Source organism: Silvimonas sp. JCM 19000 (genome assembly GCF_054652575.1).
Genome location: NZ_BAAIHC010000029.1, coordinates 1 through 49,869 on the forward strand (window position 1 = coordinate 1; position 49,869 = coordinate 49,869).

Annotated in this window: 47 protein-coding genes; 31 read left to right on the forward strand and 16 right to left on the reverse strand. The window is 60.5% G+C overall.

Annotation, left to right across the window (positions count from 1 at the left end):
- Positions 1-116: 116 nt before the first annotated feature.
- On the reverse strand, positions 117-1,226 hold the full coding sequence (gene nagA, locus ACYQ1A_RS18920; RefSeq protein WP_499364563.1) for an N-acetylglucosamine-6-phosphate deacetylase: 1,110 nt from the start codon (positions 1,224-1,226) through the stop codon (positions 117-119).
- A gap of 233 nt (positions 1,227-1,459) precedes the next feature.
- Between nagA and dusB the strand changes: the two genes are divergently transcribed.
- From dusB to feoB, 7 genes are all read left to right on the forward strand, one after another.
- On the forward strand, positions 1,460-2,506 hold the full coding sequence (gene dusB, locus ACYQ1A_RS18925) for a tRNA dihydrouridine synthase DusB (protein ID WP_499364565.1): 1,047 nt from the start codon (positions 1,460-1,462) through the stop codon (positions 2,504-2,506).
- 133 nt (positions 2,507-2,639) lie between these two features.
- Entirely contained in the window at positions 2,640-2,903 is a 264-nt protein-coding gene (gene fis / locus ACYQ1A_RS18930; RefSeq protein ID WP_053937566.1) for a DNA-binding transcriptional regulator Fis, read from the forward strand.
- 145 nt (positions 2,904-3,048) lie between these two features.
- Positions 3,049-4,611, forward strand: coding sequence for a bifunctional phosphoribosylaminoimidazolecarboxamide formyltransferase/IMP cyclohydrolase (gene purH, locus ACYQ1A_RS18935; protein WP_499364570.1), 1,563 nt, complete (start codon positions 3,049-3,051; stop codon positions 4,609-4,611).
- 109 nt (positions 4,612-4,720) lie between these two features.
- On the forward strand, positions 4,721-5,290 hold the full coding sequence (locus ACYQ1A_RS18940) for a lipid IV(A) palmitoyltransferase PagP (RefSeq protein WP_499364574.1): 570 nt from the start codon (positions 4,721-4,723) through the stop codon (positions 5,288-5,290).
- Between the two features lie 21 nt (positions 5,291-5,311).
- Positions 5,312-6,601, forward strand: coding sequence for a phosphoribosylamine--glycine ligase (gene purD / locus ACYQ1A_RS18945; protein ID WP_499364576.1), 1,290 nt, complete (start codon positions 5,312-5,314; stop codon positions 6,599-6,601).
- A gap of 136 nt (positions 6,602-6,737) precedes the next feature.
- On the forward strand, positions 6,738-6,977 hold the full coding sequence (locus ACYQ1A_RS18950) for a FeoA family protein (RefSeq protein WP_499364578.1): 240 nt from the start codon (positions 6,738-6,740) through the stop codon (positions 6,975-6,977).
- Complete coding sequence (gene feoB / locus ACYQ1A_RS18955) at positions 6,974-8,749, forward strand: ferrous iron transport protein B (RefSeq protein ID WP_062223372.1); 1,776 nt, start codon at positions 6,974-6,976, stop codon at positions 8,747-8,749. The genes ACYQ1A_RS18950 and feoB overlap by 4 nt, the downstream gene beginning before the upstream one ends.
- Positions 8,750-8,765: 16 nt before the next feature.
- Here feoB and gntR read toward each other — a convergent pair whose 3' ends face one another.
- Complete coding sequence (gntR, locus tag ACYQ1A_RS18960; protein ID WP_499364581.1) at positions 8,766-9,788, reverse strand: HTH-type transcriptional regulator GntR; 1,023 nt, start codon at positions 9,786-9,788, stop codon at positions 8,766-8,768.
- A 241-nt stretch (positions 9,789-10,029) separates the two neighbouring features.
- Between gntR and ACYQ1A_RS18965 the strand changes: the two genes are divergently transcribed.
- Positions 10,030-11,280 (forward strand): ABC transporter substrate-binding protein, encoded by a 1,251-nt coding sequence (locus ACYQ1A_RS18965; RefSeq protein ID WP_499364583.1) that lies wholly within the window; start codon positions 10,030-10,032, stop codon positions 11,278-11,280.
- 72 nt (positions 11,281-11,352) lie between these two features.
- Here ACYQ1A_RS18965 and murJ read toward each other — a convergent pair whose 3' ends face one another.
- Positions 11,353-12,891, reverse strand: coding sequence for a murein biosynthesis integral membrane protein MurJ (gene murJ / locus ACYQ1A_RS18970; protein WP_499364585.1), 1,539 nt, complete (start codon positions 12,889-12,891; stop codon positions 11,353-11,355).
- Between the two features lie 180 nt (positions 12,892-13,071).
- On the opposite strand from murJ, the gene rpsT reads away from it, so the two are divergent.
- Positions 13,072-13,338: a 30S ribosomal protein S20 gene (gene rpsT, locus ACYQ1A_RS18975; protein ID WP_062223370.1), complete on the forward strand. Its 267-nt coding sequence runs from the start codon at positions 13,072-13,074 to the stop codon at positions 13,336-13,338.
- A gap of 310 nt (positions 13,339-13,648) precedes the next feature.
- Here the strand turns inward: rpsT and miaA are convergent, their stop codons facing one another.
- The 5 genes from miaA to tsaE all read right to left on the reverse strand — a co-directional run bounded on the left by miaA (position 13,649) and on the right by tsaE (position 19,275).
- Positions 13,649-14,584 carry a tRNA (adenosine(37)-N6)-dimethylallyltransferase MiaA gene (miaA, locus tag ACYQ1A_RS18980; protein ID WP_499364589.1) on the reverse strand — a complete coding sequence of 312 codons (936 nt, stop codon included), beginning with the start codon at positions 14,582-14,584 and terminating at the stop codon, positions 13,649-13,651.
- Positions 14,584-15,357 (reverse strand): hypothetical protein, encoded by a 774-nt coding sequence (locus tag ACYQ1A_RS18985; RefSeq protein WP_499364591.1) that lies wholly within the window; start codon positions 15,355-15,357, stop codon positions 14,584-14,586. Before ACYQ1A_RS18985 ends, miaA begins: the two co-directional genes overlap by 1 nt.
- Positions 15,357-17,282, reverse strand: coding sequence for a DNA mismatch repair endonuclease MutL (gene mutL / locus ACYQ1A_RS18990; protein WP_499364594.1), 1,926 nt, complete (start codon positions 17,280-17,282; stop codon positions 15,357-15,359). Before mutL ends, ACYQ1A_RS18985 begins: the two co-directional genes overlap by 1 nt.
- A gap of 77 nt (positions 17,283-17,359) precedes the next feature.
- Positions 17,360-18,721, reverse strand: coding sequence for an N-acetylmuramoyl-L-alanine amidase (locus ACYQ1A_RS18995; RefSeq protein ID WP_499364598.1), 1,362 nt, complete (start codon positions 18,719-18,721; stop codon positions 17,360-17,362).
- A gap of 74 nt (positions 18,722-18,795) precedes the next feature.
- Positions 18,796-19,275, reverse strand: a complete 480-nt coding sequence (gene tsaE / locus ACYQ1A_RS19000) for a tRNA (adenosine(37)-N6)-threonylcarbamoyltransferase complex ATPase subunit type 1 TsaE (protein WP_499364602.1) — start codon at positions 19,273-19,275, stop codon at positions 18,796-18,798.
- Between tsaE and queG the strand changes: the two genes are divergently transcribed.
- The 6 genes from queG (at position 19,270) to dapA (ending at position 25,449) form a co-directional block, all read left to right on the forward strand.
- Positions 19,270-20,355 (forward strand): tRNA epoxyqueuosine(34) reductase QueG, encoded by a 1,086-nt coding sequence (queG, locus tag ACYQ1A_RS19005; RefSeq protein WP_499364605.1) that lies wholly within the window; start codon positions 19,270-19,272, stop codon positions 20,353-20,355. The two genes, tsaE and queG, sit on opposite strands and share 6 nt — an antisense overlap.
- A complete protein-coding gene (pxpB, locus tag ACYQ1A_RS19010) occupies positions 20,352-21,002 on the forward strand; it encodes a 5-oxoprolinase subunit PxpB (RefSeq protein WP_499364609.1) in 651 nt (216 codons plus the stop codon). The genes queG and pxpB overlap by 4 nt, the downstream gene beginning before the upstream one ends.
- Complete coding sequence (locus ACYQ1A_RS19015; RefSeq protein ID WP_499364613.1) at positions 20,999-21,934, forward strand: 5-oxoprolinase subunit C family protein; 936 nt, start codon at positions 20,999-21,001, stop codon at positions 21,932-21,934. The genes pxpB and ACYQ1A_RS19015 overlap by 4 nt, the downstream gene beginning before the upstream one ends.
- Positions 21,931-22,650: a 5-oxoprolinase subunit PxpA gene (locus ACYQ1A_RS19020; RefSeq protein WP_499364617.1), complete on the forward strand. Its 720-nt coding sequence runs from the start codon at positions 21,931-21,933 to the stop codon at positions 22,648-22,650. Before ACYQ1A_RS19015 ends, ACYQ1A_RS19020 begins: the two co-directional genes overlap by 4 nt.
- Before the next feature lie 101 nt (positions 22,651-22,751).
- On the forward strand, positions 22,752-24,188 hold the full coding sequence (locus ACYQ1A_RS19025) for a peptide MFS transporter (protein ID WP_499364619.1): 1,437 nt from the start codon (positions 22,752-22,754) through the stop codon (positions 24,186-24,188).
- Between the two features lie 358 nt (positions 24,189-24,546).
- Positions 24,547-25,449: a 4-hydroxy-tetrahydrodipicolinate synthase gene (gene dapA, locus ACYQ1A_RS19030; protein ID WP_499364622.1), complete on the forward strand. Its 903-nt coding sequence runs from the start codon at positions 24,547-24,549 to the stop codon at positions 25,447-25,449.
- A 95-nt stretch (positions 25,450-25,544) separates the two neighbouring features.
- On the opposite strand, the gene argJ is transcribed toward dapA, so the two are convergent.
- The 4 genes from argJ to ACYQ1A_RS19050 all read right to left on the reverse strand — a co-directional run bounded on the left by argJ (position 25,545) and on the right by ACYQ1A_RS19050 (position 31,507).
- On the reverse strand, positions 25,545-26,774 hold the full coding sequence (gene argJ, locus ACYQ1A_RS19035; RefSeq protein WP_499364625.1) for a bifunctional glutamate N-acetyltransferase/amino-acid acetyltransferase ArgJ: 1,230 nt from the start codon (positions 26,772-26,774) through the stop codon (positions 25,545-25,547).
- Between the two features lie 108 nt (positions 26,775-26,882).
- Entirely contained in the window at positions 26,883-27,965 is a 1,083-nt protein-coding gene (locus tag ACYQ1A_RS19040) for an NAD(P)/FAD-dependent oxidoreductase (protein ID WP_499364627.1), read from the reverse strand.
- A gap of 196 nt (positions 27,966-28,161) precedes the next feature.
- Positions 28,162-29,208, reverse strand: coding sequence for an A/G-specific adenine glycosylase (gene mutY / locus ACYQ1A_RS19045; RefSeq protein ID WP_499364630.1), 1,047 nt, complete (start codon positions 29,206-29,208; stop codon positions 28,162-28,164).
- A gap of 7 nt (positions 29,209-29,215) precedes the next feature.
- Positions 29,216-31,507 carry an AsmA family protein gene (locus ACYQ1A_RS19050; protein WP_499364632.1) on the reverse strand — a complete coding sequence of 764 codons (2,292 nt, stop codon included), beginning with the start codon at positions 31,505-31,507 and terminating at the stop codon, positions 29,216-29,218.
- A 181-nt stretch (positions 31,508-31,688) separates the two neighbouring features.
- Here ACYQ1A_RS19050 and ACYQ1A_RS19055 point away from each other — a divergent pair, with 181 nt between their 5' ends.
- The 4 genes from ACYQ1A_RS19055 to ACYQ1A_RS19070 all read left to right on the forward strand — a co-directional run bounded on the left by ACYQ1A_RS19055 (position 31,689) and on the right by ACYQ1A_RS19070 (position 34,606).
- Complete coding sequence (locus ACYQ1A_RS19055; RefSeq protein ID WP_062225339.1) at positions 31,689-32,105, forward strand: acyl-CoA thioesterase; 417 nt, start codon at positions 31,689-31,691, stop codon at positions 32,103-32,105.
- Positions 32,102-32,581: an LEA/WHy family protein gene (locus ACYQ1A_RS19060; RefSeq protein ID WP_499364634.1), complete on the forward strand. Its 480-nt coding sequence runs from the start codon at positions 32,102-32,104 to the stop codon at positions 32,579-32,581. Before ACYQ1A_RS19055 ends, ACYQ1A_RS19060 begins: the two co-directional genes overlap by 4 nt.
- Before the next feature lie 12 nt (positions 32,582-32,593).
- On the forward strand, positions 32,594-33,163 hold the full coding sequence (locus ACYQ1A_RS19065; protein WP_499364635.1) for a hypothetical protein: 570 nt from the start codon (positions 32,594-32,596) through the stop codon (positions 33,161-33,163).
- A 576-nt stretch (positions 33,164-33,739) separates the two neighbouring features.
- The gene (locus tag ACYQ1A_RS19070) at positions 33,740-34,606 is read left to right on the forward strand and encodes an ATP-binding protein (protein ID WP_499364636.1); all 867 of its coding nucleotides are present in this window, start codon (positions 33,740-33,742) and stop codon (positions 34,604-34,606) included.
- A gap of 23 nt (positions 34,607-34,629) precedes the next feature.
- Here ACYQ1A_RS19070 and ACYQ1A_RS19075 read toward each other — a convergent pair whose 3' ends face one another.
- Positions 34,630-35,082 carry a hypothetical protein gene (locus ACYQ1A_RS19075; protein WP_499364639.1) on the reverse strand — a complete coding sequence of 151 codons (453 nt, stop codon included), beginning with the start codon at positions 35,080-35,082 and terminating at the stop codon, positions 34,630-34,632.
- 112 nt (positions 35,083-35,194) lie between these two features.
- Between ACYQ1A_RS19075 and ACYQ1A_RS19080 the strand changes: the two genes are divergently transcribed.
- The 4 genes from ACYQ1A_RS19080 (at position 35,195) to ACYQ1A_RS19095 (ending at position 38,171) form a co-directional block, all read left to right on the forward strand.
- Positions 35,195-36,145, forward strand: coding sequence for a Nudix family hydrolase (locus ACYQ1A_RS19080; protein ID WP_499364641.1), 951 nt, complete (start codon positions 35,195-35,197; stop codon positions 36,143-36,145).
- Entirely contained in the window at positions 36,136-36,573 is a 438-nt protein-coding gene (locus ACYQ1A_RS19085; RefSeq protein ID WP_499364644.1) for a hypothetical protein, read from the forward strand. The genes ACYQ1A_RS19080 and ACYQ1A_RS19085 overlap by 10 nt, the downstream gene beginning before the upstream one ends.
- 43 nt (positions 36,574-36,616) lie before the next feature.
- Positions 36,617-37,384 carry an exodeoxyribonuclease III gene (gene xth / locus ACYQ1A_RS19090; protein ID WP_499364647.1) on the forward strand — a complete coding sequence of 256 codons (768 nt, stop codon included), beginning with the start codon at positions 36,617-36,619 and terminating at the stop codon, positions 37,382-37,384.
- Positions 37,385-37,499: 115 nt separating this feature from the next.
- Positions 37,500-38,171 carry a Crp/Fnr family transcriptional regulator gene (locus ACYQ1A_RS19095; RefSeq protein ID WP_053937534.1) on the forward strand — a complete coding sequence of 224 codons (672 nt, stop codon included), beginning with the start codon at positions 37,500-37,502 and terminating at the stop codon, positions 38,169-38,171.
- Positions 38,172-38,280: 109 nt separating this feature from the next.
- Here ACYQ1A_RS19095 and ACYQ1A_RS19100 read toward each other — a convergent pair whose 3' ends face one another.
- Complete coding sequence (locus tag ACYQ1A_RS19100; RefSeq protein WP_499364650.1) at positions 38,281-38,697, reverse strand: hypothetical protein; 417 nt, start codon at positions 38,695-38,697, stop codon at positions 38,281-38,283.
- Positions 38,698-38,859: 162 nt separating this feature from the next.
- Entirely contained in the window at positions 38,860-39,981 is a 1,122-nt protein-coding gene (locus ACYQ1A_RS19105) for an ABC transporter substrate-binding protein (protein ID WP_499364652.1), read from the reverse strand.
- A 100-nt stretch (positions 39,982-40,081) separates the two neighbouring features.
- Here ACYQ1A_RS19105 and coaD point away from each other — a divergent pair, with 100 nt between their 5' ends.
- The 7 genes from coaD to ACYQ1A_RS19140 all read left to right on the forward strand — a co-directional run bounded on the left by coaD (position 40,082) and on the right by ACYQ1A_RS19140 (position 45,503).
- A complete protein-coding gene (coaD, locus tag ACYQ1A_RS19110) occupies positions 40,082-40,585 on the forward strand; it encodes a pantetheine-phosphate adenylyltransferase (RefSeq protein WP_499364655.1) in 504 nt (167 codons plus the stop codon).
- A gap of 109 nt (positions 40,586-40,694) precedes the next feature.
- Positions 40,695-41,654, forward strand: a complete 960-nt coding sequence (locus ACYQ1A_RS19115; RefSeq protein WP_053937530.1) for a class I SAM-dependent methyltransferase — start codon at positions 40,695-40,697, stop codon at positions 41,652-41,654.
- Between the two features lie 79 nt (positions 41,655-41,733).
- Entirely contained in the window at positions 41,734-42,342 is a 609-nt protein-coding gene (locus tag ACYQ1A_RS19120) for a lytic transglycosylase domain-containing protein (RefSeq protein WP_499364657.1), read from the forward strand.
- 89 nt (positions 42,343-42,431) lie between these two features.
- Entirely contained in the window at positions 42,432-43,247 is an 816-nt protein-coding gene (murI, locus tag ACYQ1A_RS19125; protein ID WP_499364659.1) for a glutamate racemase, read from the forward strand.
- Positions 43,244-43,894 carry an endonuclease III gene (nth, locus tag ACYQ1A_RS19130; protein ID WP_062222447.1) on the forward strand — a complete coding sequence of 217 codons (651 nt, stop codon included), beginning with the start codon at positions 43,244-43,246 and terminating at the stop codon, positions 43,892-43,894. Before murI ends, nth begins: the two co-directional genes overlap by 4 nt.
- 62 nt (positions 43,895-43,956) lie before the next feature.
- Positions 43,957-44,844 carry a GNAT family N-acetyltransferase gene (locus ACYQ1A_RS19135; RefSeq protein ID WP_499364665.1) on the forward strand — a complete coding sequence of 296 codons (888 nt, stop codon included), beginning with the start codon at positions 43,957-43,959 and terminating at the stop codon, positions 44,842-44,844.
- A 101-nt stretch (positions 44,845-44,945) separates the two neighbouring features.
- Positions 44,946-45,503 (forward strand): RNA 2'-phosphotransferase, encoded by a 558-nt coding sequence (locus tag ACYQ1A_RS19140; protein WP_062222455.1) that lies wholly within the window; start codon positions 44,946-44,948, stop codon positions 45,501-45,503.
- 63 nt (positions 45,504-45,566) lie between these two features.
- On the opposite strand, the gene ACYQ1A_RS19145 is transcribed toward ACYQ1A_RS19140, so the two are convergent.
- Positions 45,567-46,760: a pyridoxal phosphate-dependent aminotransferase gene (locus ACYQ1A_RS19145; protein WP_499364669.1), complete on the reverse strand. Its 1,194-nt coding sequence runs from the start codon at positions 46,758-46,760 to the stop codon at positions 45,567-45,569.
- 167 nt (positions 46,761-46,927) lie between these two features.
- Here ACYQ1A_RS19145 and ACYQ1A_RS19150 point away from each other — a divergent pair, with 167 nt between their 5' ends.
- Positions 46,928-49,852: an HD domain-containing phosphohydrolase gene (locus tag ACYQ1A_RS19150; protein ID WP_499364671.1), complete on the forward strand. Its 2,925-nt coding sequence runs from the start codon at positions 46,928-46,930 to the stop codon at positions 49,850-49,852.
- The last annotated feature ends 17 nt before the right edge of the window (positions 49,853-49,869 follow it).

A 49,869-nucleotide genomic window follows, 5' to 3' on the forward strand; every position in this document is an offset into this window, starting at 1 on the left:
ACGAGGCGCAAGCCGAACATCGAAACACGCCCCGCAGGCTAAAACGCTCAAAGCCTCCAGCGAAAAAAGCACATGCAGCAAAGCCCACCACCCCACCCAACCGCACATCCCAACACCTAGCCGACCACCTCATCCCCCTCCACCACCACCCGCTGCACCATCAACGCCCGGTCCAGCACCACATAATCCGCCCACGCCCCGATCCCCAGCCGCCCCCGATCCGCCACACCCAGGTATTCCGCCGGATAGCGCGACACCCGGTTGCTGGCGTCTTCCAGCGTCAGCCCGATGCCCACGAGGTTGCGTAATGCCACATCCATGGTCAGTGCGCTGCCCGCCAGCGTGCCATCAGGCAGCCGCACGCCACCCATGCATTTGGTAATCGTCCGGCCCTCATCCTTGCGATATTCGCCGTCGGGCAAGCCGGTGGCCACCGAGGCGTCGGTAACGCAATACAACCTGGGGATGGCGCGAAACGCCGTGCGCATTGCGCCGGGGTGTACGTGGATCAGGTCGGGGATCAGTTCGCTGTAATGCGCATGCGCCAGCGCCGCTCCCACCATGCCCGGGGCGCGATGGTTGAGTACCGACATCGCGTTATAGAGATGGGTGAACCCGGCCACGCCGTGCGCCAGCGCGGCCACGCCGTCTTCGTAACTGCCCAGGGAATGCCCGATCTGCACCCGCACGCCGCGCGCCGTCAGCGCCTGGATCACTTCCGCGTGGCCGGCCAGTTCCGGCGCCAACGTCAGCACGCGGACCGGCACTGCCGCCAGATATTGCTCAACCTCAGCCATGACCGCCGTGCGGGCATGCGCGGGCAAGCCGCCCAGACGTTCGCCGTTTACATAGGGGCCTTCCAGATGCACGCCCAGATAACGCGCAGCGCCTGCCGCTCGCTCCCGGATGGGCGCTGCCAGCGCCTGCAACGCGGCCAGTAAGCGGGCGTGCGGCGCATTGACTGTCGTCGCCAGCATCGAGGTGGTGCCGTGTTGCGCATGGCGTCGCGCAATCGCCACAGCGGCATCGGCACCGTCCATCACATTGTGGCCATCGGCCCCGTGCACATGCAGATCGACAAAGCCGGGCAGCACATAACCGTATGTATTGTTTGCAGGGTTTACTGGCGCGGCCTGGAGGGCGCTGATCCGACCGGCGTCGCTGGTCAGGGTGCCCAGGCGCCAGCCATCGGCGGTGAGGATATTCGCATAAGGTGAGGAAGACATCGCGGCTCCAGTAAAGCGGCGGCTTTCAGCATGCTGCCGCCGATGTTGCAAGATACATACGGGCTTCATTGTGACGGCCAAGCCACTTCTGCAAGTAAAAAAACGTTACAGCCGACGAAGCGTGTGCCAACACCAGCAAACGCTGGTTTTCTCATCAACCAGAGGGCGGTTTTGGGTTGCCCAATATTTAAGCAGGCGTTAGAATTCGCGCCTTTTCCGCACTCCAGGCACCCATGCAGATCGGGCCGTATTCCTTACGCAATAACCTGTTTGTCGCGCCCATGGCGGGGGTGACGGACCGGCCGTACCGGCAACTGTGCCGGCACTTTGGCGCGGGTTATGCGGTGTCAGAGATGATCACGGCCAATAACGCACTGTGGGATAACGCCAAAACGCGGCGGCGCATGGATCATGCGGGTGAGCCGGGGCCGATTGCAGTGCAGATTGCCGGGTCTGATCCGGCCATGCTGGCGCAGGCGGCGCGGCTGAACGTGGAACTGGGCGCGCAGATTATCGATATCAATATGGGCTGCCCGGCCAAAAAGGTCTGCAACAAGCTGGCGGGGTCAGCCCTGCTCAAAGATGAAGACCTGGTCGGCCAGATCCTTGATGCCGTGGTGGCAGCCGTAGATGTGCCGGTCACGCTCAAGACGCGGCTGGGTTTTTGTAATGGCCAAGAGAATATTTTGCGTGTGGCGCAACGCGCCGAAGCCGCCGGCATCGCCGCGCTGGCGGTGCATGGTCGCACGCGTGAAGACATGTATAACGGCGCTGCGCGCTATGAGCTGATCCGTCAGGTCAAGCAAAGCGTGGGCATTCCGGTAATTGCAAACGGCGATATTGATACGCCGCAAAAAGCGCGCGAAGTGTTGGCGCAAACTGGCGCAGATGCCGTCATGGTGGGCCGCGCGGCGCAAGGACGGCCGTGGTTGTTCAGAGAGATTGCGCATTTTCTGGACACCGGTGCGCTGTTGCCGCCGCCGCAAGTGAGCGAAATCCGCGATGTGCTGGATGGCCATCTGGATGAGCTGTACGCGTTTTATGGCGAGTACTCGGGTTGTCGCATCGCCCGCAAACATATCGCCTGGTATACCCGCGGCCTGCACGATGGCAACGCCTTCCGCCAGGCCATGTATCAACTGGACAGCACCGCCGCGCAACACGCTGCCGTGCGCCAGTATTTTGACGGACTGGCGCGTCGTGGCGAGCGCTTGCAATACGAAGACGAGAACACAAAGGACGCCGGCGATGATCTCGCCGACGCCGCGCTGGCGGCGTGAGCAACCGTCAGCAGGGTCGCGCCCCGGGTACGCTTTTGCACACTGCAAGCGGCCGCCGCGCACAGGTTTTAAACAAAGTAGCCGTGCGCCCAGCACAAATAAAACAGACCGGGCGCCGTTTGGGGAATGAGCAATGAATCAGCCAGCAGTACTTACCTTTACCAGCGAGATCGATCCGATTGCCGAGGCCATCCGTGCGTCTTTGCAGCAGTATTTTGATGATCTGGATGGTGAAGCGCCGTGCGCGTTGTATGAAATGGTGTTGTCGCGAGTGGAAAAACCGTTGCTTGAAATGGTGCTGGATCATGTAGCCGGCAACCAGACCCGTGCGGCCGATGTGTTGGGCATCAACCGTAATACCTTGCGTAAAAAGCTGCAGACCTACGACATGCTGTAACCGAGGGATCGCCACGCGGGCCCAGGCTGGCGCGGCGGACCACCGGAACGAGATCAAGATATTCCACCGGCTAGCCCGTGCCCGGTAGCCGACGCGGCATGTTTGTGCCGCGCTTCTTAGCCCCGCAGAAATCCAGGAAAAGCAAATGACCACCATCAAACGCGCGCTGATCAGTGTCTCGGACAAGACCGGCGTTCTCGAATTTGCCCAGGCACTGGCTGGCCACGGCGTTGAAATCCTGTCCACTGGCGGTACCGCCCGCCTGCTGGCCGATCACAACGTGCCGGTGATCGAAGTCGCTGATTACACCGGCTTCCCCGAAATGCTGGATGGCCGCGTCAAGACGCTGCATCCCAAAATCCACGGCGGCATTCTGGGTCGGCGCGATCTGCCGGCGCATGTGGCCATGATGTCCGAGCACGACATCGGCAATATCGATCTGGTCTGCGTCAACCTGTACCCGTTTGAAGCCACCATCGCGCGTCCCGATTGCACGTTTGAAGACGCCATCGAAAACATCGATATCGGTGGCCCGGCCATGGTGCGCTCCGCCGCCAAGAACCATGCGCATGTGGCCATCGTGACCGACGCCGCCGATTACGCGCCGCTGCTGGCCGAACTGGCCGCCAACCATGGCGCGCTGTCGTCAGCCACGCGCGTCAATCTGGCCAAAAAAGCCTTCAGCCATACCGCGGCGTATGACGGTGCGATCTCTAACTATCTGACCGCGCTGGCCGACAATGGCGAGAAAAAAGTGTGGCCGGATCGCCTCAATCTGCAATTCAGCAAAGTGCAGGACATGCGCTACGGCGAAAACCCGCACCAGTCCGCCGCTTTTTATCGCGATCTGGACCCGGCCGCGGGCAGTTTGTCCAGCTATGAACAACTGCAAGGCAAAGAACTGTCGTACAACAACATCGCCGACAGCGACGCCGCGTGGGAAGCCGTCAAACAGTTTGAAGAACCGGCCTGCGTGATTGTCAAACACGCCAATCCGTGTGGCGTAGCCATTGGCGCCGATGCCTTCAGTGCCTATCGTCTGGCGTTTGCCACTGATCCGACGTCAGCCTTTGGCGGGATCATTGCGTTTAACCGTGAAGTGGATGGCGACACCGTGCAAGCGGTCGCGGCGCAATTCCTTGAAGTACTGATTGCACCGTCGTACACCGCCGAAGCGCTGGCTTTGCTGGCAAAGAAGGTCAATGTACGGGTGCTGCGCGTGCCTTTGCTGGCGGGCGCCAACCACTTTGACGTCAAGCGCGTGGGCGGTGGCTTGCTGGTGCAGACGCCGGATCTGCACGCGCTGACACTGAATGATCTGAAAGTGGTCACCAAAAAAGCACCGACCCCGGCACAACTGGGTGATTTGCTGTTTGCCTGGCGCGTGGCCAAGTTCGTCAAGTCGAACGCCATCGTGTTCTGCGGCAAGGGGCAGACCCTGGGTATCGGCGCCGGTCAGATGAGCCGCGTTGATTCCACGCGCATTGCCGCCATCAAGGCGCGCAACGCCGGTCTGGAACTGCGTGGGTCGGTGGCGGCATCGGATGCGTTCTTCCCGTTCCGTGACGGGGTGGATGTCATCGCTGAAAATGGCGTATCCGCCATCATCCAGCCGGGTGGTTCGGTGCGCGACGAAGAAGTGATTGCCGCAGCCGATGAGCACGGCATTGCCATGGTGGTGACGGGCATCCGCCACTTCCGCCACTAAGCAGTCGTCTCTGCCGGGCGCCTGCCTCTGGTGTATCCATTACACGAGGCAGGCGGGCAGAGTGGAGTGCCTGCAAGCCGTGACATGTTTTTTTTTATAAAGAATCTTTATGAGAAAACATTGGCATGCAGGCGGGCTGCTCCTGAGCGCGCTGATTGCAAGTTCAAGCGCCCGCGCCATCGACTGTACGGGCATGGGTGACTGGATCAACGCGGCCTGTCAGCGCGTGGATAACACGGTGAGCAATGGCAGCCCCGATCTGTATTTCTCGGGTTACACGTGGCACGATCCGGCCACCTACGACGAAGAAAAACGCAAAACCTTTAATGATCATGCGTGGGGCCTGGGCTACGGTCGGCATACCACCGACGAGCATGGCAACGACGAAATCGTCTATGGCCTGGCGTTTTCAGATTCGCATTACAAGCCCGAACTGCTGGCTGGCTACGCAAAACTGTGGTTTGCCCCGGTCGCCGGGCAATGGGCCGTGGCGGCGGGGTATACCGCCGGGCTGACTTCGCGCCGCGATATTTTTGGCGGCATACCGTTTCCGATCGTGCTGCCGCTGGCTGCAGTGCGCTACGACAAGCTTTCGGTGATGGGCACCTTTATCCCCAAAGTGGGCGGTGGTTTCAATCACGGCAACGTCGCCTTCTTTTTCGGGCGTTACGAGTACTAATTAAAAAGCAGGGAAATCGAGATGAATGTGCTGGTAATCGGTAATGGCGGGCGGGAACACGCGCTGGCCTGGAAGTTGGCGCAATCCACGCGCGTGACCAAAGTATTCGTGGCGCCGGGCAATGCGGGCACCGCGCTGGAACCCGATCTGACCAATGTCGAAATCACCGACATTCAGGAACTGGTGGCCTTTGCGCAAAAAGAGCATGTGCAACTGACGGTGGTCGGCCCCGAAGCCCCGTTGTCGCAAGGCGTGGTGGATGCGTTCCGCGCGGCCGGCCTCAAGATCTTTGGCCCGGCCAAAGCGGCGGCGCAACTGGAAAGCTCCAAGGACTTTGCCAAGGCGTTCATGAAGCGCCACAACATCCCGACTGCTGATTACGAGACCTTCTCCGACGCCACCCAGGCGCATGCATATGTGGACGCCAAAGGCGCGCCCATCGTGATCAAGGCCGATGGCCTGGCCGCCGGCAAAGGCGTGGTGGTGGCGATGTCGCTGCAAGAAGCGCATGACGCCATCGACGCCATGCTGTCAGATAACAAACTGGGCGATGCCGGCGCGCGCGTGGTGATCGAAGAATTCCTCACCGGCGAAGAAGCCAGCTTTATTGTGATGGTGGATGGCAAGAACGTGCTGCCGCTGGCTTCGAGCCAGGATCACAAGCGCTTGCTCGACGCCGACGAAGGCCCCAATACCGGCGGCATGGGCGCCTATAGCCCGGCCCCGGTGGTGACGCCGGAAATCCACGCCAGGGCCATGCGCGAAATCATTCTGCCCACCGTGCAAGGCATGGCGCGCGACGGCATTGTCTACACCGGCTTTTTGTACGCCGGCCTGATGATCAGCCCGGATGGCGCGGTCAAAACGCTGGAATTCAATTGCCGCATGGGCGACCCGGAAACCCAGCCCATCATGCTGCGCCTGAAGAGCGATCTGGTGCCGCTGGTGGAGCACGCTGTGAATGGCACGCTGGATAAAGCCGAAGTGGAATGGGATCGCCGCGTGGCGCTGGGCGTGGTGATGGCTGCGGCCAATTACCCGGACACCCCGCGCAAAGGTGACGTCATCCGCAATCTGCCCGCTGCGGCCGATGATGGCCACGTGTTCCACGCCGGTACGTCGCTAAATGCCGATGGCGCGCCACAAACCAGCGGTGGCCGCGTGTTGTGTGTAACGGCGTTTGGCGAGAACTTTGCCGCTGCGCAAAAGCGCGCTTATGAATTGCTGGCAGGCATTGAATTTGATGGCGCGCAATTCCGTCGCGATATTGGCTGGCGGGCCATAGGCCGCGCACCTAAGGCGCAGGCGTAAGCTTTAGCAGCAATTATTGATAGTAGTCACAACGCCCGGACTACCTTGGCCGGGCGTTGACCGACATCAAAGTCGGGGGCGCTCACGGCTCGCATTATGCTCATTCTGAGAATCATTCTTATTTGTGAGCCGCCCAATGTCCTCTTTGCTCGCCCTGCCATTGCACCAGTCCGCCACGGTGCTCGATCTGGCTACCCCCGTTGAGTTAACCCGCCGCCTTGCGGCCATGGGCTTGCGCCATGGTTGCCAGGTCACCGTCTTGCGCAAAGCCGGTTGGCACGGACCGTTGCAGATCCGCGTCGATAGCCATACCGAGCTGATGCTACGCCGCGTCCATGCGGCCTTTATTACGGTGAGCGACGAGGTGACCTTATGAGCGGCCCGCGTCAAATCGCGCTGGTGGGCATGCCCAATACCGGCAAATCCACCTTGTTTAATCGGTTGACTGGCGGCAATGCGCGCGTGGCCAACTGGCCGGGGCTGACGGTGGAACTGGCCACCCAGCGCGTGTTGTTGGGCGCGCAGATGGCACGGCTGGTCGACTTGCCGGGCATTTATGATCTAAGCGGTGGCGCCGAGGATGAGCGCGTGGCGCAGCAGTTTCTGGCCGCCACGCCCTTGCATGCGCTGGTGGTGGTGCTGAATGCCAGCCAGCTGGCACGGCAGTTGGCGCTGGTATTGCAACTTAAAGCGCTGGGCGCGCCCTTGTTGGTGGTGCTGAATATGCGCGACGAAGCGCGCCAGGCCGGCATCGAAATTGACGTACCCGGCCTGGCCGCCCAGCTTGGTTGCGCGGTGCTGGCGGTATCGGCCCGGCTGGGAGAGGGGATCGCCGAATTGCGCCAGGCGCTGGCGCGGATGCTGGAGGTGCCATCGCATCAGCCGCTCGATCTGGCCCACGCCACCCCGGCTGCCGACTGGCATGCCGCCGAAGTCGAATTGTGGCGCAAACATGTACGTCATCCGCCCACGCTGGCCGCAGGCCCGACCGCGCGCATCGATCACTGGATTCTGCATCCGGCCGCCGGGCTGCCGCTGTTTGTGCTGACCATGTTTGCGCTGTTCCAGCTCACCTTTACCCTGGGCACCCCCTTGCAGGACTGGATAGGCGATCTGTTCAGCTGGTTTCGCAGCGCCGCGCTGCAACCCGCGCTAGCGCATGCACCCCCGTTGCTGCAGGGCATCTTGCTGGATGGTCTGTATGACGGCGTCAGCACGGTGATGTCGTTTGCGCCGCTGATCCTGCTGTTCTTTATGCTGATGGCGGTGATCGAAGATTCCGGCTACTTTGCCCGCGCCGCTTTCATGATGGACGGGCTGATGAGCCGGGTGGGGCTGGATGGACGCGGCTTTGTCATGCTGATGATGGGCTTTGGCTGCAATGTGCCCGCGCTGATGGGTACGCGGGTGATCCGCGATCCACGTGGGCGGCGTTTGACCATGCTGACCATCCCGTTTGCCTTGTGCTCGGCGCGCTTGCAGATCTTTCTGTTTTTGACTGCGGCGTTGTTTACCCAGAGCCAGGCGCCGTGGGTGCTGACCGGGCTGTATCTGATCAGCCTGCTGGTGGCGCTGGGCACGGCATGGTTGTTGCGCGGTCGGCAGATGTGCAGCGAGCCGTTTGCGCTGGAATTACCGCCTTACCGTCTGCCTTTATGGCGCCAGATGTTTGCCCGTGGCTGGGGGGAATGCCGCTCGTTTCTGCAAATGGCTTCGACCATGATCGTGGCGGGCGTGGTGCTGGTCTGGTTTCTCACCCATTACCCCGACGCGCATAACAGCTTTGCCGAAATGCTGGCGCGGGCCATGGCGCCGGTGCTGACACCGATCGGCATCCAGTCCGAAATGGCAGTGGCCTTGATCTTTGGCTTTGTCGCCAAAGAAGTGGTGCTGGGCGCGCTGGCCGTGATTACCGGTACCGAAGGTGCGGCGTTGGCGCATCACCTGGCGGGCAGCATGGATCATCTGGCCGCGCTGTCTTTCATGCTGTTTTCGTTGATTTACGTGCCGTGCGTAGCCACCATCGCCACCCTGCGCAAAGAGTCGAAAAGCAACTGGTTTGCTGCGGGATCAGTGGCGTGGTCGCTAGGGCTGGCGTGGGTGTTGTGCTTTGTGTTTTACCAAAGCGCGCGCTGGTTCTTTGGCTAGCCGGGGTGGCCACGGCTCAAGTGCTTTCGCGCACCTGCAGGCTAAAGCCCAGATCGCGACCCGGGGCGGGCGGGGTTTTGCCGGACATCAAATCCAGCAACATCCCGGCCGCAGCATGGCCGATGTCGTACCGCGGCGTGCGGATGGTGGTCAGCGTGGGCGTGGCCCAGGCGGCGCCATCCAGATCATTGAAGCCCGCCACCGCCAGCCGCTGCGGCACGGCAATGCCGTTGCGCTGGCAATAGGTCAACACACCCAGCGCCAGGTCATCATTGCAGCAAAACACCGCATCAATCTCCGGATGTTCTTGCAAGGCCGTGGCAATCATTTGCGCGCCGAGGCCAATGCCGGAATGTTCTGGCGTCAGCCATTCCAGGTCCTGGCGATAAATGCCCGCCTGTTGCAAGGCCTGACGATAACCAGCGGCGCGTTGCAACACGCGCTCATCCAGGCGCGCGCCAAAAAACGCGACGTTGCGATAACCGCGCGCCAGCAAATGTCGCGTCAGCGTATCGCCCGCCTCTTGCTGCGAGAAGCCTACGCAATAACGCTCGGCTTGCGGATCCAGCCCCATCATATGCACGACTGGAATCTGCAATTTATCCAGCCACGTGCGCATGCCTGCCGTCTGCCGCAGGCCGGTCAGCAAAATGCCATCCGGCGCGTGCGACAGATAGGTGCGCAGCAAGCGCTCTTCACGCGCGTCGTCGTAGCCGGTATTGCCGATCAGGATTTGATAGTGATGCGGGTCCAGCACGTCATTGATGCCCGCCAGGGTATCGATAAACACGGTATTGGACAGCGACGGAATCAGCACCACCACGGTCTGCGAGCGCGACGACACCAGCGTGCGCGCCGAGCGATTGGGTACATAGCCCAACTCATCGACGGCCGCCAGGATGCGTGCGCGTACGGCCTCGGACACCCGCTCGGGCGTATTCAATGCCCGCGAAACGGTAATGGCGCTAACGCCCACTTGCGCTGCGACATCATGCAGCGTGGCGGCACGCGAGGCGCGTGGTTTGGGTTTTCTGGGCATGCGGTGCTTCTATTTCAGTCTGGTTAAAACAGCGCGGCAAGCATACCGCAAACCGCCCACGGATCGCCGCCACACGTGCTGGCATCAGGTTATTCATTTATTGATGCGGTGGTGGCTGTTAACGTTAACATCAGTGCCAATGTAGTCGAAAATTTCTGACAACATCACTGCGCAGCATCAGTTGATCGCTGCGCCCACCGCCCATATCGCGTGCTCGCCACGCAGACCGGAGTCGCAAGCAATGGCAAACCTTAAATCTACCCTGTGTGCGCTGGCCGTTTGCAGCCTGGGTGCAACGGCCGTGCAGGCCGCAGATGTTGAAGTGCTGCATTACTGGACCTCGGGCGGCGAAGCCAAGGCCGCGGGTGAGCTGAAAAAAATGCTCGAAGCCAAGGGCGATCACTGGAAAGACTTTGCCGTGGCGGGGGGCGCCGGCGAAAACGCGATGACCGCGCTCAAGACCCGGGTCGTCTCGGGCAACCCACCGGCGGCGGCGCAACTCAAAGGCCCGGCGATTCAGGAATGGGGCGATCAGGGCGTGCTGGTGTCGATTGATGACGTCGCCAAAAAAGACAACTGGGACAAAGTATTGCCGCCGGTCGTGGCCAACGTCATGAAATACAAAGGCCAATACGTGGCTGCGCCGGTTAATGTGCACCGCGTTAACTGGCTGTGGATTAACGCCGATGCGCTCAAAAAAGTGAACGCCAAAGCGCCGACCACCTGGGACGAATTCTTCAAGACCGCCGACGCGCTGCAAAAAGCCGGCATCCAGCCCGTCGCCATCGGCGGCCAGTCGTGGCAAGAAGCAGAATTACTCGAAACCGTGGCGTTGGGCGTCGGCGGTGCGGACTTCTACAAAAAAGCCTTTGTAAAGCTGGACCAATCGGCGCTGAAAGGCCCGACCATGATCAAAGTGCTGGAATCCTATCGCAAAGTGAAGGGCTACACCGACAAGGCCAATGCGGGCCGCGACTGGAATCTGGCCACGGCCATGGTCATTAACGGCAAGGCAGCCATGCAGTTTATGGGGGATTGGGCCAAGGGCGAGTTCAGCGTGGCGGGCAAGCGCGCGGGCGTGGATTATCTGTGCGTGGCCGCGCCGGGCAGCGCCGGTGCGTATACGTTTAACGTCGATTCGTTTGCCTTCTTCAAGCTGAAAGACAAAGACGCCGCCAAAGGCCAACGCGACCTGGCAGGCTTGCTGATGAGCCCGGAATTCCAGGAAACATTTAACTTGTACAAAGGCTCGATTCCAGCGCGCCAGGGTATGGATCTGAGCAAGTTTGACGAGTGCGGCAAAAAGTCGGCCGAAGACTTTAAAGCTGCCGCCGCCAAAGGCACGCTGGTGCCGAGCTGGGCGCACGATATGGCGATTTCGCCTGCCGTGGAAGGCGCAATTTATGACGTGGCCGGGCAGTTCTGGAACGATGACAGCATGAGCCCGCAAGCTGCGGCCGAGAAGATTGCGGCGGCAGCGCTGACCAAATAAACCCCCAAGGTTTATCGCAATAAAAAACGGGCGCGTCGTGGATGACGCGCCCGTTTTTATTGCAGGCAACGCTTACTGTACGGCGCTGCGGCTAAACTGGCCCGGACGGAAACCCAGCGCGCCCAGCGTGCCGAAATACGCCAGCAACCCCGCCGCAACCAGCACGCCCAGTCGCGCAATCCGGATCGGCATCAGGCCGGTATCCCACGCGGGCATCAGCCACATCACAGCGCCCAGTACCGCCGCCATCACCACCACACCCATCACCAGCTTGAGCATGAACAGCGCCCAGCCCGGCTGCGGCGTAAAGATGTTTTTGCGGCGCAGTTGCCAGTACAGCAGGCTGGCGTTGCAACATGCGCCCAGACCAATCGCCAGCGCCAGGCCCGCGTGTTGCAGTTTCCAGATAAAGGCCAGGTTCATCAGCTGGGTAAACACCAGCGTAATCACCGCCATCTTGACCGGCGTTTTGATGTCCTGCCGTGCATAGAAGCCAGGCGCCAGGATCTTGACCATGATCAGACCGATCAAGCCCACCGCATAGGCGATCAGCGCTTGCTGGGTCATCCAGGCATCGAACGCGCCAAACTTTTGATATTGGAACAGCGACGATACCAGCGGCCCGGAAATCACTGCCAAAGCCACGGCCGACGGCAAAGCCAGCAGCATGCACAAACGCAAACCCCAATCGAGCAGGCGCGAATATTCTTCCGGGCTTTTGCTGGCATGTGCCTTGGCCAGCGATGGCAACAGGATGGTGCCCAGCGCCACGCCCAGCACGCCGGTGGGAAATTCCATCAAACGGTCCGCGTAATACATCCACGAAATCGAACCGGGGCGCAGCCACGAGGCAAAGATGGTGTTGATCAGCAAAGAAATCTGCCCCACCGACACGCTGAAAATCGCTGGCCCCATTTGCCGTAGCACGCGCCAGACGCCGGCGTCCTTGAATTGCAAACGCGGCAGGACCAGCATGCCAATCTTTTTGAGATGCGGCAGTTGATAGCCCAATTGCAGTATGCCGCCCGCAATCACCCCCCACGCCAGCGCCACAATCGGCTGCGCGAAATGCGGCGCTATCACCAGGGCAAAAAAGATTTGCGAGACATTCAGCAAGGTCGGCGCAAACGCGGGCACGGAAAAGCGGTTCCAGGTGTTGAGTATGCCGCCCGCTAATGACGCCAGCGAAATCAGAAAAATATACGGAAAGGTAATGCGCAGCAGGTGCACCGTCAGATCAAAGCGTTCGGGCGTATTGGCAAAACCAGGCGCGGTAATCCACAGCACGATGGGTGCGCCGATAATGCCGAGCACGGTGACTACGGCCAGCACCAAGGTCAGCAGGCCGGCGATATACGAGACGAAAATGCGCGTGGCTTCTTCGCCTTGCGTGTTTTTGTATTCGGCCAGGATGGGCACAAAGGCTTGTGAAAATGCGCCTTCAGCAAAAATACGTCGCAGCAGGTTGGGCAGTTTGAAGGCCACGTTGAAGGCATCGGTGGCCATGGTGGCGCCAAACATGCGGGCCACGATGGCATCACGCGCAAAGCCAAGCACGCGCGAGGCCAGCGTCATGGAACTGGTGGTGGCCAGCGATTTGAGCAGATTCATAGACGGGTTTATCTGTGGAGGGCGTTTTGATATGAAGGTCGCATCATATCGAATGTGGGGTGCAACAGAGAAGTTGCATTGCGCTGCCAGCTCCGCTAGAATCGGCGGTTTCCGAATTGGCCTCAGCCCGTTGCTGTAGCAGTTTCGGGTAACCAAAGATATCGTCAGGAGTTAGAACACATGGCAAACAGCGCCCAAGCCCGCAAGCGTGCGCGTCAGGCCGAAGTGGCCCGTCAACATAATGCTAGTCAGCGTTCGGCATTCCGCACTGCGGTCAAGAAGGTGCTGAAGGCTGTTGAAGCTGGCGACAAGGCCGCTGCTCAAATCGTTTACCAGGCTTCGGTAAGCACGATTGACAGCCTCGCCGACAAGAAGATCTTCCACAAGAACAAGGCAGCTCGTCATAAGAGCCGTCTGTCTGCTGCAATCAAGGCCATGGCTGTTTGATTGTTGTAGCTGGAAGCTTCACAAAAAACCCGCTCCGGCGGGTTTTTTTACGTCCATTACATAGGGTGGGTCTAGACCCACCATTCAAAGCCATTTCCAAAAACACATACGCTGGCGGGCCAAGTTGCCACTTTGGGTGGTGGGTCTAGACCCACCATTCAAAGCCATTTCCAAAAACGCATACGCTAGTGGGCCTGGTCGCCACCTTGAGTGGTGGGTCTAGACCCACCATTCAAAGCCATATCCAGAAACGCATACGCTGGTGGGCCTGGTTGCCACCTTGGGTGGTGGGTCTCGACCCACCCTATGCTCACAGCCAGTTTTTGACAGCCCGCGCCACGTCATCTGCTACGCGCTGGTCCACGCAATCCACCGGCGTTACATCGTCCATACCGCGCAGCCACGTCAGCTGGCGCTTGGCCAACTGCCGGGTGGCGGCGCTGCCTTTGTCTTCCAGCGTCTGCAGATCAAACAGGCCGTCCAGATATTCCCATGCCTGGCGATAGCCGACGCAGCGCATCGACGGCAGCTCCAACGACAGCGCGTACTGCCGCCGCAGATCGCTCACTTCATCCAGCAAACCATCGTCCAGCATCTGGCTAAAGCGCTGGTTGATGCGGCCATGCAGCACGCTGCGGTCGCTCGGAATCAGGCCCAGCTTCAGCAAGCGATAGGGTAGCGGGGCGGCGGCGGGGGCCGCCAGCAGCGTCGACATCGGCTGGCCGCTGAGCATGCACACTTCCAGCGCGCGGCCGATGCGCTGGCTGTCGCCCGGCTCCAGCCGTGCTGCGGTAATCGGATCAAGCTGCGCCAGGCGCGCGTGCAGCGCAGGCCAACCGTGTTCAGCTGCGTCGGCTTCCAGTTGCACGCGCAATGCCGCGTCGGCTTGTGGCAGATCATGCATGCCATGTTGCAGCGTATTGAAATACAGCATGGTGCCGCCCACCAGCACCGGCACTTTGCCGCGCGCGGTGATCTCGGCCATCAAGGCCAGCGCATCCTCGCGAAAGCGCGCGGCGGAATAACTGGCTTCGGGCGAAATAATGTCGATCAGATGATGTGGTGCCCGCGCCAGTTCTTGCGGCGTGGGCTTGGCGGTGCCGACATCCATATCGCGGAATACCAACGCTGAATCGACCGAAATCAATTCCACCGGCAGACCGCTGCTGACCAGTTCAATGGCTGATGCGGTTTTGCCGCTGGCAGTGGGGCCCATCAAGAAAATGGCAGTAGGCAGTTGCGACATCAGGCGCGCGCTCGTCGACGGGAAATCGTGGATAAAACCATGCTGGTGCCCATGGCGATCAGCGCAGCGGGAATCGCGGCCCAGCCGCCCATAAGCTGAGCCAGCGCGGGCAAGGCCAGAAAGCACAGGCCAAAGCCGATCAGGCCGGTCAGAAAGCCGCGTAATTGAAACAGCAAGGCATTGCGATCGCCGCTGAGCATGGTAAACGCCGGGATAACCGTGGCGGCAACCGGCCCGCCCGAAAGCACCCCGGTGAGCGATTGGCCCAAGGTTTGCGACAAGCTGCTCAGCCCGGCCACCAGGACAAAGGCTGCGGCCATGCGGATGGCCAGTTCGGAGTGCGGCATAGGCGCGCCACGCGGCAAACCCGTGGGGCGCGGCAGCAATTTGATGGCCAGTGCCAATGCGCCCAGCGCGCTGATACAAACCCACTGCTGCTGCGCCAGACCAGTCAGCGCCAAAGTCACGGCCACCGCCAGATAGGCCAGCCAGCCGCAGAGCAAACTGCCGCGCCAGCCCAGACGGCCAAAGGTATAGCCGAGCGCCAGCATATACACAGCGTTGGCCCATAAACCCGAAGGCGCCGAGCGGGCGGTGGCCAGTGCGTAGTCCTGCCCAAAGGCCAGCCACAGCGCCAGCGTCACGCAGCCGGCCACCAGCGGCAAGCCGCCGATCATGCCCGCCACATTCGGGCCCCAGCGTTTGCCGGCCAGGCTGGCCAGGCCAATCACGATGGGGCCAGCCAGCAACTTGGTCGCCAGCGCCAGGCTCATTACTGGCCTCGCATAAACAGTTTGTCCAGATCGTGCATGCCGAGGCGGAACCAGGTGGGCCGGCCGTGATTGCATTGGCCCGAGCGCTCGGTGGCTTCCATTTCGCGCAGCAGGGCGTTCATTTCCGGAATGGTCAGCGCACGGTTGGCGCGCACGGCGCCGTGGCAAGCCATGGTCGCCAGCAACTCGTTCTGGCGCCCGGTCAGCATCTGGCTGGCGCCAACTTCGCGCACGTCCTTGATCACCGAGCGTGCCAGTTCCACCGCATCGGCGTCTTTCAACAACATCGGAATGCCGCGGATCGCAATCTGGGTGGGTGAGGCCACCGATAAATCAAAGCCGATTTTGCTGAATGCATCGGCGTTGTCTTCGACGGTGGCCACCTCAAAGCGATCCGCACTGAACAGATGCGGGATCAGCAAGGGCTGCATGGGCATTTGTTCAAGATCAAGCGCGTTCTTGAGCTTCTCGTAAACCACGCGTTCGTGTGCCGCATGCATATCGACCACCACCATGCCTTCGGCCGCCTGCGCCAGGATGTACACGCCGTGCAATTGCGCTAGCGCAAAGCCCAGTGGCGGAATGCCGTCTTCGCTGTCTGCCGGCATGACGCGGGGTGGCGTATAAGCGGGGCGAGTGGATGGGGTGGGCGCAAACCCGTTTGCGGTAAACATGGGGGCGGGCGCGCTGCTGGCTGCGCCGGGCTCAGCGGCGGGGTCGCGGCGCAGATCACCAAACATACGGTCATACATCGCCATCGGCTCACGCACCACGCCCATCGGCATCGGCTGTTGCCGCCACGGCGTTTGTTGCGGCGCTGCGGCGGGTGCAATGGGGGCGGGGGCGGGGGCGGGGGCGAGTTCGCTCAGGTGCGATGCCGCAGGCGCAACCAGCAATTCGCCGGTTTCCGGGTCGATGCCGGCCGGTACTTGCCCGGCGCGGGTAGTGGCCAGCGCTTTCTTCAGGCTGGTCAGCAGAAAACGGTAGATGGCTTGCGATTCGCGGAAGCGCACTTCGATCTTGGTTGGATGCACGTTGACGTCCACGCCTTCCGGATCAAGCTCAAGGAACAAACACCAACTGGCGTGACGGTCATGGTGCAGCACGTCGCGATAGGCTTCGCGTAATGCGTGGGCAATGACCTTGTCGCGCACAAAGCGGCCGTTCACAAAAAAGTACTGCGCGTCACGGCTCGCCTTGGATTGGGTGGGGCTACCGGCCAGACCCCACAAGCGCAGCGGGCCTGCCGCTTCGTCGATTTGCACCGCGTGCAGCGCAAAATCATCGCCCAACAAGGCGGCGCAACGCTTGTGTACGTCGCCACGCATCACACGCAGATTGGCGCGGCTGTTATGGATCAGGGTGAACTGTTTGTCCGGATTGGCCAGCGCCAGGCGCGTGACCATGTCTTCGCAATGCGCAAATTCGGTACTGTCGGATTTAAGAAACTTACGCCGGGCGGGGGTCTGGTAATACAGATCGTGCACTTCGATAGTGGTGCCGACCGCAAGGGCGGCCGGTTCCGGCTCATGCAAGCGGCCATGATCGGATTCCACCCGCCACGCATGCGGCGCGCCATCAAAGCGGCTGGTCAGCGTCAGGCGGCTGACCGAAGCAATCGAGGCCAGGCCTTCGCCGCGGAAACCCAGCGTGGCCACCTTCTGCAAATCATCAAAGTCGCGGATCTTGCTGGTGGCGTGGCGATGCAAGGCCAGCGCCAGATCATCGCGCTCGATGCCATGGCCGTCGTCGATCACCTTGATCAACTTGGTGCCGCCAGCAATCAGCTCGATGCCGATGTTTTCCGAACCGGCATCCAGGCTGTTTTCCAGCAGTTCTTTCAGCGCGGAAGCAGGCCGTTCAACCACTTCGCCGGCAGCGATCTGGTTAACCAGTTGATCAGATAAAAGCTGTATGCGCGGCATGGGCGAGGGCAGGCGGGGAAAGGTGAGGATTATATCAGTGCCAGACTGAATCCACGTTTCGCCCGCCCGCGCTGCGCTCAACTGCGGCGCAGCGGTGCCCAGCCTTCGATCAGGTTTTCGCCCTCAAACGCGGCCACCTGCGCCAGTTTGGTCCGGGCGGGGGGCGGGTTTTTGACGAAGTAACGCTTGATGCCGTTATGCAGCGCCGAGGCCATCTTGACCTGATAAGCGTCGTCGATCAGCTTCTGTTCTTCGGCCGGGTTAGAGATAAACGCGGTTTCGACCAGGATCGACGGGATATCCGGCGCTTTGAGCACGGCAAAACCGGCTTGCTCGACCGAGCCTTTATGTAGCCGGTTGAGCGAACCCAGTTCGTTCAGCATGGCTTTGCCAAATTTCATGCTGTCGTTGAGCGTGGCGGTCTGGGTCAGGTCCATCAGCGTGTGCGCCAGATACTTATCTTGCGTGCTGATTTTGACGCCCCCGATCAGATCGGCATCGTTTTGCGTTTGCGCCAGCCACTTGGCTGCGGTACTGGTCGCGCCCTTGTCAGACAACACAAATACCGAAGAACCGCTGGCGTCGGGCCGGATAAACGCATCGGCATGAATAGACACAAACAAATCCGCTTGTACTGCACGGGCCTTTTTGACACGCACGCCCAGCGGCACAAAGAAATCGGCGTCGCGCGTCATCACCACGCGAATATTGGGTTCGCCTTCGAGCAAGCCTTTGAGCTTGCGCGCAATCGACAACACCACCGTTTTCTCGTAATTGCCTTGCGGACCTACCGCACCGGGGTCTTCGCCACCGTGGCCCGGATCCAGCACCACCGTAATCAGCCGGTCCACCTTGAGCTTGCTGCGATCCACCGGCTGGCCGGTTTCGGCTTTGGCGATGGCGTCGCGATTGTCCTGCGCGCTCTGGTCCAGCGGATCCGGCTGGCTGGCCGCTTGCGCTGACTTGCCCGGATTGCTTTGCGGCGCGCTGGTTTTGTCGTCCAGCTTGAGATTGGCGGGCGCTTGCGCGTTGTCGCCATTGTTCTGGTCATCCAGAAACGCCAGCAACGGGTCTTTCTGCACCGTTGGGTACAGATCGATCACCAGGCGGTATTTATATTCAGCCACCGGGTCGAGCGTAAATACCTGCGGCTTGACCTCGGATTTGAGGTCAAGCACCAGCCGCACCGTGCCCGGCTTGAAGCGGCCAGCGCGGAGCAGTTTGATGTAGGGGTCGTCCTGGCCCACCTTGCCTTCGAGCTTTTGCAATTCGGCATTCAGGTCGACGCCTTCCAGATCGACCACCAGTCGGTCCGGATTCTTGAGCGAAAATTGTTTGAAAGCGAGTGGCGACGTGGCCTCGATAGTGACGCGGGTATACGCCTGGGCGGGCCAGACGCGCACCGAAACCACATCGGCATTGGCGGCCGCGCGGGCCATGCCTACTGGCACAACGCTTAAAACCAACGACGAAACCGCCGCACGCAAGACGCGTCGGCGGGCATTATCTGGGGTCAGGACGGGGTGGCGAGTTGCTCGAGACATGCCGAACCGGTCTCCGTAAGTGCTTGAATTTCAATGTTTCTGCCGTCGTGATGCGGCGTTAGTGTAACCATCAGGTCGGGTGCGGGCAGCAGGCCGCGGGCTTGATCGGCCCATTCGATCACGCAAATGGACTGCTCATTAAAGTAATCGCGAAAGCCTGCATCGACCCATTCCATCGGGTCTTGAAATCTATATAAATCAAAATGATACAAGTTTAAATTAGAAACAGCATAAGGTTCAACCAGCGTGTAAGTGGGGCTCTTCACGCGCCCGGCATAACCAAGCGCTCGCAGCAGGCCACGGGTGAGCGTGGTTTTGCCCGCGCCCAGGTCGCCTTGTAAAAAAATGACCACGCCGCCGTGCAGCACGCCCGCCAGTTCGGCCCCGATGGCCAGCGTGGCGTTTTCGTCAGGCAAAAAGCGGCATGCAGTATCATTTGCCTTATGCAAAATGAATTCCCCTCTGTTGATTCCGGCGGTCTGGACCTGACCGCGCTGGCGGCCCGCATCAAAGCGTGGGCGCAAGAACTGGGCTTTGCGCGCGCGGCGATTACGGGCACCGATTTGTCCCATGCCGAGCCGGCATTGACCGCATGGCTGGCGGCCGGGTTCCACGGCGAGATGGATTATATGGCACGCCACGGCCTGACACGCGCGCGGCCCGCAGAACTGGTGCCGGGCACGGTGTCGGTGGTGAGTGTATTCATGCCCTATCTGCCGGCGGGCACCTCCAACGCCGAGACCATCTTGCAGGATGGCAACAAGGCCTATCTGTCGCGTTATGCTCTGGGCCGCGATTATCACAAGGTTTTGCGCAACCGGCTGCAAAAACTGGCTGAACGCGTCCAGGCCGAAATCGGGCCGTTTGGTTTCCGCGCCTTTGTTGATTCCGCACCGGTGCTGGAAGTCGAACTGGCCAAACAAGCTGGCCAGGGCTGGCGCGGCAAGCACACGCTTTTGCTCAATCGCGAATATGGTTCCTTCTTTTTTATCGGCGAGTTGTTCACCGATCTGCCGCTGCCGCCCGACCCGCCGCAGCCCGATGAACATTGCGGCCGTTGCACTCGCTGCATCAGCGCCTGTCCCACCGGCGCCATCGTCGCGCCGTACAAGGTTGATGCGCGTAAATGCATCTCCTACCTTACTATCGAGTTAAAGGGCAGTATTCCAGATGAATATCGCCCCCTGATTGGCAACCGGGTGTATGGCTGCGATGACTGCCAACTGGTGTGTCCGTGGAACCGCTTTGCCGTGAATAGCAAAGAGGCCGATTTTGCGGTACGGCATGGGCTGGATGATGTCTCGCTGGTGGAGCTGTTTGGCTGGGACGAAGCCACCTTCCGTGAGCGCATGGCGGGCAGCGCCATTCTGCGTATCGGCCATGAGCGCTGGTTGCGTAATCTGGCGGTTGGTTTAGGCAACGCGCCGACCAGCCCTGAAATTGTTTCTGCTTTGCAATCCCGCATCGATGACCCCAGCGAACTCGTGCGCGAGCACGTGGCGTGGGCCTTGAACAGGCATGCTGCATGAACCCAACTCTCCAGCCCCAGGGCGACACCGCCCTGGTCCTGACTGTGTCTACCGCCCTGGCGGACCAACAACGTTTGTGGCGCATGCAGCGCGTGCTGCAACAACGCCATCCCGACTGGTGGCAAGTGCTGGGCGTGGGCAACCTCACGGTGCGCTTTGACCCGCTGACCACCGACGCCGGTTTGATCGAACAAGGCATGCAAAGCGCCTGGACCGACAGCCGCGACGCCGAACCCGTGCGCGGCCAGCGCCACGATATTCCGGTGCATTACGGCGGCAAGGCGGGGCCGGATCTGGCTGCGGTGGCCGAGTTCAGCGGGCTGACGCCGCAGCAGGTAATCGAATTGCATGCGGCGCAGGATTACGCGGTGTATTGCATCGGCTTTCTGCCGGGCTTTCCGTATCTGGGCGGGCTGGATGAACGTCTGATCATTCCGCGCCGCGCCAGACCACGGCAAAAAGTCCCGGCCGGATCGGTCGGTATTGGCGGGATGCAGACCGGGATTTATCCCTGCGCATCACCGGGCGGCTGGCATCTGATCGGCCGGACCGACACGCGCTTGTTTGATGTGACACAAATGCCACCCGCCTTGTTGGCCCCCGGCGATACGCTGCGGTTTGTCCCCAGCACGGAGGCCGCCGCGTGAGCTTGCGTATTGTTAAAACCGGGCCGCAATGCAGCGTGCAGGATCTGGGCCGCTTTGGCACCAGCCAATGGGGCGTGCCGGTGGGCGGCGTGATGGATATCCCCGCCTTGCTGGTGGGTAATTTACTGGTGGGCAACGCGCCGGAACTGGCGGCGATCGAAATCACGCTGGGCGGCCTGCAGGTACGCTTCATGCGCGATGCCGTCATTGCCATCACCGGGGCCCGCGTGGCGGCCACGCTGGATAAGCAGCCAGTGCAGTGCTGGCGCAGCGTGCCGGTACGCCAGGGCCAGACTCTGGCGTTGGCCTGGGCGGAACACGGCGCGCGTAGCTATCTGTGCGTGAGTGGCGGCATCGATGTGCCGGTGGTGTTGAATGCGCGTGCGACCGATCTGTCCAGTGGATTCGGTGGTTTTGAAGGGCGTGCGCTCAAGGTGGGTGATGTGGTGCCGCTGGGTGCCTGGGAGGGGCATGCGCCGCAAGCCAGCGTGCGGGCGCCCGAGCGCGGCGAAGTTCTGCGCATTTTGCCCGGCACGGAATGGAATGCCTTTAGCCCGGCCGCGCAGAAAGCCTTGGTTTCCGAGCCCTGGCGTGTCACGCAAGATGCCAATCGCATGGGGGCGTGGCTGGCTGGGCCAGATCTCAGCCTTGATCCGCCACTGGATTTGCCGTCGCACTCGGTGCAACGCGGCGTCATTCAGGTTCCGCCTTCGGGCCAGCCCGTGCTGTTGCTGCCCGATGCGCAAACCACGGGCGGTTATCCCAAAATTGCCCAGGTCATCCGTGCCGATATCTGGCGCATGGGGCAGTTCCGGCCCGGCGACAGTATCCGCTTTGTGGAAGTGACGCTGCCGCAAGCGCTGGCCGCCTTGCAGGCGCAGCGACAATGGCTGGTGCAAATCGAAAACCAACTGAAGTGGCGCATCCAATGAAGATCGATCTGAATGCCGATCTGGGCGAAGGCTATCCCTACGATGCAGCGCTGATGGCGCTGATCAGCTCGGCCAATATCGCCTGTGGCGGTCATGCGGGGGATGCGGTTTCGATGCGGCAAACCGTGCGGCTGGCGCTGGCTCATGGCGTGCGCATCGGTGCGCATCCCAGCTATCCAGACCGCGAGCATTTTGGCCGCCGCAGTCTGGCGCTCAGTCACGAGGCTTTGCAAGCCAGCCTGGTCGCACAGATTGCGGCCTTGCGCGCCATCTGCCACGACGAGGGCGCCACGCTCAGTTACGTTAAAGCGCACGGCATGTTGTATAACGACGCGGCGCGTGATCTGGAGCTCGCGGATTGCCTGTTGCATGCGGTAGCGGAAGTGGACGCCAGCCTGCATATCATGGCGCTGGCCGGCAGCGCCTTTGCGCGCCATGCCGCGCATATGGGCTGGCATGTGATCGAAGAGGGGTTTGTCGATCGTGCGTATACCGATGCCGGCCACCTGGTGCCACGGGACCAGCCCGGCGCGCTGCTCAGTGATGATGCGGCCGCGCTGCAACAGGCGCTGGCGCTGGCTTGCGGGCAGGTCCGGACGCAAAGTGGCAGCACCCTGGCGCTGCGGGTGGATAGCCTGTGCTTGCATGGTGATAACGCCCACGCACTCGATTTTGCCCGGCTTGTACACGCACAATTGCGCGAAACAGCCGTGTAAAAGTAACAATTTACGTTTTGTGATGGGGATAGTCCGGCGCGTTCCAGGGCCGTGATCCGGACAATTGCGAATATTGCAATGTCATAAAACGGTCCCCCATCATGAGCAACGTCGATATCACGCTGGACGACGCGCCCGTTTCCATCGCGCCGCAAGCCGCGGCGCATTCTGCGGCCAGCGGCCATCCCAAAGGTCTCTATCTGCTGTTCGCCACAGAGATGTGGGAGCGCTTTTCTTATTACGGCAATCGGGCGTTGCTGGCGCTGTTCATGGTTAACGCGCTGCTGTTCGACAAGCAGTTTGCCGCCTCGCTGTATGGCAAATACACCGGTCTGGTCTACCTGGCACCCTTGATCGGCGGCTACGTGGCAGATCGGTGGTGGGGCAATCGCCGCTCGATTCTGCTGGGTGGGCTGGTGATGGCGGCGGGGCAGTTCGTCTTGTTCTGGGCGGGCAGCAGTCTGGATAACGCCGCCCTGGCGCGGGGACTGTTCTATTGCGGCCTGGGTCTGATCGTGGCCGGTAACGGCTTTTTTAAACCGAATATTTCCAGCATGGTTGGCCAGTTGTATCAGGCCAATGACCGGCGCAAAGACGCGGCTTATACGATCTTTTATATGGGCATCAACCTTGGCTCGTTTATCGCACCCTTGCTTTGCGGCTATCTGGGCGATACCGGCAAGGCGGGCGATTATCGTTGGGGCTTTCTGGTGGCGGGTGTCGGCATGTTGCTGTCGCTGGTGGTGTTTGGCGCCTTCCATAAAAAATATCTGCGTGCGCCCGATGGCACGCCGGTCGGCGTGGCGCCCCAGCCCGTGGCCAAGGGCGAACAGCGTGCACCCGCCGCACCGCTGACGCTGGCCGAGAAGCAACGCATGATCGTCATCGGCGTGATTTCTTTCTTTGTCATTTTCTTCTGGTCAGCGTTTGAGCAAGCGGGCGTGTCGCTGACGTTCTTTGCCGAAGAAGCCACCGACCGCATGCTGTTCGGTTACCAGATCCCCACCTCGTGGTTCCAGTCGCTCAATCCGGTTTTTGTGCTGGTGTTTGCCCCGTTGATGGCGCAGTTATGGAGCGTGCTGGGGCGGCGCAACCACGAACCCGCCTCGCCCACCAAAATGGCGTGGGGCCTGATCCTGCTGGCCATCGGCTATCTGATCATCGGCTTTGGCGTCAAGGATATGTCGGCCAGTGTCAAAGCCAGCATGTTCTGGCTGGTCGCCATGTACGCCATGCACACGCTGGGCGAACTGTGTCTGTCACCCATCGGCTTGTCCCTGGTCAACAAGCTGGCGCCCGCGCGGTTTGCCTCGCTGATGATGGCGGTGTGGTTTACCGCTAATGCTGCGGCCAACTGGTTTGCCGGCATCCTGGCGGGCTTTTATCCCGACGGCGGCCGCGTGCCCACTTTTCTCGGCTTTCAGATTACCGGCCTGCATGAGTTCTTTATGCTGTTTGTGGCGATGGCTTTCGCCGCAGGCGCGATTTTGCTGCTGCTGACCCGGCCGCTGCAAAAGATGATGCACGGCGTGCGCTAAAGCCGGACCGGATGGGCGGGTGCTGCAACAGCGCCCGCATCTGCTTCTTGCCTTGGGCAGCACCGGCGGGCTACATTACGTTGTCATTTTTACCAGACGATACGACCCTGACCATGCCTTGCGCCTGTTTCTCTTCTGCCTCTGCCTTGCCGCTCGCGGCGGGTGTGGCTGCGCACGTTGCAACAGGCCTCAATGGTTCCAATAAATCGAAAAAACGGATGCTCCGCTGACGGACTTCCGGGTTCCGTCGCGTGAGCGCCGACGGAACCTGCCTGGTACGACCTTCCCCTGATTAATCCCCACGCAGCCCCGGCCTTTACGCAACGGTGACCTTTGTTCACTACTTTGCGAGGTTTATATGTCCGCTGTATTTGCTGCCAGCCGCTTTAACGCCGATCGCTTTACCGGTTTGTTCATCCCTCTGGTCACACCGTTCCGTGACGGCCAGGTTGATTACGCCGCCGCCCAGAATCTGGTCGCCCATTTGCTCAAAGGGGGCATCGATGGTCTGGTCATCTGCGGTACCACCGGCGAAGCGGCCACGCTGAATGAAGGTGAGCAAACCCGCTTGCTGATGGCGGTGCGCGAAGTCAGTGGCGACTTGCCGCTGGTGATGGGGCTGGCGGGCAACGACACCCAGTGCGTGGCCAAGCGAGCTGCGGCGTTGTCAGCCCTGGCCGATGGCTTGCTGGTGAGCGCGCCCTATTATGTGCGGCCGTCGCAAGCCGGCTTGCTGGCCCACTTCAACGCGGTGGCAGCCGCAACCCCGCTGCCCATCGTGCTGTACAACATTCCGTATCGCACCGGCGTGAATATCGAATTGCCGACCCTGCAAATGCTGGCGGCGAATCCGCAGTTTGTGGCCATCAAGGAAAGTGGCGGCGGCAATATGCCGCAGTTGCTGGCGACCATCGCCGACACGCCCTTGCGAGTGCTGGGGGGCGAAGATGCCTTAATCATGCTGACCGCCTGCGCCGGGGGGCGCGGTGCCATTGCGGCCGCCGCTCATATCCGCCCGGACTTGTATCGCCGCATGCTCACGCTGGTTGCGGCGGGCGACCTGGCGGGCGCCCGCGCCATTTCGCAAGCGCTGGCGCCGTGGATCAAACTGCTGTTCAGCGAACCTAATCCGGCCCCGATCAAGGCGGTGCTGGCCATGCAAGGCTTGCTTCGCAACGAATTGCGCTTGCCCATGCTGCCGGTGACGCAGGATTTGCAGAATCAGCTGGAGACACTGCTGCCGCAGATTCTGGCGCTGTAAGCGCCTGCCGGTCGGCGCCCGGCGGCAGCAAAAAGCCCCGATCCCGGCACATACGCGTGCAGGAGCGGGGCTGGCCCGGCCGTGGAGGCGGTGGCTTAGCTGCGGTAGTCGGCGTTGATCTTCACATAGTCATACGAGAAATCACACGTCCACACCGTCGCCGCAAACGCGCCGCGCGCCAGTTTTACGGTGATGCTGATTTCAGCTTCCTGCATCACGCGTTGGCCTTGCTCTTCGGTATAGCTGGCGGCGCGGCCGCCGTCCTTGGCCACCAGCACGTCGCCCAGCCAGACTTCGAGTTGGTCCGTGTCCAGATCAGCCACGGCCGAATAACCAATCGCGCACAGAATCCGGCCCAGGTTGGGGTCGCTGGCAAAGAAGGCGGTTTTGATCAGCGGCGAGTGGGCGATGGCATAGGCCACAGCGCGGCATTCTTCGCGCGTGGTGCCGCCTTCGACGTTGATGGTGATGAACTTGGTGGCGCCTTCGCCATCGCGCACGACGGCCTGCGCCAGTTGTTGCGATACCGCCAGCAGCGCGTCACGCAGGGCAGCGTAGTCCGGATGTTGTTCGCTGTCGATTTCGGCCGCACCGGACTGGCCGGTGGCGATCAGCATAAAGCTGTCGTTGGTTGAGGTATCGCCGTCGACGGTAATGCTGTTGAACGAACGATCCGACAGCCATTGCAGCAGGGGTTGCAGCAGCGGCTGAGCGATGCTCGCATCGGTGGTCAGATAGGCCAGCATGGTCGCCATATTCGGATGAATCATGCCCGAGCCCTTGCACATGCCGGTGATGGTCACGGTCTGGCCGCCCAGCGTGATCTGGCGGCTGGCGGCTTTGGGGGCAATGTCGGTGGTCATGATGGCACTGGCGGCCTGGGCCCAGCTGGCTGGCTGCAGATCAGCCACGGCGGCGGGCAGTGCGGCGATGATTTTTTGTTGCGGCAGCGGCTCCAGAATAACGCCGGTCGAGAACGGCAAGACCTGGGTCGGTGCAATATCCAGTGCTTGCGCCAGCGCCACGCACACGTCTTTGGCGCGTTGCAGGCCATCAAGACCGGTACCGGCGTTGGCATTGCCGGTGTTGACCACCAGCGCGCGAATGTCGTTGCCCGCGGCCAGGTATTCGCGGCACAGGCGCACCGGCGCGGCACAGAATTTGTTCAGGGTAAACACGCCTGCGCTGCGGCTGCCTGCGGCCAGTCGCATGACGACGACGTCCTTGCGCCCCGCGGTTTTGACACCGGCAGAAGCGATACCGAGTTCGATCCCTTTAACGGGATACAGGGCGGCAGGATCAAGGGCAGGCAGGTTTACGGGCATGACGCGGTTTCCTAAGGGGGCACAAAAAAGAAAACCAAGGATACCGCAGAGCGGGTGACGCTGGAATGACGGGCTATGCGCGCCAGGTCAGACGCGGCAAGGCTGCGTTCAAGCAAACGAGGCGTTCGCCAGCGCGGGGGCCAGGCTGGCGGCGGCACCGGCCATGCTGACCAGATGTACACCACGCACCGGCTCGCTGCGCAGGCTGCTTTGTTCGGTGCGCAGATAACTGCCTTGCCAGCGCTGCCGCACTTGCAGCTGGATGCCGAGCGTGGCTTGGGCCAGATCGACCAACGCATCATCGACGGTCTGGTCGTCGAACAAGGTTTCGGCCGGGCTGGCGGTCTGCGCATCGCCAATCAGGATGTCGCTGCCGTCCGCGCCGGTGGCCATGATCAGATGCATGCCATGGCGTGCCAGTTGCGGCGCCACAGCTTGTTGTTGCTCGCGCAGCGTCTGCACGCTGGGGCATTGGGCAAAGGCGGAATAGTGGGTCAGGCTCAGGCCGCTCAACACGGTGGGACGCGCCGGTTGCGGCGCATCGGCTTGCACATTGAGCACGTGCAAACGGCAACGGGATTGCTGCCATGGCGTGTTCCAGCTGGATGGCATCCATGGATGCTGACCTGCCGCCACAAAGATGCGATCCGCTTTGAGCACGCCCGTGGGCGTATGCACGCGGCCCGATTCCACTGCCAGCACCTGGCGATGCGGAAAATAATCGATGGCGCGCGACAACCAGCGCGTCATGGCTTCGGAGGCGATGCTGGGATCGAGCTGGATTTCGTCGGCAAAGTACAGCGCGCCGGCCGCGTGCGGCAGGGCCGCGTCAAGGTGGGTGGGATCAAGCCAGTCGGCACGGCGCGCGCCAGCCGGGGTGCTGTCCATGAATTCTTCGGCGACGCGGGTTTCCAGCATGTCGCGGCACAGCAGCCACAGCCCGCGCGTATCTACGGCGAAGCCGGCCTTGCCAGCCCAATCCAGCCACCAGCGGCGGCTTTCCTGCACCAACGCTTGTTGCTCCGGCCCGTGCCCCACTTGCAGCATGCTGCCGGTATGGCCGGGATCGATGCTACCGCCTGTCTGCAGCAGGGCCACGCGCAAACCGCGTTGATGCGCCATCCAGGCGTGGCTCAACGCAGTGATTCCGCCACCGATAATGACGACATCGTAGGCTTGCTCGCGCAACATTTTCCCTCCGGGGAACCCGGCAATCCGGGGTGCAGACAGTGTGCTGATGGTGACTGTTGGCTTGTGGCCAGGGTTGGCCGATCCAGGGTCTGGATCAGCGAACGGTAATACTAGGCCGGAATGATGAGCGCGCGGCCGCTGTTTGTCAGCTTGTTTCGTAAGCTTGTCGGTCGAATTCTGAGAAAATGCGGCAAATTCACGATAAATCAGTTACTTGTATCAACAAGCGTCGCAACGGCGTGGGGATCCCCGCCGCCAGCGCCTGCGCCGGGCTAAACCAGCGCAAGCCGTTTTCTGCCACGCCGCTCACGCCAGCCACGCGCGCGGGCAAAGGCGTGATGGTGAGGCGGAAGTGGGTAAACGTATGCACCAGCGGAGGCCACGCCGGGTCGGTTTCGATATGCAGACCAAAGCGCGTCTGCATGGCGGCTTCGGCCTCCAGCGTGGTCGGCACCTCGGGCAAACTCCATAGCCCGCCCCAGATGCCCGAGGGGGGACGTTGCTCCAGCAGCAAGCGGCCATCGTCGCCGCGCAGCAGCAACATCACCGTTTCGCGCTCGGGCAAGGTTTTCTTCGGCTTGGGCCACGGCAGTTCAAGCTGGCGGCCTTCGCGCCGCGCCACGCAGTCGTCCTGCATCGGACAGGCCAGACAGGCTGGCTTTTTGGGCGTACACACCGTAGCGCCAAGGTCCATCAGCGCCTGGGTATAGGCGGGCATATCGGCCGCAGCAGGCAGCAGCGTTTCGGCCAGTGCCCACATGCTGTTTTCGATGGCCTTGCTGGCCAGGTTGCCCTCGATGCCCGCCCAGCGCGACAACACGCGTTTGACATTGCCATCCAGGATGGCTGCCTGGGTGTTGTAGCTGAAGGCGGCGATGGCGGCAGCGGTAGAGCGCCCAACGCCGGGCAGGCTGGCGATATCGGCGGGCGCATGCGGAAAAATGCCGCCAAAGCGGTCGCGCACCTGCACGGCTGCAGCGTGCAGATTGCGCGCGCGGCTGTAATAGCCGAGCCCGCTCCAAAGGGCCAGCACATCATCCAGTGGTGCGGCGGCCAGGCTGGCGATATCCGGAAACCGCGCCAGAAAACGCGCGTAATACGGAATCACGGTAATGACCTGGGTCTGCTGCAACATGATTTCGGACAGCCAGACGCGATAAGCGTCCTGCACTTGCCATGGCAGATCGTGCCGGCCGTGCGTGGCGTGCCAGCGCAGCAAGCGTTGAGAAAACGGTGCGGTCATGGCCAACTTAGTGTTTGCGGGCGGTGGGTGCCGGCGACGGCGTCGGCGTGGGCTTGCCGCTGGATTTACGCCGGGCGGCGTCGGCGGCGGCTTGCGCCTTGAGTTGCGCCGCGTGTTCGGCCGCGGCTTTTTCTTCCGCCGCTTTCTGCCGCGCCAGCCACTGGTTTTTCAGCGCGGAATAATCGACGTGATATTCCGGCGAAGCCAACCCGCCGCTCAGCGAGATGGGCAAAGACAAACCGGCCAGGCCAGCCAGCTCCGGCACATGTGAGTTGGTGACGGCTTTCATCTGATAGTCGATCACGCCGATGCCCAGGTCGATATCGCCCGCGCCGGTCAGTTTGACCACGCCGGTGGCGACCGCCAGATCATCATTGCGCGCCACGCCGTCTTTCAATTCCAGACTGGCTTGCAACTGGGTAAAGCGTGTTTTGGCGTCTTGATCAGCAGGCTGGGTGACTTCGGTGCCGAGCAGCGCCAGTTGCTTGCTGGTATTGCGCAGCAAGGCCTCGACGTCGATGCCGCGGATGGCGCCTTGCTTCAGTTGCAGATGCGCGTTGCCGGTGGCGGTGCGGCGCAGATCGGCCAGCGAACTACCCTGCGCGGCGATATCCAGATCAACCTGGCCGCGGCCTTCAAAGCGGCTGGTATCCAGCACATCAGTCAGCAGCGTATTGATATTGGTGTCGCTCAGGCGTTGCTGGATGCGGATTTGCGGTTCCGGCGCGCTGGCATCGACTTCCATGCGGCCCTGCAAACGGCCTTCGTAGATGGTGGCGGCCAGTGGGTCGAGCGTGAGCTTGCCGTCATGCGCGGCAAAATTCATCGATAGATCGTCGATATGCAGGTTCTTCAGCACCAGCTCGTTGATACGGACCTGACCCTGGGCGCGTGCGCGTTCCAGCCATGCCATATCCAGATCGCGGCCTTGGTCGATCTGTTTTGCGCCATCGGTCACGGCGGGCAGATAGGGCGTCAGGTCGAGTTTGTTGACGTCGATATTGAAGTGATATTCCGGCGTGACAAAATCGTTGACCGTTAGCGCCGCTGACATGGGTTCGCGATCAAGCTGGCCCTGGCTGGACATGCTCATGGTTTCGCTGCGCAGATCCAGCATGGCATGGCCGCGCGATTCCAGCTTGATATCGCCGCGCGGCAGCGCCGAATTGCTGTAGCTGCCATTCAGAATGTAATCGGGCAGGCGATAGAGCGTGCCATCCTGAATTTCGAGCGGACTGGCGAAGTTGGCCGCGATTTTCTGGCCCGGGCTGGACATATTGAAATCAATGCGTGCGGCATTGGCGCGCAGCAAGCCGCCTTGCTGGCCCGACAGCGTTGGCACTTGCATGCGCGCTGACAGCTTGTTGCCGGGGCTGTGCATATCAACTTGCAGGGCGAGGCGGTTCAGCGACAACACATCGCCGACGATCTTGATTTCGGGCAGATCCAGCGAGGTATTCCAGTTCTGTTCTGCGCGTTTGCCGGAAGCCGACAAATGCAGATCACCGCCGGTGAGCCGCAGTGGCTGCCAGCCATACACCAGATTGCCTACGCCGGTGACGCTGACATCGGCCAGTTTGAGCGCCGGGGCGCTGTCTCCACGTTGTGTAATGGAGGTCTTGAGATCGGCGACCAGCAGCCGGCGTTCTTGCGCGTGGTAGCGCATGGCGGCATTGGCGGTGATCTTGCCGCGCCATTGCGGCGCTTGTTGCGGGCCGATCTGCAATTCGCCTTGTAGATACAGGCTGCCGGTTTTGGGATCGCCCAGGTTATCCATATACAGATCAAGGCCAGCCACGCGGAACGATTCATTCAGGCCGTTATCGCGGTAACGCAGATCAGCGCCTTTAAAGATGACGCGATCCAGATTAAAGCGCAGGCCATTGCCCACCTGGTCCGGCTGCGCCAGCAAATCGTCAAAGTTATAGCTGCCGTCGGGGCGATGCTCGATATTGACGACCGGCTTTTTGAATTCAACGCGATGCACTTCAAAGCGACCGTGGCTAAGCAAAGGCCAGATCGATAACTGAATGCGCATTTGCTGCGCCTGGGCAAAGATGGCGGGCTTGTCGGGGTCGCTCAGGCTGACGTCTTGCAGCAGCAAGGCCGGGCGCGGTAACAGCACCACGCGGGTACGGCTGGCGGTCAATGTCCGGTGGCTATCGCGCTGCAACTGCGCCACCAGCGCCGACTGGGCAAAGTCTGCCTGCACAAAATACGGGACGACGCCAGCCAGTGCCAGCAGGGCCACGAACAGTAACAGGGTCAGTCGAAAGGGGCGGGAATGGCGCAAATCCACGTGCTGAGGGTGCCGTTTGTTATGTGGTATGTTTACCGAAGCTAGGGATTATCCCGAACAGACGGGATTTTTTCAAAGATCGTACGCTGTGCTCGCTGTCGCCCCCCTTGCTGCGTGGCCCGCTTCACAGTGGCGATGCCCGCGTTTTTTGTGTACCGATTGCCTACTCACTGGAGTCCTCATGCCGTTTCGTACTGAAATCAAGGTGCGTGGTTATCACCTTGATCTATATGGCCATGTCAACAACGCGCGCTACCTCGAATTTCTGGAAGAAGCACGCTGGGGCATGATGGAAAGCCACGGCGATCTGCAGTGGTTCATGCAGCAACGTTACGCCTTGGTAGTCAGCCGCATTGATATTAATTACCGCCGTCCCGCCACCATGGGCGATGTCATTGTGGTGGAAACCAGCATGGCGCGGCTGGAAGAACGGTCCTGCATCGTGGCACAACGCATCGTGCGCGCCGACAACGGCAAGCTGGTGGCCGAGGCTGAAGTCACTATCGCAGTGGTCCACCCGGAAACGCCGGGGGCCTTGCCCATGACCGGCGAAGTGGCGGATCGGTTCAATGCGCTGGCTCAGGCGGCAGCAGCATGAAGCAGCTACGCTTGTGGGCGGCATTGCTGGCGCTGGCGCTGCTGGCGGCGTGCGGCGGCATTCCGCATGATCTGGAAAAACCGCGCGTCACGCTGGCGGGCATCAATTTCAAAGATGCCAATCTGCTGCAGCAACGCTTTACCTTGGCGCTTGATATCCAGAACCCCAACAACATCAGCGTGCCCATTTCGGGGCTGAATGCGGCCTTGTCGGTCAATGGCGAAGAGATGGCGACCGGTGTTTCCAACGAAGCCGTGACTATCCCGGCGCTGGGCGATGTGGTGGTGCATATCGATGTGGTCAGCAATCTGGCCCAGTTGCTGCGCCAGGTACGCAATATGGGCAATGGCCAGGCCCCGAGCTACAAACTGGCGGGCAAGCTGTTCCTGCCGATCCGCCCCGATGGCATCGCTTTCGAAAAGTCCGGCGAACTGCCGCCGGCAGAGCAATGGCTGCCCAAACAACTGCGTAACTAGAACGGTGTATGCATGAGCGAACCCAAGTCCGAAGACGAGATCAAGGCTGAGGCCCTGGCTGAACTGGCGGCCGATGAACCCGCCGCGCCGGTCAAACTGTCGCCCTTGGTGGTGCATAAAAAGAAATTGATCATGGGCGGCATCGGCGCCACCGGCCTGGTGTTGCTGGTGCTGGGCTTGCTGATCGGACTGGGTTTGCGTGCGGCGCAACGTGTCGGAATGCAAAAGCAGATTGTGGGTCTGCATGTCTCGCTGGATGAAAGCCGCGAAACGGCCAAGGGGCTGAAGGAACATCTGGACGAAGCCAAGGCCAGCCAGAGTGAAATCGCCAAAGAACTCGAGGATGTGCAGGCGCAACTGGCTTCGGCAGTGGCGGCGGCGTCCGAGGCGCAGGCCGCCTTGGCAGCCGTCACCAAAGCCAGCGCGCCTGCGCTGGCGGCCAAAGCAGGCGAAGGCGGCACCGCAGCGGCCTCGGGCCCGCAGTATCTGAAATTCGGCAACGGCAATTGCGTGCTCGAAGTGGGCGCAAAAAAAGATCCGATCAGCCTGCAGCAATGCATGGCCGGGCATAAAGCCCCATAAGCCGTAGCTTGGCGCCAGACGCAAAAAAGGGGCCCGTGGGCCCCTTATTGTTACTTCAACGTCCTTGCTTCATTCCGATAGCTACCGGAACGGTTCTGCGATCTCAAGAGCGAGTGACCTCGCTGCGGCGTCATCCAGAACGGGGGAGGGGTTGAAGGCCCGGAATAAACTAATCAACGCATCGTTGACCGTACTCGCTAAGCCTTCAAAAAAGTCGAATCGCATGGCGATCTCCTGATCAGAAGGGTTCACTAACTACGTCATGTGCAGGTGGCGTCTGCTTGTCAGACACCTCGTTGCAGGAGTGTCGTCTCCTGCCGCGCGGACACCGCTGCCGGTGCCGGCCTGTTGACACAACTACGTCTGCAACCAGCCCTATGCCGGTGCAGCGTGGAGCAATTTACCAGACGCGTTGGTGCATGGTCAAATCGACGGCTTTATAAAATCGTAATAAAAACAGCATATTGGAAAATTTTTCAAAGCGGTGCACGGTGATGCGTCTGGCTGGTGCGCGTAAAAAATGTATGCTTTCGTGATTCCATCCTCACTTTTATCCCCGCTCAGGACCCGCCTGCCATGACGCACCCGCTTGCTGAACATTTTGAGAAACTGACTGGCCAGCTTGAAGCGCTGATCCAGCGGCTGGATGCCACCTTGCCGCCGCCGCCCGAGGCCGTGGACTGGTCGGCCAGTGCGTTTCGCTGGCGCCAGCGCGATGGCCGCGGTTATCTGCAAGCGGTTAAACATATCCACCGGATTGATCTGGCGGATCTGCAGAATATCGAGCCGCAAAAACACAAGCTGGTGGAAAACACGCGTCAGTTTGTGCAGGGCAAACTGTCCAACAACGTGCTGCTGACCGGCTCGCGCGGCTGTGGCAAATCCTCGCTGGTCAAGGCGGCGTGGAATGCCTACAGCGATACCGGCCTGCGTTTGATCGAAGTCGACAAGGCGCATCTGACCGATCTGCCCGATATCGTGGCGCAGGTGGCCGAGCGTGCAGAAAAATACCTGGTGTTCTGCGACGATCTGTCCTTTGAAGAAGGCGATTACGGCTATCAGGCGTTGAAGACTGCGCTGGATGGTTCGATTGCGGCACCGAGCGCCAATGTGCTGATTTACGCCACCTCAAACCGCCGCCATCTGGTGCCGGAATACTTTGCCGAGAACGAGCAAACCCGCCATGTGGGCGATGAAATCCACTTTGCCGAGGCCATCGAAGAAAAGATCGCCTTGTCTGAGCGGTTTGGGCTGTGGCTATCGTTCTATGGCTTTAGCCAGCCGGAATATCTGACTGCGGCGCGGCATTGGCTGGCGCAGTTTGGCGTGCCGGACTGGACCGACGAAGTGGAGCGCGAGGCGCTGCAATGGGCCTTGGGGCGCGGCGCCCGCAGCGGGCGTATTGCATGGCAGTTTGCGCGCGACTGGGCGGGCAGACATTAAGCCAGCGCGGGGGGCGAGCTGGCTTAACTGGCGCGGCTGAGCGGGCGCGCTAGCGCTTGCAGCAGATCGATGCGCTCGCCCTGCGCCGGCTGGAATTCTTGATAAAAGCGCGGCAGATTGGGTTCGCACAATAAACTCGGCGGCACCGCGATCATGTAATCGGCCGCGTCTTCCGGGCTCAGGTCAGCCAGCGGTTTGATCTTGCCTTCGGTAAAAAACGTGGGCCGACCGCTGTCGAGCAGCAAGCGCGCCAGGCGGCGGGTATCCTGCATGGGTGCGCCGCGCAGCAAATGGCGTGTGCCGTCGCGCACGATCAGGACATTTAGGCCCAGACCATAGGCCACGTCGTCTTCGATGCGCGCGGGGGAAGGGGCAATGATGGTGCAAACCGTGCTGGCGTCGGCCGCCAGGACAAGCACTTTTTGCCAATGCCGCATGCCGGCTTCGGGCTGGATTTCAATAACCTGTTGTGACACGATGAGCCGCCGTGATCCGCTTTATTACTAAGTTGATAAGCAAGATGATGTTAGTTGTTATTTACCGCGAAGAAAACTGTCAAATTCTAACGGCACGCCAGGTGGTCACAGCATGAGCGACGCACGCAAGGTAGTGGACGTGGCGGTGGGTGTGCTGTTGCGGGCCAATGGTCAGTTCTTGCTCGGCAGCCGTCCAGCGGGCAAACCCTATGCCGGCTACTGGGAATTTCCGGGCGGCAAGCTTGAAGACGGCGAAACCGCTTTGCAAGCGCTGCAACGCGAATTGCACGAAGAAATGGGCATTACTGTGACCGCGGCCACGCCGTGGCTGACCCAGCGCTTTGTCTATCCGCACGCTACCGTGCGCCTGCATTTTTTTCGGGTCACCGCATGGGACGGCGCGTTTGAAGCGCGGGAAGGCCAGCAGTTTGCCTGGCAAGCGCCGCGTGATCTGACCGTATCGCCCATCCTGCCCGCCAACGGCCCCATCATGCGCGGCCTGCAATTGCCGCCCCAGCTGGCGCTGTCCAATGTGGCCGGGCTGGGTGAGCAGGTCTGGCTGCAGCGGCTGGCGCAACGCCTGACGCAAGCGGCGCCTTTGTGGCTGATCTTGCGCGAACCGCAGTTGGCGCCGTCGGATTTTGCCACGCTGGCTGAGCGCGTGATCACACCGGTGCAAGCCGCAGGCGGCCGCATTCTGTTGCATAACCATATCGATCTGGCGCGCGAGTTGCAGGCTGATGGCGTGCATCTGAGCGTGCAGCGCGCGTCCGCATTGCAGGCGCGGCCACGCGGCCTGGATTGGGTAGGGGCCTCCGTGCACAACGCGACTGAATTGCAGCATGCGCAGCACATCGGTGTGGATTACGCGATGCTGGGTCATGTTTTACCCACCGCCAGCCACGATCATGTGCCGCTGGGTTGGGATGGCTTTGAGGCGTTGATGCATGTGGGCTGGCCGTTTCCGCTGTATGCGCTTGGCGGCCTGGCATCCACTGATTTGCCGACAGCGTTGCAGCACGGTGCTCATGGCATCGGCCAACTGAGCGGGGCGTGGCAATGAAACCGCGCGCGCCGTGGGCCGCGTTGGCGGGCATTGTGGTGGTGTTGCTGTTTGTGGCGTGGAATCAGGGGTGGTTAAGCCTGGGCAAGCCTGCCGCTACCCCCGCGTTGCATCTGGGATGTTCCGATCTGCAACGCGGCTGCAGCATACTGGTCAACGGCGCGCACTACCGTGTCAGCACCACGCAGCCTCTGAGTGGCGCACATCCAGTCGATCTGGTGCTGGAGGGCAGCGCCATCAAAGCGGCCACGGCGTCGTGGCAAATGAATGGCATGGAGATGGGGCCGAACCAGTTCAGGTTTGCCCGTCAGGGCGAGCGCTGGACTGCCGAGACCGCCTTGCCGCTCTGCAGCCAGAGTCGTCGTGACTGGTTGCTGACTATGCAGATCGATGACGTCACCGTATTGATCAATACCGTCAGCCAATAGGCGCGCGGTAGAATCGCCTTTTTTGTCCGAGCGGAATTCCTCCATGCAATTTGCGACCTGGAACGTCAACAGCCTCAAAGTGCGTTTGCCGCAGTTACTGGAATGGCTGGCGGCCAATCCGGAATTAACCGCGGTGGCACTGCAGGAAACCAAGCTGGAAGACAGCGCCTTCCCCAAAGCAGAGCTGGAAGCCGCCGGTTATCACGTCGCCTTTATTGGCCAGAAAACCTATAACGGCGTGGCCATCGTTGCCCGTGCGCCGTTGGAAGACGTAGTCGTCAATATCCCCGGCTTTGATGACGAACAACGCCGCGTCATTGCCGCGACCGTCAATGGCATCCGCTTTATTTGCGCCTATGTGGTTAATGGCCAGGCGCTGGCTTCAGATAAATACGTTTACAAGCTGCGCTGGATCAAGGCCCTGACCGATTACGTGGCGAGCGAGCTCAAGCAATATCCTGAATTGATTCTGGCGGGGGATTACAACATCGCGCCGGAAGATCGCGATGTGCATGATCCGGCCAAATGGGTGGGCGAAGTGCTGGTGTCGGCTCCGGAACGTGCGGCATTCCGCCAATTGCTGGCGCTGGGTTTGATCGATTCATTCCGCGAATTTGAGCAGCCCGAAAAATCGTTCAGCTGGTGGGATTACCGCCTGTTTGCCTTTAAACGCAATGCCGGTTTGCGTATCGATCATTTGTTGATTTCCAAAGCACTTAAAGAGCGACTCAACGCTTGCGTAATCGATAAAGAACCGCGCAAAGCCGAGCGTCCGTCGGACCATACGCCGGTAATCGTCACGATCGCCTGAGGCCGCCCGCGCTTTGTACCTGCCGTGTTGCCAGCGTAATGCAACGTAACGTACACGCCCGGCCGATTTGGTGCAGAATGGCGGGGTTTTCATACCAGCAGCCCTTTGTATTCATATGGATAAAGCAAAACTCCTGTCCGGTAGCACGCTGTTTTGCGAGCTGACTGCAGACGAACTCGAAGGTTTGGGCCAGAACGCGGAATTACGCGCCGTGCGCGCCAAGACCACGGTGGTGGCCCAGGGCACGCCGGGCGACGAGATGTTTGCAGTGCTGCATGGCCGGCTGAAGGTGGTGCGCAGTACTGAGGACGGTCGCGAAGCCACGCTGTGTCTGCTGGAGGCGGGCGAGGTCTTTGGTGAGCTGGCGATGCTGGATGGCGGCATGCGTTCTGCCAGCGTCGAAGCGCTGGAACCGTGTGAGCTGCTGGTGCTGCGCCGCGAATCGGTGATGGACTATCTGGAATCGCATCCCAAAGTGATGCGCCAATTGATCGCCGCCTTGTGCCAACGGCTGCGTGGCGCGGACGATCTGCTGCAAGACACGCTGTTTTTGAATCTGCCGCAACGACTGGGCAAAATGCTGCGTTCGCTGGGCGAGCAACATGGCGATCAGACTGATCGGGGCGTGTTGATTGATCTGAAACTGACGCAGCAAGAAGTCGCCAATCTGGTCGGCGCCAGCCGCGAATCGGTCAACAAACAATTAAACGCCTGGGTCGACGATGGCTTGATCGATCTGGCGGGTGGCTATATCCGCCTGCTGCGCGCAGAAGATCTGCCGCACTAACAATAGGGTGGGTCATGCCCCACCACTCAATGCCGCGTCTTGATGCTACCGAGTTCGCATCAACGGCTTTGAATGGTGGGTCATGACCCACCCTATTTTGCATCCGCCATTACCAAGCGAAGTGCACTTCCTTGGCCCCGCGCTCGTTAACTACGGTGGTGCGGGTTTGCTGCGCGTCATCCAGCTGCGCGTTCACCTTGTAGCGGCCTGCTGGCAGCTTGGCCAGCAGATACGGCCCGCTGGTGGTGGTATCCAGCGCTACATTGCCTTTGGCATCAGTGACCTGCACTTTTACGCCGGACTGATATTCACCATCGCGCCCGGTAAACAGCAAGCGCATGTTGTAATCCTTTTCCACTGATTTGAGCTGCGCCATTTCTTCATCGCCAACGCCACCGCTGACATATTCAGCACCATTGGCGCTGGTTTGCGGTTGCATGGTGGCCATATCGTCGGCCCATGCGTGGGCACCCAGCAGTGACAGCGCCAGCAAACCGCCGGCCAGAACCTGGTTACGTTTTTTCATAATGCTTTGCTCCTTGTGCGGACATCGAATGCCCGGGTGGGGATAGGCGCCGCGTCATCAGACATGCGGCCCAACGTGAGCCAGTGTGCCAGGCCACCCGGCAACAAAAAACCGGCCAGAGGCCGGTTTTGCTGTCGGATATGGCTTGCGCCGGAGCTGAGCTTAGCGGCTGAGCGTACCGGTGGGCGAAATCATCGTCAGTTCAACAAAGTTGGAGCCATTGCGGCGCGGATTGCTGAAATCAACGGAATAACCACCCAGATCAAACTTCTTCATATTGCTCAGCGCGGTAAAAACGCTGGCCCGATTGGGATTTTTGCCTGCGCGCTTGAGCGCTTCAACCAGAATGCGGGCCGACATATAACCTTCCAGCAACGCATAAGTCGGATATTCATCCGCTTTAAGGAACGGCTCTGCATCTTTCTGGAAGTCGCGGATTACTTTGAGTTGCGCATTGGTGGGTGCAGGAAACACTTGCGACAAACCCAGACCGCTGGCGCTGCTCTTGCCCACGGCGCGAATCACATCGTCGTATTGAATGGCGGACAAACCATAAACCTGCGAGGTGCCGCCTTGATCACGGAATTTCTTTAAAAACGTAGCGGCCGGTTTTGAAATCGCAATCAGGATCACCGCATCGGCGTTTACCTTGGTCATGGCGGTGGCGGCTTCGCTGGTATCGCCGGTCACGCGGTCATACCATGCTTCACCCGCCAGTTGCATATTGCGCTTGGCCAATTCGGCCTTGAGCGCGGTATAACCGGCCTGGCCAAAACCATCTTTCTGCGCGACCACCGCAATGCGATTTACGCCCAGATGGTCTTTAAGCAGGGCGACGATTTTTTCAATTTCCTGGGTATAACCGGCGCGCGTCTGAAAGAAATACGGGCTGCCCGGATTGCGCACCGATTCGGCCCCGGTAAATGCGCCCACCAGCGGAATACCCGCTGTTTCCAGTTGCTTTGAATTAAGCAACTCCTGCATCGGTTGGGTGCCGTAATAACCAATCAATGCCACGGCTTTATCGTTGTCGATCAAGGCCTGGGTATTAGCCAGCGTGCGGATGGGGTTGTAACCGTCGTCTTTGGTAATCAGGTTGATTGGCTCACCATTAATGCCGCCTTGCGCATTAACCCGACCAAAATAGATAGAGGCACCCAGTGCCAGGGCCTTGCCGGTATCCGCAGCGATACCAGTGGTGGGAACCGATTCGCCGATGACAATATCGGCATGTACTACGGGTGTGGCGATCAAGCTCAATGCAAACAGCGACTTACGCAACATGACGGGCCCCCGGATTACTTTTTGAGAATTGTGCGACTGATCTTAGATTAATGTCTGCTGATGGTATAGTGGCGGCTCGCGTTCAGAGGGGAAATGCATCATGCGGCGTGCCGTTTATGCCGGTAGCTTTGATCCAGTCACCAATGGTCATTTGTGGATGATCGAACACGGCGTGCGCCTGTTTGACGAAATGATCGTGGCCATCGGTGAAAATCCGGACAAACGTTATACCTTTAGCGTGGAAGAACGCGTGACCATGCTGCGTGAAGCCACACAGCATTTGCCCAATTTGCGCGTAGAAATATTTGAGAACCGGTTTCTGGTGGATTACGCGCGTGATCGCAATGCCGATTACATTATTCGCGGCATCCGCGAAGCCGCAGATTATGAATTCGAACGCAAAATGCGTTATGTGAATGCCGATCTGGCACCGCATATCGACACCATCTTTTTGATGCCGCCGCGAGAAATCGCCGAAGTCAGTTCTACGATGGTAAAAGGCCTGGTCGGGCCGGATGGCTGGAAAGACGTGGTGGGGCAATATGTGCCCGCGCCCGTGTTTGAGCGTCTGGTGAGCTGGCATATGTCCAACCGCGGCGGCTAAGCTGTTCTGATAGCGCGGCCGCAGGCTGGATCTGTTTGATTGATTTACGACCGCCGCCGCCCGCGCGCTTTTGCTCCGGGCGGCGGTGGCATTTGAAAGAAGCACTCTGATGTCTGATATCACCAGCTACCGTAATCGTCTCGCCAAAAACTTCAAACACTGGAGCAAATGGGCGCGGCGCAATGAATTGTCCTGCTTTCGCGTGTACGACCGCGACGTGCCCGAATTTCCGGTCATCGTTGACTGGTACGACGGCCGCGCCAATCTGCAGGAATACGACACAGGCTGGGTGCAGACCGACGAAGACCACGAAGCGTGGCTGGCCGATATCTGGTACGCCACGGCCGAAGCGCTGGGCATTCCCGAGGACAACGTCACCATCAAGACGCGCCAGCGCCAGAAGGGTGACAGCCAGTACGAGAAAAACCAGTTTGACGATGACGACCACACCGCGCACGAATACGTGGTGATGGAGCAGGGCCTCAAGTTTCTGGTTAACCTGGAAGGCTATCTGGATACCGGGCTGTTTCTGGATCACCGCAATACGCGCCAACGTGTGCGCGAAGAAAGCGCCGGTCGCCGCGTGCTCAATCTGTTCTGCTACACCGGCGCCTTCTCGGTCTATGCCGCTGCGGGCGGGGCCAAGGCCACCACGTCGGTCGATCTATCGAACACTTATCTGGACTGGACCGCGCGCAATATGGCGCTTAACGGTTTTGAAGGCCCGCAACATCGCCGCGTGCGCACCGACGTGCTGCAATACCTGGAAGAAAGCCGTGATGGTGGCTGGCTGTACGATTTGATCGTGCTGGACCCGCCCTCGTTTTCCAATTCCAAAAAGATGCAGGGCGTGCTGGATATCCAGCGCGATCATCGCTGGCTGGTGGAGACGTGTCTGGATATGTTGCATCCGGGCGGCGTGTTGTATTTCTCCAATAACTTGCGCACGTTCAAGCTGGATGCCGCACTGGAACCGTTGTGCACCGATATCACGGCTGAGTCGATACCTGAAGATTTCCGCAACAAGCGCATTCATCAGTGCTTCCGCTTTGAACGCCCGGCGGCATGATGCGACTGCTGGCAGGCCATTGACCAGCGTGGCCGTCAGCCCTTAAATTTGGACGCTTCTGGCAGGGTTGTGGTTGGTTGTGAAAAAAGTCTTAACGTCTTGTTTATTTGCACTGTTATCGACGCATGTGTGGGCAGGCGCGCAAGAAGAAGAAGCGCTGTCGGCCTCGGTGCAGTCGTCCATGGCCCGTTCGATTGATGACGGCGTACAGCCACGTCTGGTGTTCGATAACGCGGCCATGGGCCAGGTCTGGCTGACCGATATGTCAAATCGGCTGGCGCGCAAGATTCCCGACGAATTCATGCGCCGCAAGTTGCTGACCTCGGTGCAATACGAAGCCACCCGTGCCGGGCTCGATCCGCAAATGGTGCTCGGGCTGATCAATGTCGAAAGCGGCTTCAACCGTTATGCAATCTCATCGGTCGGCGCGCGTGGCTTGATGCAGGTTATGCCGTTCTGGCAGCGCCAGATTGGCACGCCGCAGCAAAACCTGTTTGATATGAACACCAATCTGCGCTACGGCTGCACCATCCTGCGCCACTATCTGGATATCGAAAACGGCGATCTGTTCCGCGCGCTGGGGCGCTATAACGGCAGCCTGGGCCGCCCGGAATATCCGAATATGGTGTACGGCGCCTGGAAAAACCTGTTTGCCTGGGGCCAGTCCGGCACCGTCGCCAGCCGTTAACATCCGGCCGCTGTTCTGCCTTACAAACCCGCTTTCTGCGCGCATGCCGCATGGTAGAATCGCGCTCTTTCGCAGCGAGCGTTTGCATCATGGCCACATCACTTCCTTCGCATCCCATCGGCGTTTTTGATTCCGGCGTGGGCGGGCTGACCGTGGTACGTGCTTTGATGGACCGCTTGCCGTTTGAAAACATCGTCTACTTTGGCGATACCGCCCGCGTGCCCTACGGCGTTAAATCCACCAGCACCATCGAGCATTTCACCCTGCAGATCGTCGACTTTTTGCAGCGGCAGAACGTCAAGATGTTGATCATCGCCTGTAACACCATGGCTGCTGTCGCCGCTGAAAAAGTGCGCGAAATCAGCCCTCTGCCGGTGCTGGACGTCATCGAATCGGGCGCGCTGTGCGCCGTGGCTGAATCAAGAACCGGCGGCATTGGTGTGATCGGCACCCCCACCACCATCAACAGCAACGCCTATGCGCGCGCCATCCACCAGATGGACCCGGATTGCCGCGTGTATTCGCAAGCTTGCCCGCTGTTTGTGCCGCTGGTGGAAGAAGGCTGGCTGGATCACCCGGTCACGCGCCTGACTGCGCAGGAATATCTGAAGCCGGTGTTTGTTGAGCAGATCGACACGCTGGTGCTGGGCTGCACGCATTACCCGCTGCTCAAGCCCATGCTGTCCAGCATGACCGGCGACCTGAAACTGGTGGATTCCGCTATCGCCATCGCCGACCAGACCGCCGAATTGCTGCAACAACAAGGCCTGGCTAACACGCAACGCTGCATGCCCGATTACCGCTATTTTGTGACTGACGTACCGCTCAACTTCCGCAATGTGGGCGAGCGCTTTCTGGGCCGCAACCTGGGCGCCATCGAACAGGTGAGCCTGGACCGGTTATGAACAAAGAAACGCGCCGCATCTTTTACCAGCGCCTGGCCGAACTCGACCCGAACCCGACCACCGAACTGGCCTACACCACGCCATTTGAACTGCTGACTGCGGTGCTGTTGTCGGCGCAAGCCACCGATGTGGGCGTTAACAAGGCGACGCGCCGCTTGTTTCCCGTGGCCAATACGCCGGCCGCCATCCTGGCGCTGGGGCAAGAGGGGCTGGAATCTTATATTTCGAGCATTGGCCTGTATCGCAGCAAAGCCAAACACCTGCTGGAAACCTGTCGCATCCTGCTGGAACAACACGGTGGCGAAGTGCCAGCAGAGCGCGAAGCACTCGAAGCGCTGCCCGGCGTCGGCCGCAAAACCGCAAACGTGGTGTTGAATACCGCTTTCGGCCACCCCACGCTGGCGGTCGACACGCATATCTTTCGCGTCGGCAACCGTACCGGCCTGGCCCCAGGCAAGGACGTGCGTGCGGTCGAAGACAAGCTGCTGAAAGTCACCCCGCCCGAATTTCTGCTCAATGCCCACCACTGGCTGATTCTGCACGGCCGCTACGTCTGCAAGGCACGCCGTCCGGAATGCTGGCGCTGTGTGGTCAATGACGTGTGCGATTTCAAAGGCAAGGAACTGACCCCACCGAAGGGGCGCTAAGGCGGCGCTATTTAACATCCTGGCTGACGTTATGGTATGCAGGATGAAACAGTGGCGACTTCATGCTTCAATCTCAGCTGCCGCCCACCTCATTCATAAACTCGACCGACATGATCGTTACCCACGCCGAACTCGCCGCCACCCTTGAACACGCCGAGGCCCAACATCTATTCCAGCAAGTCACCGCGCTGCAGCAGCTGTCCGGCAATACCGCGGTCCGCACGCAAGAGATCGCCAATGGCATCGCGGCGTTTACGCTGCCCGAGTTTGGCCGCAAGCTGAACCACGTTACCGGCATTGCCATGGGCGCGCCGGTGAGCGCCGCCGCGTTGGCGCAGCTGGAAGCGGGCTACGCCGAGCTGGGCCTGCCCGTCGAAATCGACGTCTGCCCGCATGCCGATGCCTCCATCCTGCCGCTGCTGGCGGCGCGCGGTTATCACGTCAACGCGTTCAGCAATAGCTATGTGCTGCCGCTGTCCGAAGCGGATACGGCGGTCACTGATTATCCCGATATTGAAATCCTTAGCGGCTCGCAGCTGGCGGATGAGGTATTTATCGAGCACTGCATTGCGGGTTTCGCCGTCCAGGCCACCGCGCGGCCGGTGAGTTTGCTACGCGCATTGGCGCAAATTGCGGTGCTGCGCGCCGACACCCAACTATTTGCCGCGCGCATCGACGGCCAGATCGCAGGCACCGCAGGGCTTAGCTTGTTACCGACGCCGGGCGGCGCCGTGGCGTATCTATCGATTACCAGTACCGTACCGGCATGGCGGCAGCGCGGGGTGCAAACCGCGTTATTGCAGGCGCGGTTAACGGCCGCGCGCCAGGCGGGCTGCGCTCTGGCTAGCGTCTCGGTGCGCCCCGCCAACGTTAGCGCGCGCAATGCCGAACGTGCCGGGTTCCGCCTGGCGTATACCAAAGCCACATTCAGCAGGTTGGGCGTGGCGTAAAGCCGGCCTTAATCAGGTCACTAGAATGACGCTGGGCTGCGGCATGGTTGGTATAGTTGGCGGCAACGTCTTGCTATTTGTTCAATTTCTGGAAATCTTGAATGTCGTCGCGTCTGGAATCGCAAAGCAAATTTCTAAGTCTGGTTTTACGCCACAAACCCGAGCAGATTGGATTAACTCTGGACGCCAACGGCTGGGCTGATCTTGATGAGCTAATTGAGCTGGCACGTCAGTACGGTGCGCAACTGGATCGACCCACGGTATTGGAAATTGTGGCCACCAGTGACAAGAAGCGCTTTGCACTGAATGAAGATCAGTCACGGATACGCGCCAGTCAGGGGCATTCGGTGGCGATCGATCTGGCGCTGGCTCCCGTGGAGCCTCCCGCCATGCTGTTTCATGGCACGGCAACGCGTTTTGTGGATTCGATCCGTGAGCAAGGGCTGCGGCCGGGTAGTCGTCAGCATGTGCATTTGTCGCAGGATGTTGCCACGGCGACTACGGTGGGGGCGCGCCATGGGCGTGCAGTGGTTTTAACGGTAGACACCGCAGCCATGCAGCGCGACGGCAAGGTCTTCTACCGGTCGGAAAACGGAGTGTGGCTCACGTTGGCGGTGCCCCCGCAATATATCGACTTTGCGGATGCCAGCGAGCCTTGAAGTGGCCGCAAATAAAAAGGGGCAAGCGCCACCGCGACGCTCGCCCCTCGATTCATTGGCCCTTTAGCTCAACGCCTTCTCAATCCGCCCCAACGCTTTTTCCAGGTTGCCCATGCTGGTGGCAAACGAAATGCGGAAGTAGCCTTCCGCGCCAAAGGCCGAACCCGGCACCACGGCCACGTCTTGCGTATCAAGCAGATAAGCGCCCAGCGCCAGATCGGTGGCTTCGCTGATTTTGCCTTCAGCGGCCAGCAGTTTGATCGCCTCGCGCGCGTCGACAAAGGCGTAGAACGCGCCACCTGCCACCAGGCATTTGAGGCCGCGGATGCTGTTGAACTTGTTCACCACAAATTCGTGGCGCTGGTTAAACGCTTGCAGCATCGGCTTGATGCAATCCTGGCTGCCCACTAGCGCGGCTTCGGCGGCCACTTGCGAGATCGAAGTCGGGTTGGAGGTGGATTGCGACTGGATGTTTTCCATCGCCTTGATCAGCTTGGCCGGGCCCGCCGCGTAGCCAATACGCCAGCCCGTCATCGAATAGGCTTTGGAAACGCCATTCAACAGGATGGTTTGTTCGTACAGATCGGGGCAGGCGTTCAGGATGTTGTAAAAGCGCGTGTCGCCCAGCATCACGTGTTCGTACATGTCGTCCGAGGCAATCAGCACGCCCGGATGTTGTTTCAGCACTGCGCCCAGTGCTTTCAGTTCTTCCAGCGTGTACACCGCGCCGGTTGGATTGGACGGGCTGTTCAACACCACCAGACGGGTGCGCGGGGTGATGGCGGCTTCGAGCTGGGCGGCGGTCAGCTTAAAGCCTTGCTCGATGCCACATTGCACGATCACCGGCTTGCCTTCGGCAATCAGCACGATATCGGGGTAAGACACCCAGTACGGCGCGGGTACGATGACTTCGTCACCCGGATTGATATAGGCCTGGCACAGATTGAAGAAGCTCTGCTTGCCGCCCACCGACACCAGAATCTGATTAGCCGCGTAATCCACACCGTTATCACGCTTGAATTTGTCGATGATGGCTTTCTTCAGCCCTGGCGTGCCCGAAACCGGTGTGTATTTGGTAAAGCCTTTATTGATTGCCTCGATGGCGGCGGCCTTGATGTGGTCCGGGGTATCGAAATCGGGCTCACCCGCAGCCAGTGCAATCACGTCGCGGCCTTCAGCCTTGAGCTTGCCGGCTTTGGCGGTGATGGCGAGGGTGGGGGATTCCTTGATGGCGAGTACGCGGTTAGACAGTTGCACGGTGCAGATCCTTCAAGCGGTCACGGTGACAAAACCGAGAGTTTAGCGCGCCGCGTGCCGCTGCTGTAGTTGCGGCTGTATCTGATGCCACAGAAAAGTAAACGCTGCGTACGTCGCGGCTGGCTCGGCTATTCTCAAGAGCAATCCCCTCGCCGATAGAGAGCGTAATGCCCAAGCGTTCCTCCGATAAGCCGATCCGCCGCTACCCGCTACATATCCATATCGCCTGGCTGTTTATCTTGTTGATTGTGGCGTTTGCGGCAGTCAACACCTGGTATAACGACCGCCAGGCCAGCCGCATGCTGCTGACCGCGTCACGCACCTTGTTTAACCAGATTGGCGCGCAAACGGCGGAACGGCTGGATAACCTGTATCGCAATGCCGGAACCGCGGTGGATTTGCTGGCGAATACGCAGTTGCTGCGCGCGCAAACGCTGGAACAACGGCTGCGCAGTCTGCCCTACCTGCAACAGTTGTTGCGCAACCAACCGTCTTTGACTGCCGCCTATGCCGGCTATGCCAACGGTGATTTCTTTTTGCTGCGGCACGTGCCCAACAATGCCGCATTTCGCCAGACCTACACGCCGCCGCTGGCCGCGCGCTGGTTGTTGCAAAGTATTGAAACCGTCAACGGCCAACGCGAGGGCCGCTTTCTGTATTACGACGATCAGCTACGTTTGCTGGAAAACCGGCTGCAACCCGACTACCACTACGACCCGCGTCGCCGCGCCTGGTATGAAGCCGCGCGCTTGCATGACAAACATATCTTCACCGAGCCCTACGTGTTTTTTACCACGCGCGAACCCGGCGCCACCTTTGCCCGCCAGGCCAACGATGGCGCCGTGGCAGGGGTGGATGTCACGCTGGCCGAGGTCAGCCAGTTGCTGCGGCAAAAGAGCATCACCGCACACAGCGAACTCGCGCTGATCGGGCCGCATGGCAATGTGCTGGCCTATCGTGAGCCCGACAAGATAGTCCGCCCGGAAGCCGACGGCAGTTTGTCGCTGGTGGGCATCGCCGAGCTGGGCGTGCCCGCAATCGCTGCGTTGATGGGCGACCGCAGTCACTTTGCCGATGAGGCCGCCCCCTTGCACGTCGAAGGCGAGGATTGGTACGGCTATGTCGCGCGCATCGTGGTCGATGGCCCCGGTGACCAGTTGTTGCATCTGGCCATGGCCGCGCCGCAGCGCGAGTTGCTGGCCGATGCACGCCAGTTGCGCCTGGAAACCGCCTTGATTGCGCTGGCGCTGTTGGCGATTGCGGTGCCGATCGCGGTGTGGTTTTCGCGGCTGGCTTCACGGCCGATCCGTGCCTTGATCGAGCAAGCGCGCGCCATCCAGGCCATGCGGTTTGATACTTCGGTAGAAACCCGTTCGGTGATACTGGAAATCCACGAGCTGGCGCATTCAATGCAGCAAATGCAGGCCACCATCGGGCAGTTTCGCGATATCGGCGATGCCCTGGCCGATGAGCGCGATTTTGATCAGTTGCTGGCGCGCATCCTGACCGAGACCGTGCTGATGGCACAGGCGCAAAGCGGCATCGTCTATCTGACCGAGCCGGACGGCAGCCTGCGCGCGCGCCAGGCCTGTCAGCAGGACCAATGCATTTTGCTCAGCCAGCCGCTGCCGCTGCTCAACCCGGCCAGCGATCCGCTGCACCCTGCCTTGCTGGCGCAAAGCAGCATGCAAACCTGGGTGGGGCAGGTAGAAATGGGGCCGCTGGATACCTGGTTTCACGCGCTGCAACGCTTTGGCCAACCGCGCACGCTGGTGGCGATTCCGCTGAGTAACCGGCAAGCGCAAAGCGTGGGCGTGCTTTTGCTGTTTTTGCCTGAGGGCCAGGTCGAGCCCGGTCTGGCGCAGATGGCTTTGCTTGAGGCGGTCTCGGGCACGGCTGCCGTCGCGCTGGAAACACAGCGGCTGATTCAGGAACAGCAAGCGTTGCTGGAGTCATTTATCCAGCTGGTGGCAGGCGCTATCGACGCCAAGAGCGCCTATACCGGCGGCCATTGCCAACGTGTGCCCGAGCTGGCCCGCATGCTGGCCGAGGCCGCTTGTGCAACGCGCGAAGGCCCGTATGCAGATTTTGCGATGAACGAAGACGAGTGGCAGGCGCTGCATATTGCGGCGTGGCTGCACGATTGCGGCAAGGTCACCACGCCGGAATATGTGGTCGATAAAGCCACGCGGCTGGAGACCTTGTATGACCGTATCCACGAAATCCGCACTCGCTTTGAAGTGCTGAAGCGCGATGCCGAGGTGGCCTACTGGCAGGGCCTGGCCCAGGGCGGCGACGAGGCCGCATTGCGGGTAATGCGCGATCAGCTATGGGCGACGCTGGATGCGGAATTTGCTTTGGTGGCACGCAGCAATCAGGGAGGCGAGGGCATGGACGAGGCCGATATGGCGCAGCTGCGGCAAATCGCGCAGCGGACCTGGCAGCGTACGCTGGATGATCGCCTGGGCTTGTCACACGAAGAACTGGCGCGCAAGCAAAGCACCGCGCCCGCCGGCTTGCCCGCCACCGAAGCGTTGCTGGCCGATAAACCGGAGCACATCTTTGAGCGCGGTCCGCGTGATCAATTGCCGCAAGGGCATGGCTTTGTGATGGATGTGCCGCACGACCTGTATAACCGCGGCGAACTGCATAACCTGTGTCTGGGCCGCGGCACGCTGACGGCGGAGGAACGTTACAAAATCAACGAGCACATCATCCAGACCATCGTGATGCTGGAGAAACTGCCGTTTCCACGCCATTTGCGCAACGTGCCGGAGATTGCCGCCGGGCATCACGAAAAAATGGATGGCACCGGTTACCCAAGGCGCCTGACGCGTGAGCAAATGAGTCCGCTGGCACGGATGATGGCGATTGCCGATATTTTTGAAGCGCTAACGGCGGTCGATCGGCCGTACAAGCAGGGCAAGACGCTGAGCGAAGCGCTGGCGATCATGGCGCGTATGCGCAGCGATGGGCATATCGATGCCGAGTTGTTCGAGCTGTTTTTACGCGGCGGCGTGTACCTGCACTACGCCAAAGTGTTTCTGCGCCCCGAACAAGTCGACGCGGTAGATATCAGCAGATACCTATAGGGTGGGTCACGACCCAC

Coding starts and splice junctions, on each gene's coding strand:
- xth (WP_499364647.1), top strand. CDS start 36,617: ATGCAATTTGCGACCTGGAACGTCAACAGCCTCAAAGTGCGTTTGCCG.
- ACYQ1A_RS19080 (WP_499364641.1), top strand. CDS start 35,195: ATGAGCGACGCACGCAAGGTAGTGGACGTGGCGGTGGGTGTGCTGTTG.
- argJ (WP_499364625.1), bottom strand. CDS start 26,774: ATGCCCGTAAACCTGCCTGCCCTTGATCCTGCCGCCCTGTATCCCGTT.
- mutY (WP_499364630.1), bottom strand. CDS start 29,208: ATGACCGCACCGTTTTCTCAACGCTTGCTGCGCTGGCACGCCACGCAC.
- ACYQ1A_RS19135 (WP_499364665.1), top strand. CDS start 43,957: ATGCTTCAATCTCAGCTGCCGCCCACCTCATTCATAAACTCGACCGAC.
- ACYQ1A_RS19100 (WP_499364650.1), bottom strand. CDS start 38,697: ATGAAAAAACGTAACCAGGTTCTGGCCGGCGGTTTGCTGGCGCTGTCA.
- feoB (WP_062223372.1), top strand. CDS start 6,974: ATGAGCGGCCCGCGTCAAATCGCGCTGGTGGGCATGCCCAATACCGGC.
- ACYQ1A_RS18950 (WP_499364578.1), top strand. CDS start 6,738: ATGTCCTCTTTGCTCGCCCTGCCATTGCACCAGTCCGCCACGGTGCTC.
- ACYQ1A_RS19040 (WP_499364627.1), bottom strand. CDS start 27,965: ATGTTGCGCGAGCAAGCCTACGATGTCGTCATTATCGGTGGCGGAATC.
- ACYQ1A_RS19055 (WP_062225339.1), top strand. CDS start 31,689: ATGCCGTTTCGTACTGAAATCAAGGTGCGTGGTTATCACCTTGATCTA.
- ACYQ1A_RS19095 (WP_053937534.1), top strand. CDS start 37,500: ATGGATAAAGCAAAACTCCTGTCCGGTAGCACGCTGTTTTGCGAGCTG.
- ACYQ1A_RS19060 (WP_499364634.1), top strand. CDS start 32,102: ATGAAGCAGCTACGCTTGTGGGCGGCATTGCTGGCGCTGGCGCTGCTG.
- ACYQ1A_RS19065 (WP_499364635.1), top strand. CDS start 32,594: ATGAGCGAACCCAAGTCCGAAGACGAGATCAAGGCTGAGGCCCTGGCT.
- ACYQ1A_RS18985 (WP_499364591.1), bottom strand. CDS start 15,357: ATGAGCCTGGCGCTGGCGACCAAGTTGCTGGCTGGCCCCATCGTGATT.
- ACYQ1A_RS18965 (WP_499364583.1), top strand. CDS start 10,030: ATGGCAAACCTTAAATCTACCCTGTGTGCGCTGGCCGTTTGCAGCCTG.
- dusB (WP_499364565.1), top strand. CDS start 1,460: ATGCAGATCGGGCCGTATTCCTTACGCAATAACCTGTTTGTCGCGCCC.
- mutL (WP_499364594.1), bottom strand. CDS start 17,282: ATGCCGCGCATACAGCTTTTATCTGATCAACTGGTTAACCAGATCGCT.
- dapA (WP_499364622.1), top strand. CDS start 24,547: ATGTCCGCTGTATTTGCTGCCAGCCGCTTTAACGCCGATCGCTTTACC.
- ACYQ1A_RS18940 (WP_499364574.1), top strand. CDS start 4,721: ATGAGAAAACATTGGCATGCAGGCGGGCTGCTCCTGAGCGCGCTGATT.
- ACYQ1A_RS19115 (WP_053937530.1), top strand. CDS start 40,695: ATGTCTGATATCACCAGCTACCGTAATCGTCTCGCCAAAAACTTCAAA.
- miaA (WP_499364589.1), bottom strand. CDS start 14,584: ATGTCGCAACTGCCTACTGCCATTTTCTTGATGGGCCCCACTGCCAGC.
- murJ (WP_499364585.1), bottom strand. CDS start 12,891: ATGAATCTGCTCAAATCGCTGGCCACCACCAGTTCCATGACGCTGGCC.
- queG (WP_499364605.1), top strand. CDS start 19,270: ATGCAAAATGAATTCCCCTCTGTTGATTCCGGCGGTCTGGACCTGACC.
- murI (WP_499364659.1), top strand. CDS start 42,432: ATGGCCACATCACTTCCTTCGCATCCCATCGGCGTTTTTGATTCCGGC.
- fis (WP_053937566.1), top strand. CDS start 2,640: ATGAATCAGCCAGCAGTACTTACCTTTACCAGCGAGATCGATCCGATT.
- rpsT (WP_062223370.1), top strand. CDS start 13,072: ATGGCAAACAGCGCCCAAGCCCGCAAGCGTGCGCGTCAGGCCGAAGTG.
- nth (WP_062222447.1), top strand. CDS start 43,244: ATGAACAAAGAAACGCGCCGCATCTTTTACCAGCGCCTGGCCGAACTC.
- ACYQ1A_RS19025 (WP_499364619.1), top strand. CDS start 22,752: ATGAGCAACGTCGATATCACGCTGGACGACGCGCCCGTTTCCATCGCG.
- ACYQ1A_RS19070 (WP_499364636.1), top strand. CDS start 33,740: ATGACGCACCCGCTTGCTGAACATTTTGAGAAACTGACTGGCCAGCTT.
- ACYQ1A_RS19105 (WP_499364652.1), bottom strand. CDS start 39,981: ATGTTGCGTAAGTCGCTGTTTGCATTGAGCTTGATCGCCACACCCGTA.
- gntR (WP_499364581.1), bottom strand. CDS start 9,788: ATGCCCAGAAAACCCAAACCACGCGCCTCGCGTGCCGCCACGCTGCAT.
- nagA (WP_499364563.1), bottom strand. CDS start 1,226: ATGTCTTCCTCACCTTATGCGAATATCCTCACCGCCGATGGCTGGCGC.
- purH (WP_499364570.1), top strand. CDS start 3,049: ATGACCACCATCAAACGCGCGCTGATCAGTGTCTCGGACAAGACCGGC.
- ACYQ1A_RS19140 (WP_062222455.1), top strand. CDS start 44,946: ATGTCGTCGCGTCTGGAATCGCAAAGCAAATTTCTAAGTCTGGTTTTA.
- coaD (WP_499364655.1), top strand. CDS start 40,082: ATGCGGCGTGCCGTTTATGCCGGTAGCTTTGATCCAGTCACCAATGGT.
- ACYQ1A_RS19020 (WP_499364617.1), top strand. CDS start 21,931: ATGAAGATCGATCTGAATGCCGATCTGGGCGAAGGCTATCCCTACGAT.
- purD (WP_499364576.1), top strand. CDS start 5,312: ATGAATGTGCTGGTAATCGGTAATGGCGGGCGGGAACACGCGCTGGCC.
- ACYQ1A_RS18995 (WP_499364598.1), bottom strand. CDS start 18,721: ATGGCCCGCGCGGCCGCCAATGCCGATGTGGTTTCGGTGCGCGTCTGG.
- ACYQ1A_RS19150 (WP_499364671.1), top strand. CDS start 46,928: ATGCCCAAGCGTTCCTCCGATAAGCCGATCCGCCGCTACCCGCTACAT.
- pxpB (WP_499364609.1), top strand. CDS start 20,352: ATGAACCCAACTCTCCAGCCCCAGGGCGACACCGCCCTGGTCCTGACT.